This is a genomic window from Streptomyces sp. NPDC017993 (assembly GCF_044328065.1).
Taxonomy (GTDB): domain Bacteria; phylum Actinomycetota; class Actinomycetes; order Streptomycetales; family Streptomycetaceae; genus Streptomyces.
The window spans coordinates 1-45,604 of the sequence record NZ_JBIRGO010000036.1 but is presented as its reverse complement, the minus strand read 5'-3'; the positions used below and the strand labels follow the sequence as shown (position 1 = coordinate 45,604).

The window sequence follows — 45,604 nt, the reverse complement described above, 5'->3', positions numbered from 1 at the left end:
ATGCCACTCCGCATTCGTTAAATCCCCACGACCCATGGAACCAGCCTGACCCCAACACCTCACCCATGTCCGGAGATCCGAGAAACACTGCCTAGGAGAGGTGCGGGAGCGCCACTACCCCGCCGAAGGACTGATGAACGCGAACTGGAAGGCACCGGAAGCGGCGCTCTGGTGGCCGAGGCCGGCGGCGCTCGGGGGCCGTTGCCGGTAGTTCGTCCCCTGGCACTGCCGTAGCGGCTGCCGAGCGCGTCTGACGGCGAGGTCGGTCATTCACCGCCCGGTGACGGTCGCATCACGATGGACCGTGTGGACGCAGCTGGTCGCCGGACGTCTCGTTGAACGCTTCATGACGCAGTGTGAGAAGGATGGGCCCCCGGTGGTCTTCGCTGGGCTGTCAGGTGCCTACTGGCTGGACAGCGATGAGAGCGACTGCGGCTGGTGTCGCACTCTCCTCGGTTCCGTCTCCACCGACGAAGGACTGGTGAGGAGGACACCCCCCGAAGGCCAGGGTGAGCGCTCAGCACCCAGATGCGAGAGCGTGCAAGCACGTATGGCGCGGGCACGGATCGTCAGAGTTCCCGTGGCAGTGATCACCGTACTGGCCGCGCTGGTGCTGGTGGCAGTGGGCTGACCTGGCACCGGCGACCCGCCGCGTGAAAGCGGACACGAAGTGTCCGTAGGTGCGGCTGTGCCCCGGCGCCAGGGTGGCTCACCCCTGCGACGGGAGACGCGCCGGCGCCGGCTTGGAGACCTTTCGGCCTATTCGAGCTCCCAGCGGTGGTGGCCCGCGTGTTGGGCGGGTACACGTCGTCACGAACGTCGCACCTCCATACGTCTGATCTACCCGGGGGCCTTGATGAGTGGCGAAAGCCTTGCAGGCAAGAAGATCGCGATCCTCGCGGCGAGCGGAGTGGAGCAGGTAGAGCTGGTACAGCCCCGTGATGCCGTGCGCGCGGCCGGTGCCGACACGGCGATCATCTCCGTGCCCAGCGGGGTCGAGGACGGGCGGATCCAGGCGATGAATTCCGACATCGTGCCCGCTGACACCTTCCAGATCGACGCCCTTGTCAGCGCCGTGTCGGTGGACGATTTCGACGCCCTGATCCTGCCCGGCGGCACGATCAACCCTGACAAGCTGCGCCAGGACGATGAAGCCGTGGCGTTTGTGCGGGCCTGCGTCACCTCCGGCAAGCCGGTCGGTGCGATTTGCCATGGGCCATGGACTCTGATCGAAGCGGGCGTCGTGCGAGGCAGGACCCTGACGTCGTGGCCGAGCCTGCGCACCGACCTGCGCAACGCCGGCGCCACCGTCGTGGACGAGGAAGTCGTCACCGACAACGGTCTGGTCACCAGCCGCAACCCGGACGATTTGCCTGCTTTCTGCGCAAAGATCATTGAAGAGTTCGCCGAGGGGCGCCACCAGACCTGACCATCCGACCCGACTAGGAGTTGTCACATGTCTCTCGGCAGCGAAGAGCAGCCAGGCCGCCGCTGATGGACCTGAAAGGTCGGCCAGCAGGCGGCGAAGGAGTGCCTCTGTCCGCCTGAATCTATCGGGAGCAACTGCGTCACCTGATTGCCCGGCTCCGCCGGGCCCTGCTGGATGAGGCGGGAGGCCGGCATTTGGGGACCGCTCACCCGTTATCTCGGACTGCGCCATCACGAGGGAGAACCGCAGTACAGCATTGGTGCGGCCCGTCTCGTCCCGTGCTGAGCACGCCGGGCTGCAATGTGTAGCTTCAGAAGCTGGCGGACGCATGGGTGACGCGCGCCCAGGAAGCGGGCGAACTCCGCGGATCGGGGGGGCTATTGCTGTGGGCCCCAACCGCACGACGGCGAGCCGCGCGGCCTGCCCTAGCATCGAGGCATGCTCACACTCGGCATCACAGTGATCGGTGTTGCGGACGTCGCCCGCGCTGCCGAATTCTGGACGGCGGCGCTGGCTCTGACTCCCTCTGAGGAGTGGAAGAGCGAGAACTGGCAGACCCTATCCCGAAGTGACGGTTCGGGCCCTGCCCTCGGCCTCATGCGCAGCCAGTCCCCGGCCGAGCCCCGCCCGCGCATCCACCTCGACTTGTTCGTGGAGACGGCTGCCGAACAAGAAGCCGAGGTCGAACGACTCCTCGGGCTCGGTGCGACGAGGCCGGAATGGGACATCTACCCGGAAAACCCGGACTTCGTTGTCCTGGCGGATCCTGACGGCAACATCTTCTGCATCGTCGATCTGAGCCACGCGCCGAGCAGCTGACGGGGACGAGGGCACCTAACCGGGCTGGGGGCGACAGCGCGCAGGGACTGGCCAGCAGGCCGGTGTTCTCCTCCTCCTACATGGTCTGGCTTTGGTCGCGAGCGTCGAACCGCCGGAGCGCCCGATACGGCCCATGATCCGAGCGAGGCCGTGGTGGAGCATGCGCCCAGCACGCCCACGGCCTGTAAGTATCCCGGCGGCAGGGTCGAAGCGCAGTGCCCACTCGACCGCGAACCTTACGAGGCGCTCGTCGAGGTGGTGTTGGCGTGGATCGAGCCGACCACCGCGCTGCAATTGACCGGCCATCCCCGCGCATCCGCTGTCCGGCGATTCCTGGCCTGCCTGCCGGAGGCAGCGGCCGACAGGCCGTCGCCAAGGTGGCGTTGGCTGAGGGGAACCACGACCGTCGGGTCCGTCAAAGGGCGCGGTGCGATTCGTCCATGCGTGGCTCGACTGGTGCGAGCACTCTGCGATCGCCGCGCCCGGCTCAAGGAAGCGGCTTCAGCAGTCATTGGCGCAGGGCGTTCTAGAGCCAACGCCGATTCGCGGCCCCTAAGAGCTCACCTCACCCTCGAGGTGTCAGCCCCTCGACCGGAAGGCTCTCTGCGGTGAGGCACTCCGTCGGCCCGTGCCAGGTGCGGCATTGGGTGCATTTCCAGTCTGTGCGCAGCGCCTGAACCGTCGCCGACGTGCCGCACCAGCAACATCCGCGAGTCACGTCAAACCAGCCGCAGGGCATCGTGCCCACGTACCTAGCCTCTCGTCGCAGTTGTTCCGGTGGAGGGGCGTGCGCGGCGTCTCGCCGAGGGCCGCAGGCAGGCGTAGGGGTCCGGGCAGTCGTCATGGCGGCATGGTGCCGCACATGCGTGACGCTTTACGCACCTGGCGCCGGTGGACGGCGAGTCCCCTTAAGCGGGACCGGCGTACCCGGGGTTTCGCGACCGCCTCGATATGCGCCGCCCTCCCCGGCAGCTACTGGTGTCTGGTGCCATCGGGGAGGGGGCGAACGTGCGCACGAAAGTGGCCGACACGCCAGGGTGGAAACCGGGCGGAGTGTCTGTCGACCGATTACAAGGCGTTCGTGCTGGGATCTACGTTGACCGGCGTCAGCCCGCATGCAGAACCGCAGGGCTGGGCATCCGCTGCAAGGGCCTCGTTGGTGACAGAAGGGGCCGGACCGAGCGGTTCTTGCCCAGGGCTGTGTGGCAAGCGCGAAGGGGCCTTGGCGGGAGCTTGGGGGCGGCCGGGTGAACGGTGGGTGGTGGTGCGGGGCGGGGCATGGTGGCCAGCTGTTAAAAGGGGCTGCTGCGGTCATCGTCGCGTGAGCGCTGGCCAGTTGTCGCCGGCTGGTTCACGATTCACTGCCTGGGCCCTTTTGCGGGCCCGGCGGTCTTTGGAACGGGTGAGCAGGCGCCCGTACGGCTCGTGCGGGACAGGGAGGGCGTGGGTGGCCGGCGGCGTGAGTGCGGCGGAGCCAGTTGAGACGGGCAGGCTTGCCCGTATCGGGCAGTGGTGGTCCCGGGCATGGGGGTCCGACGGGCATGAGCGTCATACGGCGCTTTTGATCGGTAAGAGTGCGCTGGCCGCGACGATCGCTTGGGTCATTTCCTACAACCTCCTGAATGCGCAGTCGCCGGCCTTCGCGCCGTTCTCGGCGGTGCTGATCATGCAGGTCACCGTCTACCAGTCGCTGGTGCAATCGCTGCGTTACGTCGGCGCGGTGGCCGCCGGGGTGGCCGTGCAGGCCGCCCTTGGATTCCTTGCAGGGCCAGAAGTGGTGACGTTCGCGCTGGTGACTCTGGCTGCCCTCGTCATCGGGCGCTGGCCGGCCTTGGGAGCGCAACGCGGTCAGGTGGCCACGGCGGCGTTCTTCGCCTTCTCCACGTACACCTCTGCGACGGGGAATCTCGAAAAGCTCGCCCAACTCGGCCAGATCGTCCTCCTCGTCATCATCGGCTCCGCCGTCGCCTTGGCCGTGAACCTGGCCGTCTTCCCGCCCATGCGCTTTCGCAGCGCGGAGTACAGCATCCGCACCCTCGCCCACGCGTTGGGCGACCTGCTGAGCGACATCCACCCCGCCCTGGCCGCAGGAGAAATCGAGGAGGAACGCACCGAGCAGTGGCGCACCCGCGCCGCGCAGACCGGGGAATTGATCACCCAGGCACGAGCCGGTATGCACACCGCACAGGAGAGCCTCTACTACAACCCGCGCCGCCTCTTGCGCCGTCACCGCGAACGCACCAGCTTCGAAAACTACGGCGCGGTGCTGGACGCCCTGGAACGAACGCTGTACCAGGCGGCCTCCCTCACACGCAGCCTCGACCAATGGCGCGACAGCGAGACCACCTACCCCTACAGGCCCTTCCTGGAGTCCTACGCCACGTTCCTGGAAGCCATCGCCGACATCGCACAGCTCCTGAGCACCTTGGACGAGGACCATTTGGCAAGCCAGGCTGCTGACCTGTGCCAACTGGCGGAGCGCGCACAGCACTGCCGAAGCCAGATGGCCGCGCAAGCCGAGGGAGACGGTTTGCCCCTCGCGGACCCGACCCGCCCCTACGGGGTGCTGACGGTAGAAGCCACCCGCTTGATGGAAGAGTTCCAGCACACCAGCGACGTACTCCGCCGCTACACCACCCCATGAGCCCCTGTGCGCACCAGTAAGGCGACCAGCCTCTCGCCAAGCACTCCACGGACCGGGGGAGCGTAAGCAGGCATGATGCGGCCTACCGGCCTATCGGCCTGACGCGCTTTTAGCAGAGCCATGTCCGCCCGTGGACCTCGCCCCCAGCTCCCGCACGCGCGGTTTCCGTGCTGGTGGCCCGGGCCGGCCTGCCTCGTCACCTGACCGGGCCTACGACAGTCGGCCGGTTGCGTGGTCCCGGGTGCGATCTCGGCAGGCCGGGCGTGCGATGGTGGTGGAGGTGGTGCAGACCATGGCTCGTCCGGTGTGGAGCGGGTCGCTGTCCTTCGGGCTGGTGAGCCTTCCGGTGCAGATGTACTCGGCGACGGAGAGCCATACGGTCCACTTTCACCAGATCGAGCGGGGCACGTCCGACAGGATCCGCAACAAGCGGGTCAACGAGCGTACGGGCGATGAGGTGGCCGCCGAGGACATCGTCAAGGGGCTCGACGCGGGTGACGCGTATGTGGTGGTCGAGCCGGAGGAGTTGGACGACATCGCTCCGGGGCGGTCCAAGGCACTGGAGATCAGCGGGTTCGTGGACCTCGACGAGGTGACGCCGATCTTCTTCGACAAGACCTACTACCTGGGCCCACGCGGCAAGGAGTACGCCAAGGTCTACGGGCTGCTCCACCGGGCCCTCGGCAGGTCCCGCAAGGCCGGCATCGCCACGCTCGTCCTGCGCAACCGCGAATACCTGGTCGCGGTGAAGGCCGAGGCGGACCTCCTGGTGCTGCACACCTTGCATTGGGCGGACGAGATCCGCGACCCGTACGACGAGGTGGCGAACCTCCCCGAGAAATCCGAGGTCACCGACCGCGAGCTGAAGACCGCCGTGGAGCTCATCGAGGCGCTCAGCACGGACTGGGAACCGGAGGAGTACCACGACACCTACCAGGAGCACGTCCGGCGGCTCATCGAGGCCAAGCAGAAGGGCGAGACGGTCGAGAAGGCCAAGGAGCCGCCCGAGTCCACCAACGTGGTGGATCTGATGGACGTGCTGCGCTCCAGCGTGAAGACGGCGCAGGGGAAGAAGAGCGCCGGCACCCGGGCGAAGAAGGCGTCCGGCACCCGGAAATCCCGCGGAACGAAGAAGTCCGAAGCGCCGAAGAAGTCCCGAGGGGGAGGGAAGTCCGCCGGGGGAAAACAGCCCGCCCACCTGGACGGGCTGACGAAGGCCGAACTCTACGAGCGCGCCACCGAAGCCGGTGTCCGCGGCCGCTCCTCGATGAGCCGCGACGAGCTGATCAGTGCGCTGTCGCCGAGTGGTGGACGAAGCCGCGCGAAGGCGTCCTGACGTTCCTGGCCGGCCAATGGATCGAATCAGCCAGGACCTTCACCGAGCTACCCAGTGCCAGCCGATTCGCCCACCACCTCGACGCCGTGCCGCAGGGCACAGCCCGTGGAACTCCGGTCTCATGGGAGGCCACGGCGATCGGCACTGATCACCGAGATTTGCTTCTGGCGACACGGTTCTTACCGCGCCCTTTCTCGTGTGAGTTCCGGTGGCGGGCCCAGGCGGGTAGGGCGAACCAGCACAGCAGGAACCAGGCAACGAGCGCTACGACGATCCACGGCACGGCGCTGTTGTGCATCGCGACGCGCAGGATGAGGAGCAGCACGGAGGTGACGGTGGCCAGCAGCAGCACGGCTCCTGCGAGTGTCATCCTTGAGGCCCAGAGCACCGTTTCGGGTTTGATCCTGCGTCCGGTGACGAGTCGGTGAAGGGTGACAGGGCCGATGAGTGCGCCGGTGGTGGCTGCGCCGAGGAGGACGGTGACCACGTAAATGGTCTTGTCCGTTTGGCCGAGCGTGACGAAGCGGGGCATGAAGACGACGGTGAGCAGAAACCCGAAGAGGATCTGCATACCCGTCTGGATGACGCGGACTTCTTGAAGCAACTCGTTCCACCGCCGGTCGGCCCGCTCATCCGCCGACTCATGGCGTCCGTCAGACGATTCCATTCGCCCTCCCGAGCGGGCCTGTCATTGAGGCAGCTGAGGGAGCACTTGTGTGCGGTAGAAGTCGAAGAAGCCGCGCTGGTCAGGGCCGATCTGGCTGACGTATACGGTGTCGAATCCTGCGTCCGCGTAGGCGTTGATCGCGCTGAGGTGCGCTTCGGCCTCGTCTCCGCACGTCACGTTGTTCGCGACGCGGTCCGGGGTAACCAGTTGTGACGCCTGTTCGAAGTGCGGGGGAGTGGGGAGGATCTGCGGCAGTTCACCGGGAAGCTGCTCGTTGGCCCACAGCCGGTGCGCAGTCCGAACGGCCTCGTCCCGGTTTGTGGACCAGCACACTTTCAATCCGCCGAGAACGGGCTTTGTGCCGCCGCCGCTGTTTCGAAAGCGCTCGACCGCCTCAGCGTCCGGGACCATGGTCACGAAGCCGTCGCCGATCCGACCGGCCAGTTTCGTGGCGGCGGGGCCGAACCCCGATACGTCGATGGGCACCGGCTCGTCGGGGGCGGTGTAGAGGCGGGCGTTTTCCACGGTGTAATGCCTGCCGTGGTGGCTGATCTGTTTGCCTGTGAAGAGCTTCCGCATCACCTCAACGGCTTCTTCGAGCATGTCGAGACGAACGGATGCCTGGGGCCACGCGTCTCCGAGGATGTGCTCGTTGAGTGCTTCTCCGCTGCCCACTCCAAGTCGGAACCGTCCGCCGAGCTGCACCGCAGCGGTCGCTGCCGCTTGAGCGGTGACGGCAGGATGCATCCGCATCGTCGGGCATGTCACAGCCGTTCCCACGGGAAGCGACGTGGCTTGTGAAAGGGCCCCGATTACCGACCAGACAAAGGGGCTCTGGCCCTGTGCATCGTTCCACGGGTGGTAGTGGTCGGAAATCCACAACGAGGTGAAGCCGGCCTGCTCCGCCATACGAGCCTGCTCGACCAGCTCTGCTGGCCCATGCTCCTCACAGGCCAGAAAATAGCCGTACTGCACGGTCCGACCTCCATCGCTGACTCGGTGGGCCTTCCACATGCCCGGCCCCGGGCTGGAGACCAGCGGCGCTGGCAACGCCAACGGATGAGAGCCGGCCGGGCTCTGGCCGGCTCTGGCGGGGTCCGGCCTTCAGTCGGTGGAGAGGGCTTCGAGGAGGTCTCCGACCTGGGGGTCGGGCAGGGCGCGGGCAACGTCGGCGAGGGCGACCATGCCGACGAGGCGGTGCCCGTCGATGACCGGCAGGCGGCGGACCTTGTGGGTCGCCATGGTCGCGAAGATCTCGTCGGCGCTGTCGTCGGCGCCGATGGTGACGGCTTCGCCTTGGGCGAGTTCGCCGGCCTTGGTCTGTTGGGGGTCGCGGCCCTTGCCGAGGACCTTGACGGTGATGTCGCGGTCGGTCAGGAGGCCCTTGAGTTTGTCGTCGTTGCCGCAGATCGGCAGGGCCCCCACGCCCATGTCCGTGAGCTTGCGGGCAGCGTCCGAGACGCTGTCTTCGGCGCCGATGCATTCGGCGCCGGGGGTCATGAGGTCGCGTGCAACAGCCATGTCAGAGTTCGCCTTCCATGAAGAGGATGTGCTTACTGGCCGCGGCCGGTGACGTAGTCGCGTGCGCGGTCGGCCAGGCCCAGGCCGGGGGCCAGAAGCTTGCTGATCGCCGGGTTGTCCGGGGCGCTGGGGTGTGGGCGGGTGGGGGCGGTCTTCTTCGCCTCGCGGACCTTTTCCCCCAGACTCTCCAGGAGGTAGCTGTGGACGCCTTCGCGCAGTTGTGGGAAGAGGTTGTGTTCCTCGTCGGCGACGTGAGCGGTGACTTCGGTGCGCAGTTCGCGCACGAGCCGGTCGAAGTCTGTGTCGTCGGCGTCGCGTTCCTCGAGGTCCTTGAGGAGGTTTTCGACGCGGGCGTGGTCGGCGACCTCCCGGTCGGCGATGGCGTCGCCCCCGTCTAGGTGCTCGCGCACCGCGGGGTAGAGGTGCTGCTCCTCGGCTACCGAGTGCCGCACCAGCTCGATGGTCAGCGCATCAGCCAGCTGCTTGCGGCGCTCACTGCCTGGCATGGCGTTGTCCAGCTGCTCGAACAGCTCATCCACCTCGCGGTGGTCGGAGGTCAGCTCCGCGATGACGTCCCCACCGTGACCCATGGCTCGTTCCCCTTCCTTTTCCGGGCGCAGCCAGCTCCGGCACGCCAGGAGACGGGTTCCCGGCGTACGCCGCGATTAACGGCGAGGTGAGTAGATTGCACCGTATGCCCCGGCGCCGGGACGTTGCGCGGTCCTCCGCGCGGGCCGAGACGGGGGCGCCTTTCGGGGTCTGGGGGCTGGCTGCTGTCCTGGCACGCGGGCGGCCAAGTGTCCCGGTTTTCCGTATGTGGCGGCGCCTACCAATCACGCGCGTGCCTCGGCCGTATCAGCCGTTACCCCCAAGCGGCCCGCTTAGGCCGCTGCTGAGAGCAGGGCTGGCTACCGGTCATCGCCCAGTTCGCTGAGCAGCTGCTTGGTTTCGACGAGCAGGCTTCCGCTGACAGCCGCTGCTGTTCCTGGCTGGTGCGGAAAGTCTGAGACCAGCTGGTCATAGATCTGCCAGGCCGGCTCGGCCTGTCCGACAGGGCCCCCCACCGGGGCCCTCTGCTCGTCGCACCCCTGGCCGAGGGCGTGTGCTCGGGCCTTGCACAGCTCCGCCAGGTGCTCGGCCAGTTCTGCGTAGCGGGTGAGGAATTCGGTGCCGGGCGGACTCAGACGCGCTTGCTCTCCTGCGGTGCCTGCCAGGGTGCGGGCGATCGCCATCAGGTGGGCGATGATGCGCTCCCAGGAAGTGTCCGCCTCCGGAGGCGGAGGCGGCGAAGCGGTGCGACGGGCGTAGAGATGCCAACGAGGGTTGAGCCGGGCGCTCTCGGCACGCCACCTGCGCGCCTCGGCAACGTCGTGAGGGACGCGTGCGATGCGATGGGCCCGGTCGAGCCACCCCGCCGCGTCGGAAGCTCCCCACTCTTTGCTCAGGCCCTCGGCGACAGAGTGAAGGAGTTCAGCGCTTTCCCGGGGCAGGCGCTGAAGCTGCTCGCGCACGTTGTGCAGGTGGACGGGCGGGAAGACCAAGGCGTTAACGGTGATACCGATGACGGCGCCGATCGCGGTTTCCAGCAGGCGGTGGCCGAGCTCGCTGAGAGAGTAGGAGCCGTAGGTGATGACAAAGAGGGCAGTGGTGGACCCGTAGATGCCCTGGGCGCCCAACCTGCGGTAGGTGCCGACCAGGACGAGTACCGGCAGAGCGATCAGCAAGGCCGGCAGGGTGCTTCCATCTGTCATGGCCATCGCAGCAGACGCCCACAGAGTGCCAACGACAATGACCGCGAGCTGCTGCAGGCCCGAGCGTACGGAGCGGTAGACCGTCGCATCCACCAGTGCCAGAGCGGTCCAGGGTGCCATCAGCGCCATCGGCGCGGTCAGCCACCAGCCGGTCAACGCCCACGCGGCAATGGCCGCACCGGCTGCCTTGAGCGACTGGACCATCGAATCCCGCTCCGGCCCCGGCCCGCGCACAGCACTGCGCGCTGTGCGCCCTGCCGCCTCAAGTTCCCACGTCAGCCACTGCCACGCCGCCACCGCACCCCCGGTCCGTGATCGTGAGCCTGTATTCGGCAAGGCTGCTGTAGCGCTGTTCCGGTTCGGTCGCCAGAGAGGAGGGCGTATCAACGTGTGAGAGCGGAGTCGTCCTGGACGCGTGCGCCTGGGAGCTGATGGCGTGCGGCGATCAGGGCTGCGTCCGCGTCCCACGTTCCGGTCGAGACGCACAGGGTGTAGGCGACGTCTTCCATACGTCGAAGGATGGCGCTGCTGCCTTCCTGGGCGTGGAGCAGCCGGAGGGTCTTGTACTGCTCAACGAGATCGCGCAGCACTGCGGGGTGAGCCATCAGCATGGTCCAACTCCATCATCGTGAATGAGGCCTTGCCGCGTGTGCCCGCCTCCCGTGCCTGCAGTCAGCCTCCGCGGAGGTGGCTGCTCACGAGCAACGTGTCTCCGATCACGTCGATCGTCGCGGCGTTGCCGCGGTGCACGCGAGAGTCGTTCGCGACATGATGACCGGTCGGCTGGATCGCCCCGCAGGTTATCGACCAGGAGGAGGTCGAGGTCAGACGTGAGGAAGGCATCTGGGGGCCACTGCGCCGCATATCCGAGGGAGGCGGCGAGAAAGACGTTGGGTCGTGACCCGAAGTTAGCCCCCACAGTGGGCGGCTGAGCGCTCGGGCAGCGGGCCTAGAGGATCCGACAGAGGGCCAGCTGTATGAAGAGGCGAAGCAGACCTGGTAAGCCGCCACCAAGCCGTGAGGAGCGCCATGCCCGCCGCTGGTAACCACCCGTCACCTCCCGCCCGCGGGGCGCCCTGCTGGGTGAACCTGATGGCCCGCGACCTGCAAGCCACGCAGGACTTCTACGCGGCGGTGCTGGGTTGGGCCTTTCGTCCCGGCAGCCTGGGCGAGGAGTTCTCTGTGGCCCTGGCGGAAGGACGCCCGGTGGCGGGAATCAGCGCGCTGGCGCCGAGTCTTCAGGCCGCGGTGGCATGGACGCCCTACTTCGCCGTGGACGACGTGGATGAGACCGCAGCCAAAGTCCGCGAGCGCGGTGCCACCGTGGCTGTCGGGCCGCTGAGGTTCAGGTCAGGTCGTGCGGGCCTCTGCGCCGACCGCGACGGGGCGGTTTTCGGGTTCTGGGAGGGCCGGACCCTTTCTTGGTCGATCGGGCAGGGCAGCGCCCCGGCCTTCCTTGAGCTGCTCACCCGTGATGCCTTCGATGCAGCCATCTTTTACGGCGAGGTCCTGGGCTGGGCCTCCAGCGAGCCAGGTGGCTGCGACGTCACGTACGAAGACGACCGGGTCGTCGTCCGCGACGGACCGCGTACGGTAGCCACCTTGCGTGGTGGAGCCGACGAGGCCGCGCCCGATCCGCATGTGAGGCCCCGGTGGAGCATGCACCTGCAGGTTGCTGACCTGGCAGCGGTGTCCCAGGCCGCCGTGGCGGCAGGTGGCGTCGTGCTCCCGCAGGCGCCCGTGCACGACAGACCCGGAAGCCATTGCATCATTCGCGACCTCGACGGTGCACTGTTCACCGTCACCGACGCCCCATGCTCAGGCCCCCGATGACCCCTCGGCAATGACTGCTTCAGTCGGCATCGGACGGAGGGCCAAGCCGTCAGCTCCCGGCGCTGAGATGCGGGGGCCATGGCGTTCGCAGCGGCCAAGCGAACCGTAAGAGCACCGCCGCACGTCGGTCCCCTCCGGCATCCGGAGGGGACCGACGTGTGGAGCCGACGGGTTACGCCACTGGCTCGCTAGGAGGCAGGGGAACTGCAAAAGGCGCTTCTCCCCGCCTGGTCGGGCGTTGGGGCGGCGTCGCTGCTCGCCCTGCCAGCCGGCTTCGGTGGCTCGTGTACTCAGCCGCCCGTGTCGCGCTCGGACACATTTCGGCGTGCACTAGATGGTGCGCGCTCCGGTGCGGGCATTGCCCGTGCAGTGACGGGCACGCGCTGAAGGAAAGCCCCGTCTGTGAGAGGAGCAGGTCATGCCTGCAGGATCGAACCGTAAGCGGGAGCGGCAGTACGAGCACATCAAGGAAGGCGCCAAGGAGCGCGGCACCTCCGAGGGGCGCGCGAAGGAGATCGCCGCACGAACCGTCAACAAGGAACGCGCGCGATCGGGGGAGTCGAAGTCTGCGAGCAAGGTCTCCACCCGCGATCCGAAGTCAGCCCCCCAGCGCGGCGGCGAGCGCTCAGGCAGCGGTGCCGGCCCACAGGGGCCGACGAAGGACCAGCTGTACGAGGAGGCGAAGAAGAAGAACGTCGAGGGCCGCTCGACGATGAACAAGCAGCAGCTACGCAAGGCCGTGGGCCGCTGACCGTTGCCCGGCTTGAGTTGGGCGAACGTTTCCTCCGCAGGGCCCCGGGCACCCGCTCGATGATCGGCCGTGCAGCAATTAGCAAGATCCAGCGCATTGCGCTGGAGGAGTCGGAGGTTCACCGTGTTGAGGGCAATCGCAGATGTGCTTAGGTCGATCGGCGGGGCTATCGCTACCGTGGTCACCCTGCCGTTCCGGGCTGTAGCCCGGCTGTTCGGCGGCGCCTCGAGTTCCGCCCACGGGCGCCACTGACACGTCGGCGCGTGTCGATGCGCGGACGCCCCGAAGCTCAAGCCCGGCTGGAACCCCCGTCCAGCCGGGCTTGCGTCTGCCGGCGCGGAGGAGCCGTGGGAGCGCTGAGTCGCGCGGCCTGCGGGTCGGGCGTAGACAGCAGATATGAGCGAGAACGACACCTTTCGGCCCGGCGAGGTGGTGCCCGACAGCGGCATCTACGAGTGCGACGCGGCCAGGCGCACCACTGGAGCACAGACGTGAAGGGCCGCTTCCCGCCGCTCCCGCAAGGCTGCGCAGACGGCACCTGGACGCTGAAGGACCCGGCGCCCCCCGCCGACTGACTGCGCAGCCTTGGCGCACGGAGGCGCCCTGTCGGTGAAGATGATCGGGGGGAGTGGCACGACGGTCTGCCCGTCAGGGTTCTACGCCCTCTACGAGGGCAGCGACTACAACGAGACCAGCAGCGCCCACCGGCGAGTGTTGGTCGCCGACGAGCCGGTGGGTGACCTTTCGAGACGAGTGTCGCCGTCGCCCCGGCCGTCAAGCGCGCCCTGCTGGGTGCCCATGATCTGGCGCTGGCACCGGGGCTCGTACACGAGGCGACCGTATCGGCCGGCCGGTCGCGGGACCCCGCGCGGCTCGGCGGAGAACAGTCGAAGGTGCTGGGTCGTCAGGTCTCTGGTTGGCTGGTGGGCACGTGTGGTGGCAGGGCACAGGGGTAGCCGAACGAGGTCACCAACTGGCGAGACGCGAGGGTATACGCGTCGAGACGAACACCCATCGCCGAGGTTCCGGCGGGGAGTCCCTGTGGGGCGCCCCGCGCCCGTGGCGGGCGGTGGGATGTGGAGATGACATGGATCTGCTCCGTAGTCCGGTTGCACGGGCGTGGCGGCATTGGCGCCGGCCGCGTGACCTGACCGTCCGCCGCCGTTCGGTGGACGTCGAGGACACCAACCGGCGGTTCGTGATGTATGGGGTGCTGCCCCTCTGGTTCGTGCCCGCGGTCGCGGACTGGGTCATGCATCGCCGCACCTGGATCGAGGAGACCACCGGAGTGCGGGAGTCGGCGCTGCACGCGCTGATGATGACCGAGGCCGGTGTCCCCGTGGCGCTCGGCCTGCTCGCCAAGGTCAACCCGCTGGTGCTTTCGGTCATGGGCGGTGCCGCGGTGGTCCATGGGGGCACCGCTCTGTGGGACGTGAGCCTGGCGACCGAAGAGCGGGAGGTGCGGCCGATCGAGCAGCACATCCACAGTTTCCTCGAAGTGCTGCCGCTCACCGCGATGGCGTTCACCTGCTGCCTGCACGCCGACCAGGTGCGCTCCTTGCTGCGCGGCGGACGTGGCGCCGAGGACTGGAAGCTGCTCCCCAAGGACAACCCGCTGTCGGCGCGCTATCTGGCGGGGCTGGGCATGGCCATCGGCGCATGCGTGGCGCTGCCGTACGCCGAGGAGATGACGCGGTGCGTCAGGGCGGCCAGGCGTAGGCACCGGTGAGCGGCCGGCGGCACACCGGGCCGGGTGGGGCCCGCGCGCACTCCGCGTCATGGCCGATCAGCGTGCAGTTCGCCCGTCCGTCTGCCTGGGGCGGTGCGGAGGGAGCCCGGTCGGTGGAGCGGCGCCGTGCAGCCGGAACCACTTCCCCGAGCGCGTGCGGTCGTAGCCCTAGGAGTCCGCGAGGGCGCTGTTCCCCGGCAATCGTCCGGCAGCGGGTCGTCCCCAGGTGTCCCTGAACAGGGCGGCTGAGGTACCACTGACAGCGACGTCGATGAGCATCAGCCTGAGCCCTGCGGTCTCGGTGTGCAGAAGGGCATTGGTGACGAGCTCGGTGACGCACAGGCGCCCCGCGTCGAACAGGGGCGGTCGGGGATGGAGGGCCTCCACAAGCGGCCTCCCTGGCCTGCGCCGCGGCGCTCTCGGCCTGCGGGAGTCGCATGGCCAGGGGGCGTACGTGCGTGTCGGAGGCTGTCGTGGGCGTGGGCATCAGAGCCGTGGAGTCACACATCCCTGGCCTCTTCCTCCAGCGCACAACACAGTGCGGAGGCTTGGCCGTAACGGCCACCGGCCCCGCTTCCGTGTGACTTTGGTGCTGCCTGGCAGGAGAGCGCATCTGGTCGTCGTGCTGCCGGCCGTAGGTGCGCAGCAGGGGGAGAGTCTTTCCGGCGGTGGCGGTGGCGGTGGCGGTGGCGGTGGCGATGGCGATGGCGACGGCGTAGGCGTTGGCGTTGGCTGGGACGTTGGAGCTCGAATGCGCGCGGGTCTTCGGCGGCTAGAGTCCGATGAGGCGTGCGAGCGTCTGGCAGGTCAGCCTGCGCAAGGCCTCCTCGTCCTCACGGGCCCCTGAAAGGCCGACGCCGGGCGTACCACCGGCAATGTGCGCAACTCGAGCATGATGGCGTCTTGTGGTCGCTGCCGGCTTTGGCGAATTCCCAAGCGACTTGGTCGCGCTGCTGCGTCCGGGAGGAGTGATGTCGCAGGTAGGCAAGCTCTTCGGTCTCGCGGGCCCTGCAGGTTTTATGCAGAGGTGCTGGGTAGGCGGGTCGTGACAAGGCAGCAACGCGAGAGCGAGGAGCAGCCATGGCGACGACGGCAGTAGTGCAGGACCAGATAGCGGGGATGAACTCCGCGCCCCACTCGACCGAGGGCCCCTTGCCGGTGGTGGAGGAGGCTCAGCGTGTGGCCCCGCAGGATGCGCGCCGTTTGTCGAAGCTGTTCTTCGAGCGGCTGTCGGTCTTGGAGGAAGGCACCGGGGAGTACCAGTACGCGCGCAACACCCTGGTCGAGATGAATCTGTCGCTGGTGCGCTACGTGGGGCGCCGCTTCCGCAACCGCGGGCAGCAGATGGAAGACGTCCTACAGGTCGGCACGATCGGTCTGATCAAGGCCATCGACCGCTTCGACGTGTCGCTGGAGAACGAGTTCACGACCTTTGCCATCCCCTACATCACCGGAGAGATCAAGCGGTTCTTTCGCGATACAACCTGGTCCGTGCACGTGCCGCGCCGGCTGCAGGAGCTGCGCGTGGACCTCGCACGCGCTCGCGAACAGCTGGAGGGACGCGGCATCGCCGAGCCCTCCGTCGCCGACTTCGCCGCCTACTTGGAGCTCGCGGAGGAGGACATCATCGACGGGCTGGTCGCCTGCAACGGGTACGACGCCGACTCCATTGACCGGCCCATCGAAGCCGGTGGCGGGGCCAAGCAGCGGACAGGGATCGTCGCAGACCTGGTGGGCAACGAGGACCCCTCGCTTGCCCTGGCCGAGGACCTTCAGGCCCTCAAGCCGCATCTGGCTCAGCTCGATGAGCGTGAGCGCACCCTCATTGAGCTCCGCTTCGGTGCGGAGATGACCCAGGCCGAGATCGGCAAGGAACTGGGGCTGTCCCAGATGCACGTCTCCCGTCTCCTCGCCCGCACTTGCGCCGCCCTGCGCGAGGGTCTCCTCGCCGAAGCATGAGGACCCGCCTCGCCCACCAGAGCCAGGCAGCGCAGCGGTTGGGGTGTTCCGTGGCCGGTCATTGACGCTGGTTTGGAGAGCCGACGGTCACGAGCCTGACACCGTGGATAGCAACTAACGAGGGTGAGGCCCGGCCTGAGGGGCCGGGCCTCAGCGCTGTGCAGGCGAAATTTTAGACCTACGCGCTGGTACAGGGGGCGAGGCGCGCCGGGCCAGGCAGCCGCGGTCAGGGAACGATGACGCTGAAGCGGTCACATGCTGGTCAGCGACGCCGGCCCGCAGAGCAGCGTCCAGCCACCTGTGGGTTGTGGAGTGTCGACGACTTCGTCACCTGGCCCAACAAGGAAGATCAGTTCCTAAAGGCGCGCTCGCCACCATCCACCGACCCAAAGGTGAACCATGTCCTTTGAGGCTTCCCAGCACCGCTTCTCCGAGCTCTTCCGCCAGCTGTACCTTGCAGACGACGGCAAGTCGATTGACGAGTTCATCGCCACGAACTCGCCACTGCAGGACGACGTCAAGCTGGAGAACGCGCAGTTTTGGAACGATGGCCAGCGTGCCTTTCTGAGGGAGAACCTCGTACAGGACGCGGACTGGGCGGTGAAGATCGCTCAGCTGAACGAGGCCCTGCGGCGACCCAGGAAGTAGTCGCCGGTGGCCTGTGGGTCGTCGAAGTGGGCTTCGAGCTTCCCGGCCTCAGGTCCCGGCGCCCCTGACCTGTGTAGGTTCCGCAATGCATGCAGCCTTTAGCTGCTCTGACGAGGATGAATGGGCTGCCTCGCCCGGGCCCGGCCGGCTTGGTCAGGCGCTGCTGATGCTGGGCCCGCCGTAGTCGTGTGGCTGGCCGCCGCGCCATTCCACCCACTCGGGGTCATCGAGGAGCGGCTCGGCGTCGGGGAGGCCGGCGCGTCGCAAAAATTCCACGACGTCCATGTCGCTGCGGGCGAGGCCGAGGTCGGTGCCGCCGATGTGTACGCGGCGGCCGGCGTTGTCGGCGGGCGGGTGGATGACGATTCGCACGGTCATGTGGCCAGGCTGCCTGCGGCGGTGTGGCAGCGCATCTGGTGGGGACAATGTGAGACCTGGCCGATGGGGCCGGGCCTCAGCGCTGTGCACGCGAGAATTTGGGTCTTGGCATCGGCGGAGGGACGACGCGCGCGCTGACAATCGGGACAGCTCTCGCTAACGGTTACGTAGCAGGTCAGCGTGTCGACCGTTCGGGGGCTGCGTTCGTCTAGGGGCCGGCCTGCGGCTTCTTCTCCAGCGGCAGGGCCACCCACGCGATGACCGCCTGAAACGCCGACCGGCCTGTCCTGCACGTGCGCGCCGGCCGACGGCTCGGGGCCTGCGGCTACCGCCCCGCTGGGAGCTCGTCCGGCCTGTCGTGATCGCTGGCCGGATCCTCAAGCATCAAGGGCACTTGAGGTCAAGGCGCACGCGCTGAAACGTCAACCCCCTGGGCTCCCCTAGTCAGGCTTAGTCGAGCGCTCTGCAGGTTTCTGCGCAACGCCGTTGTAGTCGCTGCCCTCGTAGAGGGCGTAGAACTCCCCGGGCAGACCGTCGGTACCCGGAGCCGACGCTGTCAAAAGTCCGCACCGGGGCCAGTTAGCCCTCGGTACCAGTTGCGGTATGGGGCGCTCCGACGGGTTTGGATTCCGGGGAGCCGCGTTGGCGCAGATAGACGGAGAGGATGGCCATGGAGGCCACGGCGAGTAGTTCGGATTGCCAGTTCTGCAGGCTTCGGCTCCAGAAGTCTGCAGAGGCCAGGTATTCTCCCCAGCCGATGGGGGCCTGCAGTTGGCGGAGCTGCTGTTCGTTGTAGGCGGCGACGCCTGCGATTGACTGTGTCAGCCACGAGAGCAGGAACAGCGCCGCCATCACCGTGCCGAGCGAGCGCGAGAACAGCGCTTGGCGGGCTCCTCCGATGCCGGCCCAGCCCGGTGAGTCGTATCGGGCGTGGGGGCCCATCCGCTGTTCCTTGTCGGTTTCAGGGCCGGCCTTGGGTACTTCCTTGGATTCGGGGGACCCTCGCTGCAGCAGCCAGACCGTCGCGAAGATGTAGAGGAAGAACTGCAGGTACTCCGACTGCCAGTTCTCCGTCACGTCAACAGCGAAGTCCGAGGATGTTACGTAGTCGCCGAAGCCGACCTGAGCAAACCCCTCTGCCGCGATCTGGTTGTTGAACTCGGCGTGGCCGGCGATCGCCTGGCCTGCGAGCGCCAGCAGGAACGCGACGCCGAAACCCAAGCTCAGCCCGTTGTCACGTACGAAGCGACGCATTTCACGCTCCTTCTCTAGAGCCCTGCGCAGCAGACGCTGGGGCCGCGACGCAACGGCTCACCGGTGCATCAACCCCAGGGCGGCGAAATAGACAAGGCCCCCCACCACGAGGGCCAAACAGAGCGTGAACATCAGGCGCATGGCACGTCAGCGCCCCTTGACCGTGCACTGATACGGCTGGCCGTGCCGGGGCCGGCATCCTGCGGCGACGACCTTCCAGCCCGCGGGAAACTGAGCCAGGAACAACGTGTCGGTGGCCAGAACGACCCTCGCTTGCCCCCCATAGATATCCACTGTCCGGACAGGGCCGCCAGAGGGGAGCTTCTCGGCCGCAATGGCGTCAGCACACGGCGCTTCCTTGGACTGTTCCAACTCGCTTCGCGTCTCCGGTGCCAGGGCCGCGCACATAGCGTCCGGATGGCTTGCGGCCATCGCCCGCTCGAAGCCTGTCGCCGCGGTAGAGGCATCTTGACTACGTTCCCCTGCGCCGCCGCAACCGCCGAGCGCCGCTACCAGTGCAGGCAGGACCAGCAGTCCCATGAGCCAGGGGTGACGTCTCATAACCTGCTCCCTTCGGCAGCCGGTCGAGCCCCCCAGGGTTCCACAGCCGGAACTCGGTGAGCCTCGCAACACGCTCGATCAAGAACGCCCCCTCAGCGAAGGGGCAACGCGCGAGATACCTTGCGGCGAGGCCTTGCCACGGCACGTTCGTGAGCAGGAAGCGAACTCGTCGGTTTGGAGAGTTTGGTAGCAAAAACACCCGTATGCGAGCGATGCAACCTGCATAGGCGATCTCGATGTGTGACCGCCCACCTAGTGTCCTGAGTCAGTAATTCGTTTGCAGTATGAGGCGAGTGACTCGAGGATCTGGTCGGCTGTCTTGGTCCAGATGAATGGCCTGGGGTCTTCGTTCCAGGTGGTGATCCAGGTGCGGATGTCCTTCTCCAGCGCCTGGACGGATCTGTGGACGCCGCGGCGTATCTGCTTGTTCGTCAGCTCTGCAAACCATCGCTCTACCAGGTTCAGCCAGGAAGAGCTCGTGGGTGTGAAGTGCATGTGGAATCTGGGATGGGCCAGGAGCCATGTCTTGATGTCGGCGGTTTTGTGCGTCGCGTAGTTGTCGCATACGAGGTGGACGTCGAGGTCGTGTGGGATCTCTTTGTCGAGCTTGGTGAGGAACTTCTTGAACTCCGCCGCGCGGTGACGGCGGTGGAGGGAGCCGATGACCTTCCCGGAGGCGGCGTCGAACGCGGCGAAGAGGGTGGTGGTACCGGCGCGGACGTAGTCGTGGGTGGCCCGCTCCGGCACCCCCGGCATCATCGGGAGGACCGGCTGGGAACGATCCAGGGCCTGGATCTGCGACTTCTCGTCCACGCACAGCACCAAAGCCCGCTCAGGCGGGTCGAGATACAGGCCGACGACGTCGTGAACCTTGTCGACGAAGAACGGATCCGTCGACAGCTTGAACGACTCGAAGCGGTGCGGCTGCAGCCCGAAAGCCCGCCACACACGCGAAACCGTCGACTGGGACAGGCCCGTCCTCTTCGCCATCGAGCGCGTCGACCAGTGCGTGGCGTTCTCCGGCTTCGACTCCAAAGTCCGCGCGATCAGATCCGCGACCTGCTCGTCCAAAACCGTGCGAGGCCGGCCCGGACGCGGCTCATCCTCCAACCCGGCAACCCTGTCGGCGAGAAAGCGCTTCCGCCATTTCGACACCGTCTCCCGCGTCACCCCGACCTCATCCGCGACCGCCTTCGTCGAGACCGGAAACCCGTCCTCACCAACCACTTCACACGCCAGCATCAAGCGGGCCCGAAGAGCCATGTCCTGAGCACCCTTCCGCCGCCGCACCCACCGCTCCAACTCCGCGCGTTCCGCAGCAGTCAGATCCAACGGCACAAGCTTCGGTCCCGGACGAGTCATTCCACAACCATAGGCGAATTACTGACTCAGCACACTAGTGACCTGAGTCAGAGATTCGGTGGCAGTAGGCGGCGACTTTGTCGAGGATTTCGTCGGCGGTCTTCGTCCAGGTGAAGGGTCTGGGGTGCTCGTTCCAGTTGGTGAGCCAGGATCGGACGTCCCGTTCGAGGGCCTGGACGGAGCGGTGGACGCCGCGCTTGAGCTTCTTTTGTGTGAGTTCGGCGAACCACCGCTCCACCAGGTTCAGCCAGGACGCACTGGTCGGCGTGAAGTGCAGGTGGAAGCGCGGGTGTGCCAGCAGCCACTTCTTGATCTCGGGTGTCTTGTGGGTCGCGTAATTGTCGAGGATCAGGTGGACCTGGAGGTCGGCGGGGACTTCCCTGTCGACCTTGGACAGGAACTTCTTGAACTCGGCAGCCCGGTGCCGGCGGTGCAGGGAGCCGATGACCCTGCCGGTCGCCACCTCCAGGGCGGCGAACAAGGTGGTGGTGCCGGCGCGGATGTAGTCGTGGCTGCGGCGTTCGGGAACGCCGGGCATCATCGGCAGGACCGGCTGGGAGCGGTCCAGAGCCTGGATCTGCGACTTCTCGTCCACGCAGAGGACCAGGGCCTTCTCCGGCGGGTCGAGGTAAAGGCCGACGACATCGCGGACCTTGTCGATGAAAAATGGATCGGTCGACAGCTTGAACGTCTGTGAGCGGTGTGGGGCCAGGGCGAACGCCCGCCAGATCCGCGAGATCGCTGACTGCGACATCCCCGTCGCCGCTGCCATTGACCTGGTCGACCAATGGGTCGCGTTCTTCGGTGTCTCCTCAAGGGTTTTGACGATCACCCTCTCGACGTCGGCATCGGTGATCTTCCGCGGGACACCGGGCCGCGGTTCGTCGCTCATGCCCTCCAGGCCGCGGTCAAGGAACCGCCGTCGCCAAGTGCGGACCGTCTCAGGAGCGATCCCAAGACGGCGCGACACCTCTGCGATCGAATGGCCTTCCGCGGATGCCAGGACAATCCGCGACCTCAGGGCTAACGCCTGAGCCGTCGAACGGCGCCGCACCCAACCCTCAAGCACAGCCCGCTGGGCCTCAGTTACAGACAACGGCGGGATCTTCGGTCCAGGACGGCTCACACACAACCAACGACGAACCTCTGACTCAGGTCACTAGGCCGTTTCCTTCGGATCATCTGATCGTTGGTCTGGTGTGTCGTTAACTGACGCGCAGTGGGCGCGGATCGAGCCGCTGTTGCCGGACCGGGCACCTCGGCGGGGTGGGCGGTGGCGTGATCACCGGCAGGTGATCGACGCGATCGCGTTCAAGTACCGCACCGGGAAACCGTGGATGGACCTTCCCGAGCACTTCGGCTCGTGGAAGGGCGCCCACAACCGCCGGCAGAAATGGGCCGCTGACGGCACCTGGGAAAAGGTCTTCACCGCGCTCCTGGCCCAGGCCGACGCCGAAGGCGACCTGGACCGGGTCGTCACAGTTGACCCGTGTCCGCACCGGCCGCGCGCACGGCATCACGGGTCTGCACCAGCTCTACCTGCTCCGCTCCACTCGCAGCGAGGATCGCGATCTTCTTGCCTGCAAGCTTTCGCCACTCATCAAGACTCCCGGGTAGATCAGACGTATGGATGTGCGACGTTCGTGACGACGTGTACCCGCCGGACCCGCGGGCCTCAGAGACAAGCGCCCGGAACTGCTGAAGGGCGACCGGGCACCCCAACCGGCATCCTCGACTACGAGCACGTGATCCGCATGGCGCCGGCTCTGAGGAAGGCCTGCGACGTTGCTGAACGCGCGACACTCTTCGCTGAGCTGCTCGCCGCAACCCACCACAGCGCCGTCCACGTGGAGATGCGCGTCCTACGCAGTGGGTGACGAAGCTGAGAACCCCCGGCCCGTACCCTGTGGCACCCCGTCCCGGCTTGCCTCTCACAAGCACTCCCCTAGCCCGGCAGCTTCTTCGCCCTGCCCCCTCGTGGCGAGCAGTACCACGAAGGCATCCACGGCGGAGGCAAGGAGGTGGGCTTTGCTGCCGAGCTCGATCAAGGCGATGTCAGCACGCGTGAAGTCGGCTGCGGGGAGGCCCCCGGGAGAGACAACTCCCGTAGTCGTGTCGCTACTCATAGTGAGAGAGCGTAGCGGTGCAGGTACCACCAGCCTCCCGCTCCTCGACAGCGGAAGTCAGTGGCGCGTCCTCACTGCTTCTCCTCCACGCGGATGACACGCCGTAGCTCGTCGGCCGCTGTGTGGCTCGCGCCCTCATGCTGCTCCAGCATTGCCGCCGCGATGGCGTCCAGCTTGCACTGCACGGCGCGCGCGTCACGCCGCTCGATGTTCTTCAGCAAAATGAGCAAGAGCAGGCTGACGGCCGTCATGACACCCCCCGCGAAGATCAGCCACGACACCTGCAAGTGCGCGAGGCGCACGGCGACCGTGCCAACGGACAGGAACACGCACAGAACGTAGAACAGCGGCGAGCTAGTGACATTCGATGCCCGCTCGGAGAAGACGGCGAACCAGCCGCGCCCGGTTCCGCTCCGGTCGGCGGGATGCTGAGTAGTCATGCCCGCCATGTTCGCTGCCCGGCGTCCACCGGGCCAATCCCTGGGCTGACGGGCGCGCCGGAGCCCTCCGTAGCTGGCGGAGCCCTCACATACACGAGCTGCCGACCCCGTTCTCTTACCCCGACCTCGTGGAATCGCCGAGGCCCAACCGCACAGACCGAGCGTCTTCGGGCCAGCGCGCCTGTGGGGCGCCCAGCAGCGCGTATACCTTCGAAGCCTAGGGGTACTGGCTCTGCCGCCGGATCGTCGGGGGTGCTCCGCGCCCGTGTGAACGCACATGCGGGGGACAACGCGATGGCGGCGGACCGACCTCCACCTCCGCCACTCGGGCCGTCGTCTACGGGAGAGATTCCGGTCGGCGCCCGAGGGTCTTACGCCCCCGCTCAGCGCGGTTACTTCGGCGATGGAGGCTCCGCCTCTGATGACTGGAGCGCGAGCCGAAGGCTCCGGGGTGTGTCCGGGCGCCGACGGCTTTGGATCCGTAGTGGGATCCTGGGGGCAGTGGCAGCGCTCGTAGCCGTCAGTCGGAGTGGGGGTCCGCGGGGCCGGTGTCTCCCATGCCCCTGCGGTCCTCATCAGTCCACTTGCGGGTGTCCCGGGGCTCGACATACGGCTCTTCCAAACTCCGGTGTCCGCCGATGATGGCGCGCTCCCGAGCCATCTCAGCGTCAAATTCGAGGCCCAGCAGCACTGCCAGATTGGTGATCCACAGCCAGACCAGGAAGATGATCACGCCGGCTAGAGCCCCGTAGGTCTTGTTGTACGAACCGAAGTTGGCCACATAGAACGCGAAGCCTGCGGAGGCCACCATCCAGATCAACAGCGCCAGCAGACTGCCGAGCGAGACGAACTTGAAGCCGCGCCCCTTAGCATTCGGAGCGCCCCAATACAGGAGCGCCAACATGATGGCCACCAGCACGACGAGGACGGGCCACTTCGCGATGGACCAGACAGTCATGGCGGTGTCACCCACGCCGAGTGCGGTGCCTAGCTGACGAGCCAGTCCGCCTGTGAGGACGACGATCAGAGCACTGATGCAGGCGAGGATCATCAGGGCCAGAGTCAGACCGACGCGGACCGGGAGCACCTTCCATGCAGGTCGGCCCTCAGGGAGGTCGTACACGGCATTGGAATTCCGGATGAACGCGGCCACATAGCCGGAAGCTGACCACAGGGCGACGAGCAGACCGACGATCGCCATCACCCAACCGGTTCCGCTACTCGACTGCAGCTGGGTCACCGCGTTCGTGATGACCTCCCGCGCCGCGCCAGGTGCAAGCTTTTGAATGTTATCAAGGACCGTTTGCGTGGCGGACTGGCCAGCGATCCCCAGCAAGGAAACAAGAGCGAGGAGGGCCGGAAAGAAGGCCAGGACCCCGTAGTAGGTCAGAGCTGCGGCCCGGTCGGGGAGTTCGTCCTGCTTGAACTCCTTCAACGTGCGTTTGAGGACCGCCCACCACGAGGACTTGCTTACCTTCGTCGGGGTATCTGGCACGTCGCGCTCCACCTGGGGATCTGGGCCCCCAGTGGCGTCAGCATCACGTCCGCTGCGCCGACTATCACCGTGTTCGCTGCGCTCTTCGTTCGACATAAGCCACAGATAACCTTAATAGTCACACCTTATGCGAGCGTATGAGGCGATTCTGGTGGCGCGGGTGTCACAGGTCGAGCCTGCAAGCGGCAATGTGGCGTGCGGCGATATGTCGATGCGGAAGCTTGAGCGCAAAGTGTGGGGAGCGACTCGACCCTGAAGTGGAAAAAAATCCCGCCTGCTAGCCCTCGCCGGCCGGAGCCTGGGGCTCACAGCCCTCGTCGAGGCCCAGCAACAGGCAAGTTCAGCTCAGGTACGCAAGTCCAGGACGGGGACGCGCACATTAGGGGCCAGCGCAGGCGGGCCGCTTCAGAGAGAGGCAGCGCCGCCCGCGCCGGCGGCAGGTCCGTCGGCACGGGGGGAGCCGTCGGATCCGCGGAGGCCGATGATCAGTCGGCTACTTCTAACTGCGCCACGGGGTGCTCGTTTGTCACACCCACAAGACGACGGCCTTGAAGGAGCGCATACGTCTGCACACAGCGCTTGGCCCAGCGCGGCAGCATGGCGCGACGCAGGCGTGGGCCAGCAGTCACCTCTTGTCTTGGCCACTGACTCGACCGCTCCCGACAGGGACGAGCCCCGCGCACCGGGGCGGCAGCGCGCCTCAGCGCGTCATTGCCTTCTCTTCGGGGCCAGACAGACGCAGGCCCGGCTGGGTGGGGGTGCCAGCCGGGCTTGAGCTTCTCGAAGCACCACCGAACAGTCGGGCCACAGCCCGGGACGGTGCGGTGCCAACGGCAGCAATGGCCCCGCGGATCGACCGAAGAACATCTGCGTTTGCCCTCAACACGGCGAACCTCCGACCTCCTCCGGCGCGGGGCGCCGGTTCCGCTTGCCGCTGCACGGCCGATCACCGGGCTGGTGCCCCGTGGTCGTCCGAGAAAACGTTCCGCCAGCTCAGGTTGGAGGGCCGCCAGCAGCCCAGGGCCTTGCGCAGCCTCAGCTTGTTCATCGTCGAGCGGCCCTCGACGTTCTTCGTCGCCCCTTGATACAGCTGGTCCTCCTTCGTGGGACCAGTTCGAGGGGGTGATCTGGCGTTTTCGGTCCGGTGCCCAATGGCGGGAGATGCCCGAGGAGTTCGGGCCCTGGACCACCGTCTACGGCCGGTTCCGGGTCTGGCGGGACGCCGGGGTCTTCACCGCGCTGCTGGAGGGCCTGATAGCCGAGGCCGCCCGGCAGGGGAAAACGGACCTGTCGCTGGTTAGCGTGGACTCCACGACCGCCCGCGCCCACCACGACGCCGCTGGAATGCATGTCGAACCCGAGATCCTGGGGGCCCTGGAGAAGGCCGTCAGGGAACAGGAACGGGCCCGGCAAAAGGGGGCACCGGGCGAGGGACAGAACGGGCAGAGCGCCGGAGGCGACCCCGCCCGACAAGAGCGGCGACACCTCCGGCGCAGACACAAAGCCCGCCTGAAGCAGGCCCTGCTCGGCCGGTCCAGAGGCGGACTGACCTGCAAGGTCCACCTCGCCTCCGACCGCAAGTGCCGTCCGCTGTCGATCATCCTGACCGCCGGGCAGGCTGCCGACAACCCGCAGTTCGTCCCCGTCCTGAGCAAGGTCCGCATCCGGCTGCCCGTCGGCCGGCCCCGTATCCGGCCCGACGCGGTGGCCGGCGACAAGGCGTACTCCTCTCGCGCCAACCGCGCCTACCTGCGCAGGCGCGGCCTCAAGGCCGTCATCCCGGAGAAGAAGGACCAGGCCGCGAACAGCAAGAGGCGCGGCAGCCGAGGCGGCCGACCCGTGACCTACGAGGCCGAGCTCTACAAGGACCGCAACACCGTCGAGCGCATGATCAACAAACTCAAAGCCTGGCGCGGCATCGCCACCCGCTACGACGAGACCCCCGAAAGCTACGACGCCGGCCTCCACCTCCGGGCCTCGATGATCTGGCTCAACGCCCTCACCTGGACAGCAGAGTGATCACGACCTGACACAGCCCCTAGGCGCCTGCTCCACCTCAGACGGAAAAGCCAAAACTGGGCACTGCACTGGGCCCGTGACCTACCCAGCGATGCCGCCAAGCCAAAGCAGACCGCGAGCCCAGGGCATGGCCACAAAGAGCCGGCCGCACAGCAGTTCCTCGCGCTCCCGAGCCGTCGCTGACGTTCCTCGGCGCTGGCTGCGTCAGCATGCCGCTGATGTGGCAGTGACGCATGGCGTCGAGGCAGGAAGACGTGCTTGAACTCCACGCCCTTGGGCCTGAGCACTCCCCACCATCAGCTGCTTCGCACATCCGCCGACGAAGAACACCTTCCGCCTGCGACGCGATCACCGCGTAGAAGGTCTGGTGCAACGCAGTCGACCCGACCTGAGCCTGAATTCATCCAACATGCCGTGAATTGGCCCCACTCCCCATCTGAGCACCAGAGCAACGCCCACCGCCGAGTGCGCTCTGACCGGCGGGGCCAGCTGCAGCGTCTCCAACTTGACCACACGCCGCCGCCATACTCGACGCGCTTCGCGAAAAGACCTTTGCCGGAACGAAGGGCTCTACCGCAACTGCCCGCCCGCTCACACGTCGCTTTCACAGGTCCTCGCGGGCCGCGTCTAAGGAATGTCCGCGTACTTGGTCGACCGCGTCCAAGTGTGCCTCGCGCACGACGTAACGGGTAATGCCCCAGCGACGCTCATGGTCGGCCATTGCGGCTCTGATCTCCTCCACAGTGCCGACCCACGCGTAGGGGGAAGCAAGCACCGTGGACGCATCGCAGTGAAGTCGCCGGGCGATCTCGTGGGCCGCACCCTCGGCGTCATCAGTGACTTCCACCATTTGTACAAGCGCTTCGCGGGCCGGGGCGTCGACCCGGCCCGCGGCTCCCCGCTCGATGAGATCGACCTGGCGGTCGATATCCGCGCCGCTCCAGCGCACCTCGTGCATGTGCCCGTCAGGCAGGGTGCGCCCCAGCCCGCTCAGCCCCACGACGTCCGCATGAGCCCCGGCCCAGCGCAACATGATCGTGTTGCCGCCCCCAAAGGTGAAGGGCACCCGGCGCTGGACCGGTCGGGGATCCGTGAGCCGCGCCTGGTAGGTCCGTACCTCGGGTCCATCGACGGTGATCGTCTCGCCTGAGAGGAGCGCGCGGCATGCCTCAGCCACAGCCTGGAAACGCCGGACGCGTCCTGCGACGTCGGGGCGCTTCTCCCCCAGCATGTCCCACTCGGTCGGGGTGTGGCCGGCGCCCAATGCCAAGCGAGCACGTCCGCTGGACACCAGATCGAGGGTGGCCACGTCCGACGCGAGCAGTAGCGGCTCACGGACGCCCGCCTGGGAAACGTAGGAGCCAACGCCGATGCGCTCGGTGACCGCCGCGGCGGCAGCCAGCGCGACGAATGGAGAGGCCGTGGTGCCCGGGTGGTCGGCTGCCAGCAGTGCGTCGTAGCCACCGGCTTCCAAGCGCCGGGCCAAAGAGATCCAGGAAGCGGCGTCCCGGGGCTGGGCCTGGACGGAGATGACCGGTGTTTGCATGTCCGGACACTACGGTCGTCGACCGACCATGGAAGAGCGTTGCGCGTATGGCGAAACCGATCCGCAAGATCGCCGATCACGGCCGCGTTGAGCGCCTGCTGAAGGATCTGGAAGGAAGGGCGCTGACGATCCTGACTTCAACAACCGGGTCCTGTGTTGCGTACTACGGAGGTGCCCTCTCACGTTACGGACGGGGAGGCAGTTCTCTTCGTCCAGCTCGCCGCGCCTGCACCCCCGCCATGCTCAATGAGCGGGGGCGTTGATCAGCTCACGGTTGCCCCGCCGCCGGCCCCCCGCTTCGGGGTCCGATCAGGAAGTAGCGGCTCGATCCGCGTCCACTGCGCGTCAGTCAATGGCACGCCCGGATCAGCGATCCGATGATCCGAACGAAACGGCCCAGCCGTGGGACCTGGCTGCCGCCTGGCATGTTCACGACCGATCGTCCCTGCGCCGCCGAGCCCGGGCGCCGCCGCCCCGCGGCGGCGCCCGTCAGGTTTCTCGGCGTCAATGCAGCACTCTTTCTTGAGCTGCCAGTTGGGCCAAGTGGTCACCGAAGCCGCCGACAGCCCGGGGATGCAGGCGGCTTGAGGTCTCTACAGGGCAGTCCGGGGTGCGCAGTACACGATGGCCGTTGCGTTCGAGTGAGCTCACAAGAGCGTGGTCCTCTCCTACGGGGAGAGCGGGGAACCCCCCGACCTTCTGGTATGCCTCGGCTGCCACTCCGAGGTTGGCGCCGTGCACATGGGGGTGACGCCAGGGCTCTCCACCGGCCGGGCGTGAAGCGAAGTAGAGCTCGTGGTGCCGGTCGGCGAGCTGGGGGACCGACGGCCACCGCGTCACAGTGACCGTGCCGATCACGGCCTCCCAGCCGGCGCGTGCCTGGTCGAGTTGGAACGCGAGCCAGTGGGGCGGGACGGCGCTGTCGGCGTCGGTGGAGGCGATCCAGGTCGCCTCGGCGGACGCCCCAAGCGTGGCCAGCGCGTCCTGCGCGGCGGCGGCGCGGGCCTTGCCGGGGTTTTGGGACCCCAGGTGCAGCACGCTCGCCCCCGCCGCACCGGCCACCTTCGCAGTGTCGTCCACGCAGGCATCCGCCGCGACGACCGTCAGGACGTGCACGTCCGCAAGCGCAGGATGCCGCGCGGCAGTTTGCACAGCGGCGAGTGCCCGCGGCAGCAGTTCCTGTTCGTTGTGCGCGGGGATGAGCACCGCGATCGTTTTTGGTTCCATATCAGCCCTTCCCTCTCCACCGGCGTGGGCCAATGGGCTGCCTAAGGAAGCGGTGTACCGCCGGTGGCGTTAAGGATTTCAGCGGTGATGTAGCTGGCTTGCGGTGAGGCGAGGAAGACGTAGGCGGGAGCCATCTCCGCAGGTTGGGCGGGCCGCCCCAGGGGAGATTGCTTGCCGAACGTAGTGGTGTCCGGGAGCGTGGCTGGGATCAGAGGGGTCCACACCGGCCCGGGGGCGACCGCGTTGACGCGGATGCCGTCGGAGGCCAACATCTGAGCGAGGCCCTGCGTGAAGGTGACGATGGCGCCCTTGGTCATCGCGTAGTCGAGCAGGTGCGGGCTGGGCTTGTACGCCTGCACGGACGCGGAGTTGATGATCGACCCGCCCTGAGGAATGTGCGGCACGGCCATTTTCGAAAGCCAGAACATGCCGTAGAGATTGGTGCGGACCACGCGGTCGAACTGCTCGGTGGTGATGTCACCGATGCCCTCCGGCTGTGACATCTGGTAGGCGGCGTTGTTGACCAGGATGTCGATCCTGCCGAACTCCGACACCGCGCGTTCGATGAGACGTGCGCACTGCTCTTCCTCACGGATATCGCAAGGGACAGCTACCGAGGTGCGCCCGGCTTCCTCGATGTGGCGGGAGGTCTCACCAGCCTCTTTGCCCTCCTCCGGGAGGTAGGTGAACAAGACGTCCGCGCCCTCGCGTGCGAAAGCCAAGCAGACCGCTCGCCCGATGCCGGAGTCACCCCCGGTCACCACGGCCTTGCGTCCTTCCAGAAGGCCGCTGCCCCGGTAGGACTCTTCCCCGTGGTCAGGCGGAGGGTCCATGGGCCCCGTCCAGCCTGGGTGGGCCTGATCTTGCTGCTCAAACTCCGGCTGAGGGTGCTTGGTAACCGGGTTCTGCTCGGCTTGGTTGTCGCCTGCCACGTCAGGCCTCCTTCATTGCCGTGCGAAAGGTGAGTCGCCCCTTACTGACGCGAGGGCGTTTGGGGCACTTCGGCCCCGGGCCTGCTCTGTTCGTCGGGGCAGAGTCCGGTCAGCTGGGCGGATAGGGGCGGTCGTTCAACAGACGGGACAAGTGCACCGCGTTGGTCGCAAGGGCCCGCGCCGTCGATGTGACGGAGTCCGGAGTCTGTTCGAGGTCCTGGTAATCCGTGCCCTGTTGGGCTTCGCCCACCCAGTAGGTGACGGCGCCCGGCGCGAGGGAGAATCCGAGATCGTTGAAACCTTGGAAGAGGTCGGCGCTCACCTTGTGCGCGCCGTCCTCGTTTCCGACGACGGCCACGAGGCCCACCTTGCCGTAGGTCAGCTGCCGGCCCTGCTCGTCGGTTTCGGAGATGTCGGCGTTGAGTCGCTCCAGGACTCGTTGGCACAGGCTGGAGGGATGGCCGAGCCAGATCGGGGTGGACAGAAGGACGATGTCGGCCTCCATGACCTTCTCCCGCAGGGTGGGCCAGGCGTCTCCTCCTCCCATGTCGCGCGCGACGCCGGGCCGGACATCGTGATCGGCGACCCGAATGGTCTCGCTTTCAACGCCGAGGCCAGCGAGCTCGGCCATGATCTGGTCCGCGAGAAGTTGACTGCTGGAGCGGGCGGGCGAAGCGTTGAGCGTACAGACGAGCGCGACAGCGCGAGTCATCAAGGGACTCCTCAAGAGTTGATACGCCAGGCGAGGCATGGCGTGGCTTCCGTGCTGGCCGGCGCTGGCCGTTCAGGGCGTGAGGACGGTCTTGATCATGCCGTCTTCCTTGGCCTGGAAGGTCTTGTAGGCGCGCGGCCCTTCTTCGAGGGGCAGCGTGTGGGTGGCGAAGTCGTCGACGCCGAGGACGTCGGCATCGTTGAGGAGCGGGAGGATGTCGGGCACCCACCGCTTGACGTTGGCCTGGCCCATGCGCAGCTGGATCTGTTTGTCGAACATGGTCAGCATCGGCATGGGGTCGATGGCGCCCCCATAGACGCCGATGACCGAGATGGTCCCGCCTCGGCGCACGGCATCGACGGCTGTGTTGAAGGCAGCCATGCTGTCCACGCCGGCGCGGCCCATCATCTTCTCCCCCAGCGCATCAGGCAGCAGGCCGGCGAACTGCTGGGCCGCCCTGGCCAGGGTGCCGCCGTGTGCCTCCATACCCACCGCTTCGATGACGGCGTCGGTGCCGCGGCCTTCGGTGAGGCTGCGAATTTCGTCGCCGACGCTCTTTCCGTGGTCGTTCAAATCCAGTGTGTGCACGCCCCGGGCGCGTGCCCGTGCCAGGCGTTCGGGGACGAGGTCCACGCCGATCACCTTGCTGGCGCCCTGGTGCAGGGCGATGCGGGCGGCCATGTCACCGATGGGGCCGAGCCCCAGGACAGTGACGGTCCCGCCCTGCGGGATGTCGGCGTAGGCGACGGATTGCCACGCGGTCGGTAGAACGTCGGAGAGGTAGACGTAGCGCTGGTCCGGCGGTCCGTGCGGCACTTTGACGGGGAGGGTGTTGCCGAAGGGGACGCGTAGCAACTCGGCTTGTCCCCCGGGGACTTGTCCGTAGAGCTTGGAGAACCCAAAGAGTGAGGCGCCCGTGCCTCGTTCGGTGACTTGGGTCGTCTCGCACTGCGAGTGAAGCCCTTGGCCACACATCCAGCATGTGCCGCAGGAGATGTTAAAGGGCACGACGACCCGATCCCCGACCGCCACGGCGGTGACCTCCGGCCCGACCTCCTCGACGATCCCCATCGGCTCGTGACCGAGAATGTCGCCCGGATCGAGGTAAGGCCCGAGCACCTCATAAAGGTGCAGGTCGGAGCCGCAGATCCCCGTCGACGTGACGCGGACGATGATGTCGGTCGGGTCCACGATCTTGGGGTCGGGAACGGTGTCAATACGAACGTCACGCTTACCGTGCCACGTCAAAGCCCTCATTAGGCGTCTCCTTCGCGGGTGCTCGGCAGGGCATTCTTATCCATTTTGCCCCTAATAGTCTCTGCCGGGAGTGGAGCACGCATCCTGCAGCAGGAAGAGACGGTCACCTTCCCCGTCCTGGGACCGGCCCCCCGGCGCGCTCACAGGCCGAGGAGGGAGTCGTCATGGACCTGAGCTCCCGGAAGCTGGTGGTATGCGGCGATCAGAGCCGCGTCCACGTCGGAGGTGCCGGTAGAAATGCACAGGGCACAGGCGACCTCGGATATACGTTCGCGCGGCTCTGCGTTGCCTCGTTCTGCATCTACCGCCTGCAGAGCCTCGTACTCGTCTACGAGCTTGCGCAGTACTGCCGGGTGGGCCATCAGCATGCCGGTCTCCTCAGTCTTGGGCTCCAACGTTCCTGGTGGGCACTCACGCCGGTACCCGGCATGCGAACACTCATGTCCCGTGGCGCGCGGAGACGAGTAACAAGCGCTCTTTTTAAGTCCAGTTGGGCCCCCCTTCCCGGGCATCTCTGCAAGGGGGTGTCGTGGCCCTCGCGTGTCTCCGTCCGCTGGGTTCCAAGTCAGGCGGCCTTGGCGGAGACAAGGGTCTCCACAATCTGCTGACGGGCACGCATAGCTTCCGCAGTGGGCCACAGGGGGTAGGCGTGGACGTCGCCCGCTGCCTCGTGGAGGTCCATTTCGACACCGGCGGCCCTCGCGAGGTCGCGGAAGCGATGGGTTTCCGCCGAGAGGATGTCTCGGGTGCCGATGAATACGGTGGTGCGGGGAAGACCCGACATCTCGCCGTTCACTGGGCTGACCACCGGGTCGGCCGGGTCGAGACCGCCTGCCCAAAGGGCCCCGGCGAACCGCAAGGGCTCCGCCGCCAGCAAGGGGTCGTGGGGCTCGATGTCCGGAACAGCCGGATGCCCCAGCGTGATGTCCAGCCACGGAGCGATCAGCACCAGTCGGTCGGGCAGCCTGCCGCCGGTCTCTCGCAGTCGCTGCGCAATCGCAAGGGCCATCCCGCCGCCGGCGGAATCACCCATGAAGAAGGTGGGGCCGCTAGCTCGCTCCGTCAACGTGGCTGCCAGGGCGGTGATCTTCGGGAGGACACTGGTCGCGGTGCCGCGTGGGGCGAGGGGGTAAATGGGGACGGTGACACGCGCCGGTACGTCGCGGGTCAGCTGCTCGATCAGGCTCCAGTGATTGGAGCCGATCTCCTCGATGTAGGCCCCGCCGTGGAGATAGAGCACCTCTGCCTGCGGATTTCTGTCGCCCTTGGTGCTCTGGGAGCTCTTGTGGCGGGCGCTGATCTCATAGCACGGCCATCCGTTACGGAAGTCGAGAGAGATCTCGCAGGTGCGGCCCAGCTTCTTGGGCGGCGCAAAGGAGGCGGGGTATTGGTACTGCTTCTCCACCTTGCGTCGCACCTCGGTGGAGTCGCGGTACCCCAGCTTCTTCCCCAGCGCGGTCATGGTGAGAAGGAGCGCGCGGCTACTGATGCCGGGCATGGTTGAGTCACCTCCAGGTCGCTGCAGGTTTTGGAAGCACGACTGCCTGCGCGTCGAACAGGGCGCTGCCGCAAGGCAGTTGCACTCCCCCAGGCTCCGTAGACATGCAAATGAACGGGGCCGGTCGAAGGGGGCCGTCGGGTCGAGCCAGCCAGTACCGCGGGGGTGAGCCCCGTCAGCGCCATAGAGCGCCTTGCGCCCCTGCCTGGTCTTCGCTCGGTTACCGATTCGACTGCCCTGCACGCGCCCAGACATTCCCATCGGCCTCCCGTGGCGCGCCGAAGTGCATCGAGACGGTCGCGAGACTCACCCTCCCAATAGGCCAGGTGGGCGAACGACCACGAGCGACATGCCGCAGACACCCGTTTCGGGCTCCTTCGGAGAGACCGGGGACTTAAGGGTGCACGAGATGCTTCGGTACTAATTGACATAAACTGGGCGTAATGCACACGAGGCGATTAGGTGTGCCGGGTGGCGTGCGGGCCCTTCAGCGTTGCAGGCGCTACCAGGCCGCCCTCTGGCGTGGACGGGGCTCATAAGCCTTGACGCGGAGTTCGCTGCGTTAGCAGCGGGTCGGCGGGTACGCGGCCTACACCGCAGGCCAATGCACGCTAGAGGAGAACCGGTGAGCGAGAAGAACATCTTTGTGATCGGCCTGGATGAGGGCAATCTGCCGACCTTGCGAGAGGTGCCGGGGGCGGAGAAGTACCGTTTTCATGGTCTGCTGACTATGGAGGAGCTACAGGTCGGCGAGGTGTCCGTCGCTGGGTTGCTGGAGAAGGCGCAGGGTGTACTGGACAGCTTCGACGGGAGTATCGACGCGATCGTCGGCTACTGGGACTTTCCCGTCAGCACGCTCGTACCGCTTCTGAGCCAGCGCTACGGCACGCACAGCACCAGCCTGGAATCGGTGGTCAAGTGCGAGCACAAGTACTGGAGCCGGCTGGAACAGCAGAAGGCCATCGCAGAACACCCCCGGTTCGGCCGGGTCGATCTGGAGGCGGCAGACCCGAAGCCCCCCGAGGGCGTCCGCTTCCCGATGTGGCTCAAGCCCGCGCTCTCCTACTCCTCGGAGCTGGCCTTCGGCGTCAAGAACGAAGAAGAATTCCGCGACGCCGTGGCAGAGATCCGCGAGGGCATCAGCCGTATCGGCCGACCGTTCGAGTACATCCTCGACCAACTGGAACTCCCTCCGGAGATGGAGGGCGTCGGCGGACAGGTGTGCCTGGCCGAAGAAGCGATAACCGGCATCCAGGTCGCGGTGGAGGGATACGTCAGGAACGGCGAAGTGAAGGTCTACGGAACGCTGGATTCCATCAATTACCCGGACAGCTCGTCCTTCCTGCGCCACCAGTACCCCTCAGCCCTTCCCGAGCCCGTGGTGCGGCGGCTGCGCGATGTCTCCGAACGGGTGATGCGGCAGATCGGCATGGACGCTGCGACCTTCAGCATCGAGTACTTCTATGATCCACAGACCGACGAGATCAACCTTCTGGAAATCAACCCGCGCCACTCCCAGTCGCACGCAGAACTCTTTGAATACGTCGACGGGGTGCCCAACCACCACTGCATGCTCAGTCTCGCCCTCGGCGAAGACCCCAGTCTGCCCGACGGTGCCGGTCCCTACACCCACGCCGCCAAGTGGTACTTCCGGTGGTTCGCGGACGGGCTGGTGCACAGTGTGCCCACTCAGGAGGACATCGACCGCATCGAGCGGGAGATCCCGGGCGTCCGGCTGCACATGGTCCCGGAGGAGGGCCAGCGCCTGTCCCGGATGCCCGAACAGGACAGCTACAGCTTCGAACTGGCCCACATCTTCACCGGAGGGGACGGCGAGGAGGACATGCGGGAGAAGTACGACCGCTGTATAGCCGCCCTCAGCCGCGCCCTGTCGGCCACCGCTCCCGGAACCGAGGCTGAACCGACCGCAGGCTGAGACCCGACGCCCCCCTGACGCGAGAGACGAAGGAGAGAGCAGGCCGCATGCGCTTCGTGAGCACCCTGCCCTACAGGACGACGGAAGAAGAACACGTCGCCATCCCGATGACCGACGGCACCCGCCTCTCGGCCCGGATCTGGCGTCCGGTCTTCTCGGACCGGGAACCGGTCCCGGCGATCTTGGAGTACATCCCCTACCGCAAGCGCGACCTGTCCGCCGTACGCGACTCCATCCACCACCCCTACATCGCCGGGCACGGCTATGCCTGCGTCCGCGTGGACTTGCGTGGCACCGGCGAGTCCGAAGGGGTGCTGCGGGACGAGTACCTGGAACAAGAGCAGGCCGATGCCGAAGACATCCTCGCCTGGCTGGCGGACCAGCCATGGTGCGACGGCAGCACCGGCATGATGGGCATTTCCTGGGGCGCCTTCGCCGCCCTTCAGGTGGCGGCGCGCCGGCCGCAGAGCCTGCGCGCCATCGTCATTGCCTCCTTCACCGACGACCGGTACGCCGATGACATGCACTACATGGGTGGTGCCATGCTCTCCGACAACCTGGCCGAGGCGGGCACCATGTTCGCCTACGCCACCTGCCCGCCGGACCCGGCGCTGGTGGGCGAGCGCTGGCGCGAGATGTGGCACGAGCGGCTGGAGAACTCCAAGCCCTGGGCGCTGGAGTGGCTGCGGCACCAGCGCCGCGACGCGTACTGGGAGCACGCCTCCGTCTGCGAGAACTACCAGGACGTGCGCTGCCCGGTTCTCGCCTCCAGCGGCTGGGCAGACGGATACTCCAACGCCGTGACCCGGCTGCTGTCCCACTTGGACGTACCGCGCAAGGGGCTGATCGGCCCGTGGTCGCACAAGTTCCCACACCTGGGCGAACCTGGCCCCGCCATCGGCTACCTCCAGGAGGTCGTGGCCTGGTGGGACCACTGGCTCAAGGGCGTCGACAACGGCGTCATGGAAGGCCCGATGCTCCAGACGTGGATGCAGGAAAGCGTTCCGCCGTCCACCTCCTACGAAGACCGGCCCGGCCGCTGGGTGGGCGAGCCGACCTGGCCCTCCCCCCACATCCAGCCCGCCATCCACCCCCTCAGCCGGCACCGCATCGGCGCTCCGGTCACGGAAGGCACCGGTGGCACGGAAGGCGATGCGCTGACCGTGCAGTCACCACTGTCCGTAGGGCAGTTCGCCGGCAAATGGGCTTCCTACAACGCACCACCGGACCTGCCCTACGACCAGCGTGAAGAAGACGGCGGCTCACTCGTCTTCGACTCCGCCGTCCTCACCGACCCGGTCGAGATCCTCGGTTCCCCCACCGTCGACCTGGACCTGACGGCCAGCGAACCGGTGGCGATGGTGGCCGCCCGGCTGTCCGACGTCGCACCCGACGGCCAGGCGACCCGCGTCACCTACGGACTGCTGAACCTCACCCACCGCGACGGCACTGGAGCGCCCGAGCCGCTGGAGCCCGGCACGCGCTACCGGGCCACCGTCCAGCTCAACGGCGTCGCCCAGGCCTTCCCGCCCGGCCACCGCATCCGGCTGTCGCTGTCCACCTCCTACTGGCCGCTGGCGTGGCCGCCACCCAAGCCGGTTCTCCTCACCGTCCACGAAGGCTCCAGCAGCCTCACGCTCCCGGTACGCCCCACACCAGAGCCCGACCACCTCCCGCAGCGCCCGTTCGGCGAACCCGAAGGCGCGCCTCCCCTCGCCAGCACCCAGCTGACGCCCCCGGAGCAGCGCTGGGAAGTCAAGCGAGACCTGATCGGCTACCACTCCGAGCTGGAGATCGTGAAGGACCGCGGCACGGTGCGACTGGACGACATCCGCCTGAACACCGGGCTCCGCGCCTACGAGCGATATGCGGCCGTCGCCGACGACTTCACCTCCGTATCCGGCGAGGCGGCCTGGACCATGCGTTTCCAGCGCGACGACTGGGACGTGCGGGTCGAGACCCGGACCGTGCTGCGGTGCAGCGAGTCCGAATTCTTCATCGACGCCACCCTGGACGGCTTCGAAAACGACCGCCGGGTCTTCTCGCGCACCTGGAACGAGACACTGCCACGCGACCACCTGTGACACACCGGGCGCCCGCATGCTCCAGCACGGCGCTCAGCGGTCGCGGACGGATGTGGTCCAGCCGTCCGGCTGTACCGTTCGGTACTGCACCGCGCCCGGCCGCATTTTTCCCTAGTTGAACTCATATGGCCACTATTCTGTAGGTGGGAGATTATCGGCGGTCTGCAAGGTCAACGGAGAGCCCGCTGGAGGTTGCCCGGGTTTGACTCACAGAGGGGCGGGCAACTCCGGAGGCGCGTCGCAGGCGCGGCCAGGCGGTCGGCGCCGGAAGATGGCCGACGAAGAGGGGCGTACCAAGGGCGCCGCGCGCGTACGCCGCGAAGGGAGAATCATGAGCGATCAGGACGACGACCGGCTGCCACTCGCGGACTTCGACCAGCTGTCGCTCGGCGCACTGGAGAGCCGGATTCGCAGTCTGAGCTCCGGGCAGTTGGAAAAACTCCTACACCACGAGAGCGGGCACGCGAACCGTGTCCCGGTGGTCGAGGTGCTCCGGGCTCGCATTGACCAGTTGGCCGCCGGTGCCGAGCCCTCGCCGGGCAGTGAACGAGGCAATAGCGACAGGCCCCCTAACGGTTCGACACGCGGGGGTTCTCCGGTCTCTCCGGCCACCGCGACGGATGTCAACCCGCCGCCGCACGGCACGCCGGAGCAATCGGGGAAGCCCAAGGGCGACCGTCCCTTGTGACGGTCGCTGGGAAGGAGAAGCCCATGCCTGAGCCGGGAAGCAAGGCGTACGACAAGAAGCGCGCGCAGCTGCGCAAGGACGCGGAGCGCGAGGGCGTGCCGGACAAGCACGCCAACGAGGAGGCCAACGAGAAACTCCAAAAAGAGGAGAACCAGCGATCGAGCGGCCCGCGGACCGAGCGTGGCAAGGGCCCAAAGGGCGAGCGAAGCGGCGGTGGGTGATCGCACCGAGGTCCCCCCGCGCATTGCAAGCTTCCGTCACAGCCGTTGTACGACCGGCCCTGACCTGGTACTCACCTCGCCAGCCGGCCGCGGGCTAGGAGAGGCACCATGACGGTAAAGGTCATCGAGGGGAGAGGCACGACCGCATGCCCCGCCGGCTTCTACGCGCTGTACGAGGGCTCCGGCTACAACGAGGCCGCCCCGGAATGCCGGCGCGTGCTGATCGCGGGCGAGTCAGTTCCGGACCACGGGCCTACGCCTTCGACGCCACGGCCGACTCCCTGGTGAATCTGAGCCCCTACACAGTGGAGCTGTACGAACAAGCCGTCGGACCGGGGAACACCTGACCTTCGGGCCCACCATCTCCCCCAGGGACCTCGGCGGTTTCGACACCGAAGCAGGCCGGAGCTGGAGCCATCGCGCTTCCTGCACGAATGCGTTCAGGCTGGGACCCACCCGCCAGCAGCCTGGCGCGCACCATCAGGAGGAGGTGCGCCTGCACGCAGCGGAGCACACTGCGGAGCGCGACAGTGATAAGGGAACCAGCCGCACTGCGAGTGATACCCCCTGAGCCTCTTGGAGGAAGCCACCGCAGCCGGGAAGCGGCGCGGCGCCAGCTAGGCAGCAGTGTACGACGGACCCCCGCACCTGCCCTCGTGGCGGTCTCGCCGCCTACCGGCGGGCGGCCGTGGGCTGCCAATGCTGCCTTCTTGTTCGCGGAGCCCGAGAGAAGGATTTCGGCGCTGGCAAAGCCTCGGCGCGCGTAGCGCTCGTTGGAGGCAGCTAGATAGTCAGGAGGGGTGGTCAGCGCCAGGGGCCGCCGGGCGGCCATGCCGCCTCCCTACGGCCGGCGTTGGAGAAGGCCGGACGAGGAGCAGGCGTACTTCAGCCGTCAAGATCGGTGAGGTTCAGGACAAACACAACGTGCGTCCACCACCAGCAGGTCCATGACCGGCCTTCGCAGCTCTGGCCCGACAACGGCGGTGAAGGCATGCGGACATAAGACTGAACGTGTGATCTTGTACTGACGGGCCTGCCCTGAGGTTTGTGAGGAGCTCACAGGGCACCCGAGCGCGGAGAACGCCAGCACACACTCGCAGGAGGTAGGGAGTCGCAATGACCGGCAACAAGGACAAGGACGAAAAGTCCCCCAGGACTGCCACCGAAGAGGTCTTGGACGAGTTCGAGGCCTCACAGGTAGACGGCGAACGAACCGGTGCTCAGCAGGGCAAGGAAGGGGATGCACTCACCACCAACGAGCAGGCGCAGGAGTCTGCCGCGAAGGACAAGGACGCCGAGTGAAGACCCTCGTCAAGGCTTGCCTAGGCAGATAGCCGCGCTGGACTGTGCCCGCGCCTAGGCCGTTTCCTTCGGATCATCTGATCGTTGGTCTGGTGTGTCGTTAACTGACGCGCAGTGGGCGCGGATCGAGCCGCTGTTGCCGGACCGGGCACCTCGGCGGGGTGGGCGGTGGCGTGATCACCGGCAGGTGATCGACGCGATCGCGTTCAAGTACCGCACCGGGAAACCGTGGATGGACCTTCCCGAGCACTTCGGCTCGTGGAAGGGCGCCCACAACCGCCTACGGAAGTGGGCCGCTGACGGCACCTGGGAAAGGGTCTTCACCGCGCTCCTGGCCCAGGCCGACGCCGAAGGCGACCTCGACTGGGTCGTCGCTGTCGACTCCACCGTCGTGCGCGCTCACCAGCACGCTGCCGGGACCCGTCAAAAGGGGCCCCGGACCGCGAGCCTGCCGACCATGCCCTCGGACGGTCCCGCGGCGGACTGACCACGAAGGTCCACCTCGCCGCCGACAGCCGCTGCCGCCCGCTGGGCTTCGTCATCACGCCCGGTCAGTCCGGGGACGCACCCGCATTCGCCCAGATCATGGCCCGCATACGGGTGCCCCGGCCGGTCGGCCGGATCTCCTCGGTATGGAACAGAACTGGCGGCAAGTTCTGCACGTGGCTGAACATTAACCGTGACGGCGCCGCGTGGCCGGTAGGGAACTGGCGGGGCGACACCTCCCAGTACAACCGAAACGACAACATCAGCTCCGTGTGGGTACCGACAACATCAGCTCCATGCTGATCACCCCGCCCGGGTCGACCCTGCTCAGGGACTAGGTCCGTCTCAAAGATCATCGGTCGGTGAGTTCATGGCGGCGTGATACGCCGCTATGAACTCATGGACCAGAAGTAGGAGTTATTCGCTCCGCTGATACCTCGGGCCTTGCGCTTGAGCGCTGACTGCACGGGACGCCGGCCCTGTTCCGTGCGGATTCCTCCTCGGGGAGGGAGTCGCTCGTTGCCCGGACGAGTGAGGTTTGGCGCTTTCGGGGTCTCAGGGAGGTGGCGGCGACGGAGGCGCAGGCGACTGCGGCGATGCCTAGCCACTGGGACCGGTCGAGGTGCTGGCCGAGGACGAGCAGGCCGAACAGGGCGCCTGCGGCCGGCTCCAGGCTCGTCAGTACGCCGAAGATGCGTGGCGGAATCCGGCGTAAGGCTTCCAGGTTGAGCGAGTACGGGAGCACGCTGGATACCACTGCCACGACGGCCGCCACCCAGAGGACGTGCGGGTCGAGCAGGCCGGTGCCGGCGTGTGCGATGCCGTAGGGGGCGCTGAGCAGCGCCGCCCAGGCGATTGCCACGGCCAAACCTTGGCCGCCGCTGAGGCGGGTGGCCATGCGGGCGGAGACCAGGATGTATCCGGCCCAGCAGCAAGCGGCCGTTGCGGCCAAGGTGAGGCCGACCGCGGGCAGGGAGGTACTGCCTCCGCCGCTGAGCAGGAGTACGCCTCCTGCTGCCAGGCATGCGGGGAGCAGGTCGAGCGCGCGGCGGGAGCCGGCCATGGCGATGGCGAAGGGGCCGAGGAACTCGATCGTGGCGACGGCCCCGAGCGGGATGTGGTTGACGGCTTCGAAGAAGGCGATGTGGTGTCCGGCGAGCAGGGTTCCGGCGGCGAGCACGGTCTTCCAGGCTCCCTTGGCCGACTTGAGTGCTTGGCGCCGAGGGCGCCACAGCACGCAGAGGATCAGGCCCGCGATGAGGAGCCGCAGAAACACCACGCCCGCCGCTCCTGCCTGGGGGTAGGCGCTGGGGGCGAGGGCCGCTCCGAACTGGATCCCGCTCACTCCGGCCAGTACGAGGCAGGGCGCGGGTACCTTGCCTACGGCGGCGGAGAGTCCTTGGGTCGTGCTGCTTTGCTGCATTTCACCGTCCGTTGCTCTGATCCCGGGGAGGATGCCCGGGTCGACTGGGGGCGGTTGGCGAGATCAACTCCCTGCTGCCGAATGTTCAACCGGAATCGAACATTAGCAATGTAAGATGGAGATCGAACATTCGGCAAGAGTGCGAAGGCCCTGGAGGAGACAGAGGGATGTCGAAACAGGCTGAAACCGCAGGGCACCGACCGGCCCCCGTCCACACCCACCCCGACAACGTCCCCGTTCTCACCGCCCTGTCGGCCCTCGCGGACCCTGTGCGTATCCAGCTGGTCCGCACCTTGGCGGGCCACCCCGACTGGACGCTCAGCTGCAGCAACTTCGACGTGTCCGTCGGCAGAGCCGCCAAGAGCCACCACTTCTCCGTCCTGCGCGACGCCGGCCTCGTCGAACAGCGCGACCAGGGCACCAAACGACTCAACCGACTGCGCCGCGAAGAGTTCGACACCCGCTTCCCCGGTCTCCTCGACCTGGCCCTCCGCGCCGACTGAGTACTTCCGTTCGGACCATCGGCAGACCGGAGGAAGGTGCCTGCGATGTGGAGTTCGGCCCGGAAGACGGTCGCGGTGGCCTGGGGCCGTTGGACGATGGGCGGACATCCAAGGAGAGAGGGAAGCCATGCGGTTCAGACGCGCTCTGGAGCGGAGGGGGATGACGGGCGATTTGGGGCACAGGCGCCGACGCCGCTATCCCGGCGCGGAAATCGCCGGGGTCAGTCACTCAGGGAGCTGAGGCGTGCGAGGCACCTGTGCTGTCTCCTCCGGGATCGCGGGCCGCTCCCGCTTGGTTGGTGAGCCCGGCGACGGCGAACACCGCCACGAGCAGGACCGCGCCAACCGTGAAATTTCTCCTCGCCGAGTCGGCCGTAACCCCCGCGAGGAGGAGCAGGACGCCGAATCCGGTTCGTCCATCTGCCCCTGTTCACAGCCAACTCGGGGTGCAGTAGCTGCACAGAATCTGGCATCAGGACAGAAGGCTGTGGACACAGCTGGTGGAACGGCTCAGGTGTCTGGTCGGATCACGTGCAGGGCGCCATCGATCGCGGCAAGCGATGGTGAGCCGGGGGCTGCTGAGGGTCTGGTAGTCGTATACGCGTTGGCCTGCGCCTTCCCCGGCGGCGGCGGGGGTTCACGAGCAGGCTTACGTAAACCGCTGATGCCCCCAGCAAGGCCCATTACTCAGCACCGCCGCCACCGCCCCGTGCCTGAAACACGTACGCGGCCCGGATACCGTCCTGCCATGACAGACGAAGACCCTGCCGACTACGTCGCCGCATGTTCCATCACCCCGCATCTGGTGGAGCAGATCATCAGCCTGGCGCAACTGCCGTTGGGCGACTGGGCGGTCTCCGATGCGGCGATGCGGCATCTGGGCTGGTGCGAAGGCGGCGACGACTTGCCGTTTGAAGACACGCTCGTCACCGCCGAGGGGCACCTCGCCTATCCCGGAGACACCCTTGCCCTGGCGTTCGCCAAATTTTACTGGGTCGACAACGACGCCTGGGGCGAGGACTTCTGGGGCACATTGCCTGGCTGGTCCAGCCACGCCAACGCCGGACGTGAGGTGTTCGACGCCTGCATCGACGCGGCTGTCGCGGCGTTCACCCAACGGCTCGGTCCACCGGAGCGCGACATCACGGCCGAAGGCGGCACCCTGGCCATGGGAGACGGCGACTGGCGCCACGCCGCTTGGCGTTGCGGGGAGAACTTGCTCGTCGTCGGCCCACGCCATGAAGCACTCTCCTACTTCCAGTTCGAGGAGGCCGTCGTCTACATAGGCCCGATCGAGGCGGCCGCTCCGCTGCCTGCTCTCGGCGACTTCGTCTCCTGACCACCATCCGGCGGCCCGCCCCGGACGGCCGCGTGCACAGCGGGACCGCCCGGCCACCCGGTCCCGCTGAACGGCCAGGTGCCTTCCAGGTGCTCGGCAGCGAACTCAGTGCTCTCCTCCGTGGTGAATGCTTGGCAGTCACGCCACCAGGGCGCAACCAGGTCCCGTACGGAGCCCAGGAGGCGCGTGCTCGACCGGCTGGGCAGTTCCATCGGCTCCTGCCGCGAGTCCGCGTATTTCTTGTCGTTCCCGGAGCTGAACCGCATCGAGCGGGTCTGACGATCGGTGAAGTGCGAAGACATGCCGATCCGCCGCTCAGCCCAACAACCGGTTCCTGACCGCGGCGAGGACTTCCGTTCGGCTGCGCGGGCCGTTGTCGGCTGCGATGAGGTGGTCGCCGATGCGCAGTGAGAAGGTGATCAGGCAGCGGGCCTCGACGTCGTCCTCGTCGGGGCAGAAGGCCCGGTAGAGCTCGCGCAGGTAGTCCATGCGCCGGTTGTCGGCCCGGCGGAGGTAAAGCGCGACGTTTTCGTCGCGCCGGGCCCAGTCCCGGATCGCGAGCTCGACCCCGGCGCCGGTCACGGGCATCTCGCTCGTCTCCACGAAGTCGAAGAGACGCCCGAGCCGGTCGCGGGCGTCGCCCCCGTCGCGCTCGATCCGCTGGATGACGTCCTCGGTGACCCCGCGTTCCCAGGTTTCGAGCATCTCCTCCAGCAAGGCGGCGCGGTTGCGGAAGTAGCCGTAGAAACCGCCCTTGCTGACGCCGAGCGCCTGGGCGAGGACCTCGACCCGGACGGCCTCGGGGCCGCCGCCGGCGAGCGCCCGTAGCCCTTCCTCGATCCACTTGTCCCGCGGCGTACGGATCGCGCCCATTCCGTGTCTCCCCTCACATGCCAGCCAAGTATACGCAGCCGTATAGATGGGTCTATGCTCGACCTATACGCCACCGTATAGACAGGGGCCCGTCATGAGCGATCTGCGCCTTCCCGCAACCGACCACACCTCCCGCCCCTGGCGGATCCACGAGATCGCCGGCGACTTCCGGCTCGAGGATCTGTGGGCGCTGTCGACGCCGGGCGGCCCGGACGACCTGCACCACCTGGTCCAGCAGATGGCGGACGGCAAGGACGGCCCGGACGGCGGCAACCCCGTGGGGCGCTCCCTTTTCGCGGTTCGCTGGAAGCTCGGCGCGATGCTCGGCTGGGACAAGGCGGACTCGGGTGTCGGTGGCCGGGTGGCAACCCTGCGGGACCGGCTGCCGGACGACCTGCGCGAGGGACCGCGCGGGCCCGACCTCAGCGAGGCGCCCTTCACATCGGTCTTCCAGACACACGATGAGTGGGCCGCCGAGTACGCCAACAAGACCATGCACGGGGTGATGCACATCGGCTGGGTCTCCGACGGGAACGGCGGCTACCGCGGCCAGATGGCCGTCCTGGTGAAGCCCAACGGCCGCCTCGGCTCCCTGTACATGGTCGGCATCAAACCTTTCCGGTACCTGGGGGTGTACCCGGCCCTCATGCGGTCGATCGGCCGGGAGTGGCGAGAGAACGCGGCGCGCCGAACGGCACGCTGACGCCTTTCATCCCCGTAAAGCAGACTCCACCCAGCCCCCGCTCCTCGCGCACCGGCGGGGCTAGGGCGTGTCCGCAAAGTCATGGGAGCCACAGTCGGAGGCAGGCGAGGGTGACCAGGGCTTTGTAGTGGTGGGCTCGTTTGTCGTAGCGG

42 protein-coding genes and 4 pseudogenes are annotated in these 45,604 nt (G+C 67.1%); 22 read left to right on the top strand and 24 right to left on the bottom strand.

From position 1 onward, the window contains the following. The first annotated feature begins 856 nt into the window (after positions 1–856). The 4 genes from ACH4FH_RS36970 (at position 857) to ACH4FH_RS36955 (ending at position 6,228) form a co-directional block, all read left to right on the top strand. Positions 857–1,429 (top strand): type 1 glutamine amidotransferase domain-containing protein, encoded by a 573-nt coding sequence (locus ACH4FH_RS36970; RefSeq protein ID WP_398560363.1) that lies wholly within the window; start codon positions 857–859, stop codon positions 1,427–1,429. Between the two features lie 438 nt (positions 1,430–1,867). Beyond that, a complete protein-coding gene (locus ACH4FH_RS36965) occupies positions 1,868–2,248 on the top strand; it encodes a VOC family protein (RefSeq protein ID WP_398560362.1) in 381 nt (126 codons plus the stop codon). Positions 2,249–3,695: 1,447 nt separating this feature from the next. Next, positions 3,696–4,892 carry an aromatic acid exporter family protein gene (locus tag ACH4FH_RS36960; protein WP_398560361.1) on the top strand — a complete coding sequence of 399 codons (1,197 nt, stop codon included), beginning with the start codon at positions 3,696–3,698 and terminating at the stop codon, positions 4,890–4,892. A 292-nt stretch (positions 4,893–5,184) separates the two neighbouring features. After that, complete coding sequence (locus ACH4FH_RS36955; protein ID WP_398560360.1) at positions 5,185–6,228, top strand: Ku protein; 1,044 nt, start codon at positions 5,185–5,187, stop codon at positions 6,226–6,228. A gap of 148 nt (positions 6,229–6,376) precedes the next feature. Here ACH4FH_RS36955 and ACH4FH_RS36950 read toward each other — a convergent pair whose 3' ends face one another. The 6 genes from ACH4FH_RS36950 to ACH4FH_RS36925 all read right to left on the bottom strand — a co-directional run bounded on the left by ACH4FH_RS36950 (position 6,377) and on the right by ACH4FH_RS36925 (position 10,778). Further along, entirely contained in the window at positions 6,377–6,895 is a 519-nt protein-coding gene (locus ACH4FH_RS36950; RefSeq protein ID WP_398560359.1) for a DUF6328 family protein, read from the bottom strand. Positions 6,896–6,916: 21 nt separating this feature from the next. Next, complete coding sequence (locus tag ACH4FH_RS36945; protein ID WP_398560358.1) at positions 6,917–7,870, bottom strand: TIGR03557 family F420-dependent LLM class oxidoreductase; 954 nt, start codon at positions 7,868–7,870, stop codon at positions 6,917–6,919. Between the two features lie 129 nt (positions 7,871–7,999). After that, on the bottom strand, positions 8,000–8,416 hold the full coding sequence (locus ACH4FH_RS36940) for a CBS domain-containing protein (RefSeq protein WP_398560357.1): 417 nt from the start codon (positions 8,414–8,416) through the stop codon (positions 8,000–8,002). Between the two features lie 32 nt (positions 8,417–8,448). After that, the gene (locus ACH4FH_RS36935; RefSeq protein ID WP_398560356.1) at positions 8,449–9,006 is read right to left on the bottom strand and encodes a hemerythrin domain-containing protein; all 558 of its coding nucleotides are present in this window, start codon (positions 9,004–9,006) and stop codon (positions 8,449–8,451) included. A 318-nt stretch (positions 9,007–9,324) separates the two neighbouring features. Beyond that, the gene (locus ACH4FH_RS36930) at positions 9,325–10,371 is read right to left on the bottom strand and encodes an aromatic acid exporter family protein (RefSeq protein ID WP_398560355.1); all 1,047 of its coding nucleotides are present in this window, start codon (positions 10,369–10,371) and stop codon (positions 9,325–9,327) included. Between the two features lie 179 nt (positions 10,372–10,550). Beyond that, positions 10,551–10,778 carry a DUF5133 domain-containing protein gene (locus ACH4FH_RS36925; RefSeq protein ID WP_398560354.1) on the bottom strand — a complete coding sequence of 76 codons (228 nt, stop codon included), beginning with the start codon at positions 10,776–10,778 and terminating at the stop codon, positions 10,551–10,553. A 481-nt stretch (positions 10,779–11,259) separates the two neighbouring features. Here ACH4FH_RS36925 and ACH4FH_RS36920 point away from each other — a divergent pair, with 481 nt between their 5' ends. The 3 genes from ACH4FH_RS36920 (at position 11,260) to ACH4FH_RS36910 (ending at position 13,003) form a co-directional block, all read left to right on the top strand. After that, a complete protein-coding gene (locus tag ACH4FH_RS36920) occupies positions 11,260–12,000 on the top strand; it encodes a VOC family protein (protein ID WP_398560353.1) in 741 nt (246 codons plus the stop codon). Between the two features lie 418 nt (positions 12,001–12,418). Then, positions 12,419–12,751: a plasmid stabilization protein gene (locus ACH4FH_RS36915; protein WP_398560352.1), complete on the top strand. Its 333-nt coding sequence runs from the start codon at positions 12,419–12,421 to the stop codon at positions 12,749–12,751. 123 nt (positions 12,752–12,874) lie between these two features. Then, positions 12,875–13,003: an LPFR motif small protein gene (locus ACH4FH_RS36910; RefSeq protein WP_398560351.1), complete on the top strand. Its 129-nt coding sequence runs from the start codon at positions 12,875–12,877 to the stop codon at positions 13,001–13,003. 428 nt (positions 13,004–13,431) lie between these two features. Here ACH4FH_RS36910 and ACH4FH_RS36905 read toward each other — a convergent pair whose 3' ends face one another. Continuing rightward, complete coding sequence (locus tag ACH4FH_RS36905) at positions 13,432–13,581, bottom strand: hypothetical protein (protein ID WP_398560350.1); 150 nt, start codon at positions 13,579–13,581, stop codon at positions 13,432–13,434. Positions 13,582–13,838: 257 nt separating this feature from the next. On the opposite strand from ACH4FH_RS36905, the gene ACH4FH_RS36900 reads away from it, so the two are divergent. From ACH4FH_RS36900 to ACH4FH_RS36890, 3 genes are all read left to right on the top strand, one after another. Continuing rightward, positions 13,839–14,480, top strand: a complete 642-nt coding sequence (locus ACH4FH_RS36900; protein WP_398560349.1) for a diguanylate cyclase — start codon at positions 13,839–13,841, stop codon at positions 14,478–14,480. A 1,080-nt stretch (positions 14,481–15,560) separates the two neighbouring features. Next, positions 15,561–16,439, top strand: coding sequence for a SigB/SigF/SigG family RNA polymerase sigma factor (locus tag ACH4FH_RS36895; RefSeq protein ID WP_398560348.1), 879 nt, complete (start codon positions 15,561–15,563; stop codon positions 16,437–16,439). Positions 16,440–16,838: 399 nt separating this feature from the next. Next, entirely contained in the window at positions 16,839–17,087 is a 249-nt protein-coding gene (locus ACH4FH_RS36890; protein ID WP_398560347.1) for a DUF2789 family protein, read from the top strand. A gap of 153 nt (positions 17,088–17,240) precedes the next feature. Here the strand turns inward: ACH4FH_RS36890 and ACH4FH_RS36885 are convergent, their stop codons facing one another. The 4 genes from ACH4FH_RS36885 to ACH4FH_RS36870 all read right to left on the bottom strand — a co-directional run bounded on the left by ACH4FH_RS36885 (position 17,241) and on the right by ACH4FH_RS36870 (position 21,768). Then, complete coding sequence (locus tag ACH4FH_RS36885; protein WP_398560346.1) at positions 17,241–17,465, bottom strand: hypothetical protein; 225 nt, start codon at positions 17,463–17,465, stop codon at positions 17,241–17,243. Positions 17,466–18,044: 579 nt separating this feature from the next. Continuing rightward, positions 18,045–18,719: a DUF6766 family protein gene (locus tag ACH4FH_RS36880; RefSeq protein WP_398560345.1), complete on the bottom strand. Its 675-nt coding sequence runs from the start codon at positions 18,717–18,719 to the stop codon at positions 18,045–18,047. Between the two features lie 813 nt (positions 18,720–19,532). Next, a complete protein-coding gene (locus tag ACH4FH_RS36875; protein ID WP_398560344.1) occupies positions 19,533–20,642 on the bottom strand; it encodes an IS630 family transposase in 1,110 nt (369 codons plus the stop codon). Positions 20,643–20,676: 34 nt separating this feature from the next. Continuing rightward, a complete protein-coding gene (locus ACH4FH_RS36870; RefSeq protein WP_398560343.1) occupies positions 20,677–21,768 on the bottom strand; it encodes an IS630 family transposase in 1,092 nt (363 codons plus the stop codon). 73 nt (positions 21,769–21,841) lie between these two features. Between ACH4FH_RS36870 and ACH4FH_RS36865 the strand changes: the two genes are divergently transcribed. Next, positions 21,842–22,519 (top strand): transposase, encoded by a 678-nt coding sequence (locus ACH4FH_RS36865; RefSeq protein ID WP_398560342.1) that lies wholly within the window; start codon positions 21,842–21,844, stop codon positions 22,517–22,519. Positions 22,520–22,839: 320 nt separating this feature from the next. Here ACH4FH_RS36865 and ACH4FH_RS36860 read toward each other — a convergent pair whose 3' ends face one another. From ACH4FH_RS36860 to ACH4FH_RS36845, 4 genes and pseudogenes are all read right to left on the bottom strand, one after another. Further along, positions 22,840–23,208 (bottom strand): low affinity iron permease family protein, encoded by a 369-nt coding sequence (locus ACH4FH_RS36860; protein ID WP_398560341.1) that lies wholly within the window; start codon positions 23,206–23,208, stop codon positions 22,840–22,842. Positions 23,209–23,728: 520 nt separating this feature from the next. After that, positions 23,729–24,799 (bottom strand): YihY/virulence factor BrkB family protein, encoded by a 1,071-nt coding sequence (locus ACH4FH_RS36855; protein WP_398560340.1) that lies wholly within the window; start codon positions 24,797–24,799, stop codon positions 23,729–23,731. Positions 24,800–25,475: 676 nt separating this feature from the next. Continuing rightward, positions 25,476–25,589, bottom strand: a pseudogene (locus tag ACH4FH_RS36850) (LPFR motif small protein); the annotation flags it as partial. Between the two features lie 126 nt (positions 25,590–25,715). Next, positions 25,716–25,814: pseudogene (locus tag ACH4FH_RS36845) on the bottom strand (plasmid stabilization protein); the annotation flags it as partial. On the opposite strand from ACH4FH_RS36845, the pseudogene ACH4FH_RS36840 reads away from it, so the two are divergent. Then, positions 25,811–26,722, top strand: a pseudogene (locus ACH4FH_RS36840) (IS5 family transposase); the annotation flags it as partial. The pseudogenes ACH4FH_RS36845 and ACH4FH_RS36840 overlap by 4 nt on opposite strands. 604 nt (positions 26,723–27,326) lie before the next feature. Here ACH4FH_RS36840 and ACH4FH_RS36835 read toward each other — a convergent pair. The 7 genes from ACH4FH_RS36835 to ACH4FH_RS36805 form a co-directional block, all read right to left on the bottom strand. Beyond that, positions 27,327–28,268, bottom strand: a complete 942-nt coding sequence (locus ACH4FH_RS36835) for an LLM class flavin-dependent oxidoreductase (RefSeq protein WP_398560339.1) — start codon at positions 28,266–28,268, stop codon at positions 27,327–27,329. Positions 28,269–28,772: 504 nt separating this feature from the next. Continuing rightward, positions 28,773–29,495, bottom strand: coding sequence for a glycosyltransferase (locus ACH4FH_RS36830; protein ID WP_398560338.1), 723 nt, complete (start codon positions 29,493–29,495; stop codon positions 28,773–28,775). Positions 29,496–29,536: 41 nt separating this feature from the next. Next, positions 29,537–30,427, bottom strand: a complete 891-nt coding sequence (locus tag ACH4FH_RS36825; RefSeq protein ID WP_398560337.1) for an SDR family oxidoreductase — start codon at positions 30,425–30,427, stop codon at positions 29,537–29,539. 109 nt (positions 30,428–30,536) lie between these two features. Continuing rightward, positions 30,537–31,139 carry a flavodoxin family protein gene (locus ACH4FH_RS36820; RefSeq protein WP_398560336.1) on the bottom strand — a complete coding sequence of 201 codons (603 nt, stop codon included), beginning with the start codon at positions 31,137–31,139 and terminating at the stop codon, positions 30,537–30,539. 72 nt (positions 31,140–31,211) lie between these two features. Further along, positions 31,212–32,396, bottom strand: coding sequence for a zinc-dependent alcohol dehydrogenase (locus ACH4FH_RS36815; protein WP_398560335.1), 1,185 nt, complete (start codon positions 32,394–32,396; stop codon positions 31,212–31,214). Positions 32,397–32,536: 140 nt separating this feature from the next. After that, entirely contained in the window at positions 32,537–32,791 is a 255-nt protein-coding gene (locus ACH4FH_RS36810; RefSeq protein ID WP_398560334.1) for a DUF5133 domain-containing protein, read from the bottom strand. A gap of 170 nt (positions 32,792–32,961) precedes the next feature. Then, positions 32,962–33,894 carry an alpha/beta hydrolase fold domain-containing protein gene (locus ACH4FH_RS36805; RefSeq protein WP_398560333.1) on the bottom strand — a complete coding sequence of 311 codons (933 nt, stop codon included), beginning with the start codon at positions 33,892–33,894 and terminating at the stop codon, positions 32,962–32,964. 604 nt (positions 33,895–34,498) lie between these two features. On the opposite strand from ACH4FH_RS36805, the gene ACH4FH_RS36800 reads away from it, so the two are divergent. The 7 genes and pseudogenes from ACH4FH_RS36800 to ACH4FH_RS36770 form a co-directional block, all read left to right on the top strand. After that, positions 34,499–35,830: an acetyl-CoA carboxylase biotin carboxylase subunit family protein gene (locus ACH4FH_RS36800; protein ID WP_398560332.1), complete on the top strand. Its 1,332-nt coding sequence runs from the start codon at positions 34,499–34,501 to the stop codon at positions 35,828–35,830. A gap of 47 nt (positions 35,831–35,877) precedes the next feature. Next, positions 35,878–37,914: a CocE/NonD family hydrolase gene (locus ACH4FH_RS36795; protein WP_398560331.1), complete on the top strand. Its 2,037-nt coding sequence runs from the start codon at positions 35,878–35,880 to the stop codon at positions 37,912–37,914. Positions 37,915–38,245: 331 nt separating this feature from the next. Beyond that, positions 38,246–38,602, top strand: coding sequence for a hypothetical protein (locus tag ACH4FH_RS36790; protein ID WP_398560330.1), 357 nt, complete (start codon positions 38,246–38,248; stop codon positions 38,600–38,602). A gap of 23 nt (positions 38,603–38,625) precedes the next feature. Continuing rightward, positions 38,626–38,823, top strand: coding sequence for a hypothetical protein (locus ACH4FH_RS36785; protein WP_398560329.1), 198 nt, complete (start codon positions 38,626–38,628; stop codon positions 38,821–38,823). 108 nt (positions 38,824–38,931) lie between these two features. Then, positions 38,932–39,111 (top strand): hypothetical protein, encoded by a 180-nt coding sequence (locus ACH4FH_RS36780; protein WP_398560328.1) that lies wholly within the window; start codon positions 38,932–38,934, stop codon positions 39,109–39,111. A gap of 828 nt (positions 39,112–39,939) precedes the next feature. Continuing rightward, on the top strand, positions 39,940–40,125 hold the full coding sequence (locus tag ACH4FH_RS36775; RefSeq protein ID WP_398560327.1) for a hypothetical protein: 186 nt from the start codon (positions 39,940–39,942) through the stop codon (positions 40,123–40,125). A 94-nt stretch (positions 40,126–40,219) separates the two neighbouring features. Further along, a pseudogene (locus tag ACH4FH_RS36770) lies at positions 40,220–40,743 on the top strand (IS5 family transposase); the annotation flags it as partial. A 265-nt stretch (positions 40,744–41,008) separates the two neighbouring features. Here ACH4FH_RS36770 and ACH4FH_RS36765 read toward each other — a convergent pair. After that, the gene (locus ACH4FH_RS36765; RefSeq protein WP_398560326.1) at positions 41,009–42,034 is read right to left on the bottom strand and encodes an EamA family transporter; all 1,026 of its coding nucleotides are present in this window, start codon (positions 42,032–42,034) and stop codon (positions 41,009–41,011) included. Positions 42,035–42,201: 167 nt separating this feature from the next. On the opposite strand from ACH4FH_RS36765, the gene ACH4FH_RS36760 reads away from it, so the two are divergent. Both ACH4FH_RS36760 and ACH4FH_RS36755 read left to right on the top strand, forming a co-directional pair. Next, positions 42,202–42,537 (top strand): ArsR/SmtB family transcription factor, encoded by a 336-nt coding sequence (locus ACH4FH_RS36760; protein WP_398560325.1) that lies wholly within the window; start codon positions 42,202–42,204, stop codon positions 42,535–42,537. Positions 42,538–43,285: 748 nt separating this feature from the next. Continuing rightward, the gene (locus tag ACH4FH_RS36755; protein ID WP_398560324.1) at positions 43,286–43,876 is read left to right on the top strand and encodes a hypothetical protein; all 591 of its coding nucleotides are present in this window, start codon (positions 43,286–43,288) and stop codon (positions 43,874–43,876) included. 315 nt (positions 43,877–44,191) lie between these two features. Here the strand turns inward: ACH4FH_RS36755 and ACH4FH_RS36750 are convergent, their stop codons facing one another. After that, a complete protein-coding gene (locus ACH4FH_RS36750; protein WP_398560323.1) occupies positions 44,192–44,749 on the bottom strand; it encodes a TetR/AcrR family transcriptional regulator in 558 nt (185 codons plus the stop codon). 94 nt (positions 44,750–44,843) lie between these two features. On the opposite strand from ACH4FH_RS36750, the gene ACH4FH_RS36745 reads away from it, so the two are divergent. After that, positions 44,844–45,452 (top strand): DUF2867 domain-containing protein, encoded by a 609-nt coding sequence (locus tag ACH4FH_RS36745; protein ID WP_398560322.1) that lies wholly within the window; start codon positions 44,844–44,846, stop codon positions 45,450–45,452. Positions 45,453–45,604: the final 152 nt, after the last annotated feature.

Bases quoted from the DNA above. Each gene is read 5' to 3' on its own strand.
- ACH4FH_RS36970 (WP_398560363.1), top strand. From the start codon at position 857: ATGAGTGGCGAAAGCCTTGCAGGCAAGAAGATCGCGATCCTCGCGGCG.
- ACH4FH_RS36965 (WP_398560362.1), top strand. From the start codon at position 1,868: ATGCTCACACTCGGCATCACAGTGATCGGTGTTGCGGACGTCGCCCGC.
- ACH4FH_RS36955 (WP_398560360.1), top strand. From the start codon at position 5,185: ATGGCTCGTCCGGTGTGGAGCGGGTCGCTGTCCTTCGGGCTGGTGAGC.
- ACH4FH_RS36950 (WP_398560359.1), bottom strand. From the start codon at position 6,895: ATGGAATCGTCTGACGGACGCCATGAGTCGGCGGATGAGCGGGCCGAC.
- ACH4FH_RS36940 (WP_398560357.1), bottom strand. From the start codon at position 8,416: ATGGCTGTTGCACGCGACCTCATGACCCCCGGCGCCGAATGCATCGGC.
- ACH4FH_RS36935 (WP_398560356.1), bottom strand. From the start codon at position 9,006: ATGGGTCACGGTGGGGACGTCATCGCGGAGCTGACCTCCGACCACCGC.
- ACH4FH_RS36930 (WP_398560355.1), bottom strand. From the start codon at position 10,371: ATGGTCCAGTCGCTCAAGGCAGCCGGTGCGGCCATTGCCGCGTGGGCG.
- ACH4FH_RS36925 (WP_398560354.1), bottom strand. From the start codon at position 10,778: ATGCTGATGGCTCACCCCGCAGTGCTGCGCGATCTCGTTGAGCAGTAC.
- ACH4FH_RS36920 (WP_398560353.1), top strand. From the start codon at position 11,260: ATGGCCCGCGACCTGCAAGCCACGCAGGACTTCTACGCGGCGGTGCTG.
- ACH4FH_RS36915 (WP_398560352.1), top strand. From the start codon at position 12,419: ATGCCTGCAGGATCGAACCGTAAGCGGGAGCGGCAGTACGAGCACATC.
- ACH4FH_RS36900 (WP_398560349.1), top strand. From the start codon at position 13,839: ATGGATCTGCTCCGTAGTCCGGTTGCACGGGCGTGGCGGCATTGGCGC.
- ACH4FH_RS36895 (WP_398560348.1), top strand. From the start codon at position 15,561: ATGGCGACGACGGCAGTAGTGCAGGACCAGATAGCGGGGATGAACTCC.
- ACH4FH_RS36890 (WP_398560347.1), top strand. From the start codon at position 16,839: ATGTCCTTTGAGGCTTCCCAGCACCGCTTCTCCGAGCTCTTCCGCCAG.
- ACH4FH_RS36885 (WP_398560346.1), bottom strand. From the start codon at position 17,465: ATGACCGTGCGAATCGTCATCCACCCGCCCGCCGACAACGCCGGCCGC.
- ACH4FH_RS36880 (WP_398560345.1), bottom strand. From the start codon at position 18,719: ATGCGTCGCTTCGTACGTGACAACGGGCTGAGCTTGGGTTTCGGCGTC.
- ACH4FH_RS36875 (WP_398560344.1), bottom strand. From the start codon at position 20,642: ATGACTCGTCCGGGACCGAAGCTTGTGCCGTTGGATCTGACTGCTGCG.
- ACH4FH_RS36860 (WP_398560341.1), bottom strand. From the start codon at position 23,208: ATGACTACTCAGCATCCCGCCGACCGGAGCGGAACCGGGCGCGGCTGG.
- ACH4FH_RS36855 (WP_398560340.1), bottom strand. From the start codon at position 24,799: ATGTCGAACGAAGAGCGCAGCGAACACGGTGATAGTCGGCGCAGCGGA.
- ACH4FH_RS36835 (WP_398560339.1), bottom strand. From the start codon at position 28,268: ATGCAAACACCGGTCATCTCCGTCCAGGCCCAGCCCCGGGACGCCGCT.
- ACH4FH_RS36830 (WP_398560338.1), bottom strand. From the start codon at position 29,495: ATGGAACCAAAAACGATCGCGGTGCTCATCCCCGCGCACAACGAACAG.
- ACH4FH_RS36820 (WP_398560336.1), bottom strand. From the start codon at position 31,139: ATGACTCGCGCTGTCGCGCTCGTCTGTACGCTCAACGCTTCGCCCGCC.
- ACH4FH_RS36815 (WP_398560335.1), bottom strand. From the start codon at position 32,396: ATGAGGGCTTTGACGTGGCACGGTAAGCGTGACGTTCGTATTGACACC.
- ACH4FH_RS36805 (WP_398560333.1), bottom strand. From the start codon at position 33,894: ATGCCCGGCATCAGTAGCCGCGCGCTCCTTCTCACCATGACCGCGCTG.
- ACH4FH_RS36800 (WP_398560332.1), top strand. From the start codon at position 34,499: ATGCACGCTAGAGGAGAACCGGTGAGCGAGAAGAACATCTTTGTGATC.
- ACH4FH_RS36795 (WP_398560331.1), top strand. From the start codon at position 35,878: ATGCGCTTCGTGAGCACCCTGCCCTACAGGACGACGGAAGAAGAACAC.
- ACH4FH_RS36790 (WP_398560330.1), top strand. From the start codon at position 38,246: ATGAGCGATCAGGACGACGACCGGCTGCCACTCGCGGACTTCGACCAG.
- ACH4FH_RS36785 (WP_398560329.1), top strand. From the start codon at position 38,626: ATGCCTGAGCCGGGAAGCAAGGCGTACGACAAGAAGCGCGCGCAGCTG.
- ACH4FH_RS36780 (WP_398560328.1), top strand. From the start codon at position 38,932: ATGACGGTAAAGGTCATCGAGGGGAGAGGCACGACCGCATGCCCCGCC.
- ACH4FH_RS36775 (WP_398560327.1), top strand. From the start codon at position 39,940: ATGACCGGCAACAAGGACAAGGACGAAAAGTCCCCCAGGACTGCCACC.
- ACH4FH_RS36765 (WP_398560326.1), bottom strand. From the start codon at position 42,034: ATGCAGCAAAGCAGCACGACCCAAGGACTCTCCGCCGCCGTAGGCAAG.
- ACH4FH_RS36760 (WP_398560325.1), top strand. From the start codon at position 42,202: ATGTCGAAACAGGCTGAAACCGCAGGGCACCGACCGGCCCCCGTCCAC.
- ACH4FH_RS36755 (WP_398560324.1), top strand. From the start codon at position 43,286: ATGACAGACGAAGACCCTGCCGACTACGTCGCCGCATGTTCCATCACC.
- ACH4FH_RS36750 (WP_398560323.1), bottom strand. From the start codon at position 44,749: ATGGGCGCGATCCGTACGCCGCGGGACAAGTGGATCGAGGAAGGGCTA.
- ACH4FH_RS36745 (WP_398560322.1), top strand. From the start codon at position 44,844: ATGAGCGATCTGCGCCTTCCCGCAACCGACCACACCTCCCGCCCCTGG.